The 55918-nt window shown below is 59.9% G+C and carries 55 protein-coding genes and 1 tRNA gene (2 of these 56 only partly in view); 35 read left to right on the top strand and 21 right to left on the bottom strand.

Annotation, left to right across the window (positions count from 1 at the left end; genetic code table 11):
* The 8 genes from bamC to IFT80_RS19615 all read left to right on the top strand — a co-directional run.
* Positions 1 to 260 carry the 3' portion of an outer membrane protein assembly factor BamC gene (gene bamC, locus IFT80_RS19650; RefSeq protein WP_185794234.1) on the top strand. It extends 859 nt beyond the left edge of the window, so only the last 260 of its 1119 coding nucleotides appear in the window; its start codon lies beyond the left edge, outside the window; its stop codon occupies positions 258 to 260.
* Positions 261 to 263: 3 nt separating this feature from the next.
* Positions 264 to 1022, top strand: a complete 759-nt coding sequence (locus IFT80_RS19645; protein WP_122714075.1) for an MBL fold metallo-hydrolase — start codon at positions 264 to 266, stop codon at positions 1020 to 1022.
* Positions 1023 to 1070: 48 nt separating this feature from the next.
* On the top strand, positions 1071 to 1784 hold the full coding sequence (gene purC, locus IFT80_RS19640) for a phosphoribosylaminoimidazolesuccinocarboxamide synthase (RefSeq protein WP_056843894.1): 714 nt from the start codon (positions 1071 to 1073) through the stop codon (positions 1782 to 1784).
* Positions 1785 to 1877: 93 nt separating this feature from the next.
* Positions 1878 to 1967, top strand: a tRNA-Ser gene (locus IFT80_RS19635).
* Positions 1968 to 2193: 226 nt separating this feature from the next.
* Positions 2194 to 3150: a DNA cytosine methyltransferase gene (locus tag IFT80_RS19630; protein WP_192138131.1), complete on the top strand. Its 957-nt coding sequence runs from the start codon at positions 2194 to 2196 to the stop codon at positions 3148 to 3150.
* A complete protein-coding gene (locus IFT80_RS19625) occupies positions 3150 to 4013 on the top strand; it encodes an NgoMIV family type II restriction endonuclease (RefSeq protein WP_192138130.1) in 864 nt (287 codons plus the stop codon). Before IFT80_RS19630 ends, IFT80_RS19625 begins: the two co-directional genes overlap by 1 nt.
* A 277-nt stretch (positions 4014 to 4290) precedes the next feature.
* Positions 4291 to 4830, top strand: a complete 540-nt coding sequence (locus IFT80_RS19620) for a hypothetical protein (protein WP_192138129.1) — start codon at positions 4291 to 4293, stop codon at positions 4828 to 4830.
* An 86-nt stretch (positions 4831 to 4916) separates the two neighbouring features.
* A complete protein-coding gene (locus IFT80_RS19615; RefSeq protein WP_192138128.1) occupies positions 4917 to 5282 on the top strand; it encodes a Rap1a/Tai family immunity protein in 366 nt (121 codons plus the stop codon).
* 374 nt (positions 5283 to 5656) lie between these two features.
* Here IFT80_RS19615 and IFT80_RS19610 read toward each other — a convergent pair whose 3' ends face one another.
* Positions 5657 to 6280, bottom strand: a complete 624-nt coding sequence (locus tag IFT80_RS19610) for a recombinase family protein (RefSeq protein ID WP_192138127.1) — start codon at positions 6278 to 6280, stop codon at positions 5657 to 5659.
* 246 nt (positions 6281 to 6526) lie between these two features.
* Here IFT80_RS19610 and IFT80_RS19605 point away from each other — a divergent pair, with 246 nt between their 5' ends.
* Positions 6527 to 7600, top strand: a complete 1074-nt coding sequence (locus IFT80_RS19605; protein ID WP_192138126.1) for a ParA family protein — start codon at positions 6527 to 6529, stop codon at positions 7598 to 7600.
* Positions 7601 to 7734: 134 nt separating this feature from the next.
* Here the strand turns inward: IFT80_RS19605 and IFT80_RS19600 are convergent, their stop codons facing one another.
* A complete protein-coding gene (locus IFT80_RS19600) occupies positions 7735 to 7971 on the bottom strand; it encodes a helix-turn-helix domain-containing protein (protein ID WP_192138125.1) in 237 nt (78 codons plus the stop codon).
* A 110-nt stretch (positions 7972 to 8081) separates the two neighbouring features.
* Here IFT80_RS19600 and IFT80_RS19595 point away from each other — a divergent pair, with 110 nt between their 5' ends.
* Complete coding sequence (locus IFT80_RS19595) at positions 8082 to 8396, top strand: hypothetical protein (protein ID WP_192138124.1); 315 nt, start codon at positions 8082 to 8084, stop codon at positions 8394 to 8396.
* Positions 8393 to 8695, top strand: a complete 303-nt coding sequence (locus IFT80_RS19590; RefSeq protein WP_192138123.1) for a hypothetical protein — start codon at positions 8393 to 8395, stop codon at positions 8693 to 8695. Before IFT80_RS19595 ends, IFT80_RS19590 begins: the two co-directional genes overlap by 4 nt.
* 415 nt (positions 8696 to 9110) lie before the next feature.
* On the opposite strand, the gene IFT80_RS19585 is transcribed toward IFT80_RS19590, so the two are convergent.
* Both IFT80_RS19585 and IFT80_RS19580 read right to left on the bottom strand, forming a co-directional pair.
* Entirely contained in the window at positions 9111 to 9752 is a 642-nt protein-coding gene (locus IFT80_RS19585; RefSeq protein WP_192138122.1) for a hypothetical protein, read from the bottom strand.
* A 632-nt stretch (positions 9753 to 10384) separates the two neighbouring features.
* Positions 10385 to 11869, bottom strand: coding sequence for a tyrosine-type recombinase/integrase (locus tag IFT80_RS19580; RefSeq protein WP_192138121.1), 1485 nt, complete (start codon positions 11867 to 11869; stop codon positions 10385 to 10387).
* A gap of 1309 nt (positions 11870 to 13178) precedes the next feature.
* On the opposite strand from IFT80_RS19580, the gene IFT80_RS19575 reads away from it, so the two are divergent.
* The 3 genes from IFT80_RS19575 to IFT80_RS19565 all read left to right on the top strand — a co-directional run bounded on the left by IFT80_RS19575 (position 13179) and on the right by IFT80_RS19565 (position 16900).
* A complete protein-coding gene (locus IFT80_RS19575; protein WP_192138120.1) occupies positions 13179 to 14345 on the top strand; it encodes an SMP-30/gluconolactonase/LRE family protein in 1167 nt (388 codons plus the stop codon).
* A 214-nt stretch (positions 14346 to 14559) separates the two neighbouring features.
* A complete protein-coding gene (locus IFT80_RS19570) occupies positions 14560 to 16131 on the top strand; it encodes a gamma-glutamyltransferase family protein (RefSeq protein WP_192138119.1) in 1572 nt (523 codons plus the stop codon).
* A gap of 76 nt (positions 16132 to 16207) precedes the next feature.
* Positions 16208 to 16900, top strand: coding sequence for a GntR family transcriptional regulator (locus IFT80_RS19565; RefSeq protein WP_122476658.1), 693 nt, complete (start codon positions 16208 to 16210; stop codon positions 16898 to 16900).
* 22 nt (positions 16901 to 16922) lie between these two features.
* Here IFT80_RS19565 and IFT80_RS19560 read toward each other — a convergent pair whose 3' ends face one another.
* Genes IFT80_RS19560 through IFT80_RS19545 form a run of 4 tightly spaced genes read right to left on the bottom strand, consistent with a single transcriptional unit; the run spans position 16923 to position 22698 of the window.
* Positions 16923 to 18146: an amidohydrolase family protein gene (locus IFT80_RS19560; protein ID WP_192138118.1), complete on the bottom strand. Its 1224-nt coding sequence runs from the start codon at positions 18144 to 18146 to the stop codon at positions 16923 to 16925.
* Complete coding sequence (locus IFT80_RS19555) at positions 18143 to 20635, bottom strand: branched-chain amino acid ABC transporter ATP-binding protein/permease (RefSeq protein ID WP_192138117.1); 2493 nt, start codon at positions 20633 to 20635, stop codon at positions 18143 to 18145. The genes IFT80_RS19560 and IFT80_RS19555 overlap by 4 nt, the downstream gene beginning before the upstream one ends.
* The gene (locus tag IFT80_RS19550; protein WP_192138116.1) at positions 20632 to 21501 is read right to left on the bottom strand and encodes a branched-chain amino acid ABC transporter permease; all 870 of its coding nucleotides are present in this window, start codon (positions 21499 to 21501) and stop codon (positions 20632 to 20634) included. Before IFT80_RS19550 ends, IFT80_RS19555 begins: the two co-directional genes overlap by 4 nt.
* 3 nt (positions 21502 to 21504) lie before the next feature.
* Positions 21505 to 22698, bottom strand: a complete 1194-nt coding sequence (locus IFT80_RS19545; RefSeq protein WP_192057829.1) for an ABC transporter substrate-binding protein — start codon at positions 22696 to 22698, stop codon at positions 21505 to 21507.
* 185 nt (positions 22699 to 22883) lie between these two features.
* Here IFT80_RS19545 and IFT80_RS19540 point away from each other — a divergent pair, with 185 nt between their 5' ends.
* The 3 genes from IFT80_RS19540 to IFT80_RS19530 all read left to right on the top strand — a co-directional run bounded on the left by IFT80_RS19540 (position 22884) and on the right by IFT80_RS19530 (position 24984).
* Positions 22884 to 23282, top strand: a complete 399-nt coding sequence (locus IFT80_RS19540) for a nuclear transport factor 2 family protein (RefSeq protein WP_192052753.1) — start codon at positions 22884 to 22886, stop codon at positions 23280 to 23282.
* Between the two features lie 219 nt (positions 23283 to 23501).
* Entirely contained in the window at positions 23502 to 24320 is an 819-nt protein-coding gene (locus tag IFT80_RS19535) for a hypothetical protein (protein ID WP_185794244.1), read from the top strand.
* A gap of 55 nt (positions 24321 to 24375) precedes the next feature.
* Positions 24376 to 24984, top strand: coding sequence for a hypothetical protein (locus tag IFT80_RS19530; RefSeq protein WP_244647915.1), 609 nt, complete (start codon positions 24376 to 24378; stop codon positions 24982 to 24984).
* A gap of 58 nt (positions 24985 to 25042) precedes the next feature.
* Here IFT80_RS19530 and IFT80_RS19525 read toward each other — a convergent pair whose 3' ends face one another.
* On the bottom strand, positions 25043 to 25267 hold the full coding sequence (locus IFT80_RS19525) for a hypothetical protein (RefSeq protein WP_122476645.1): 225 nt from the start codon (positions 25265 to 25267) through the stop codon (positions 25043 to 25045).
* A 205-nt stretch (positions 25268 to 25472) separates the two neighbouring features.
* Here IFT80_RS19525 and rnd point away from each other — a divergent pair, with 205 nt between their 5' ends.
* The 3 genes from rnd (at position 25473) to IFT80_RS19510 (ending at position 27911) form a co-directional block, all read left to right on the top strand.
* The gene (rnd, locus tag IFT80_RS19520; protein ID WP_192138115.1) at positions 25473 to 26606 is read left to right on the top strand and encodes a ribonuclease D; all 1134 of its coding nucleotides are present in this window, start codon (positions 25473 to 25475) and stop codon (positions 26604 to 26606) included.
* Positions 26603 to 26896, top strand: coding sequence for a YcgL domain-containing protein (locus IFT80_RS19515; RefSeq protein WP_122476641.1), 294 nt, complete (start codon positions 26603 to 26605; stop codon positions 26894 to 26896). Before rnd ends, IFT80_RS19515 begins: the two co-directional genes overlap by 4 nt.
* 79 nt (positions 26897 to 26975) lie before the next feature.
* A complete protein-coding gene (locus IFT80_RS19510; RefSeq protein WP_192138114.1) occupies positions 26976 to 27911 on the top strand; it encodes a D-2-hydroxyacid dehydrogenase in 936 nt (311 codons plus the stop codon).
* Between the two features lie 54 nt (positions 27912 to 27965).
* Here the strand turns inward: IFT80_RS19510 and IFT80_RS19505 are convergent, their stop codons facing one another.
* Positions 27966 to 28559 carry a nitroreductase family protein gene (locus IFT80_RS19505; protein WP_122476637.1) on the bottom strand — a complete coding sequence of 198 codons (594 nt, stop codon included), beginning with the start codon at positions 28557 to 28559 and terminating at the stop codon, positions 27966 to 27968.
* A gap of 187 nt (positions 28560 to 28746) precedes the next feature.
* On the opposite strand from IFT80_RS19505, the gene IFT80_RS19500 reads away from it, so the two are divergent.
* On the top strand, positions 28747 to 29196 hold the full coding sequence (locus IFT80_RS19500) for a YcgN family cysteine cluster protein (protein ID WP_122476635.1): 450 nt from the start codon (positions 28747 to 28749) through the stop codon (positions 29194 to 29196).
* Between the two features lie 83 nt (positions 29197 to 29279).
* On the opposite strand, the gene IFT80_RS19495 is transcribed toward IFT80_RS19500, so the two are convergent.
* From IFT80_RS19495 to IFT80_RS19485, 3 genes are all read right to left on the bottom strand, one after another.
* The gene (locus tag IFT80_RS19495) at positions 29280 to 29645 is read right to left on the bottom strand and encodes a YgaP family membrane protein (protein ID WP_122476633.1); all 366 of its coding nucleotides are present in this window, start codon (positions 29643 to 29645) and stop codon (positions 29280 to 29282) included.
* Between the two features lie 65 nt (positions 29646 to 29710).
* Positions 29711 to 30181: a TrmH family RNA methyltransferase gene (locus IFT80_RS19490; protein WP_122476632.1), complete on the bottom strand. Its 471-nt coding sequence runs from the start codon at positions 30179 to 30181 to the stop codon at positions 29711 to 29713.
* Between the two features lie 8 nt (positions 30182 to 30189).
* Positions 30190 to 30555 (bottom strand): YajD family HNH nuclease, encoded by a 366-nt coding sequence (locus tag IFT80_RS19485; protein WP_043185061.1) that lies wholly within the window; start codon positions 30553 to 30555, stop codon positions 30190 to 30192.
* Between the two features lie 300 nt (positions 30556 to 30855).
* On the opposite strand from IFT80_RS19485, the gene tcdA reads away from it, so the two are divergent.
* Positions 30856 to 31668, top strand: a complete 813-nt coding sequence (gene tcdA, locus IFT80_RS19480; RefSeq protein ID WP_122714058.1) for a tRNA cyclic N6-threonylcarbamoyladenosine(37) synthase TcdA — start codon at positions 30856 to 30858, stop codon at positions 31666 to 31668.
* A 51-nt stretch (positions 31669 to 31719) separates the two neighbouring features.
* On the opposite strand, the gene IFT80_RS19475 is transcribed toward tcdA, so the two are convergent.
* The 7 genes from IFT80_RS19475 to IFT80_RS19445 all read right to left on the bottom strand — a co-directional run bounded on the left by IFT80_RS19475 (position 31720) and on the right by IFT80_RS19445 (position 38863).
* The gene (locus IFT80_RS19475) at positions 31720 to 32121 is read right to left on the bottom strand and encodes a SufE family protein (RefSeq protein ID WP_192057834.1); all 402 of its coding nucleotides are present in this window, start codon (positions 32119 to 32121) and stop codon (positions 31720 to 31722) included.
* Complete coding sequence (locus IFT80_RS19470) at positions 32118 to 33323, bottom strand: aminotransferase class V-fold PLP-dependent enzyme (RefSeq protein ID WP_192138113.1); 1206 nt, start codon at positions 33321 to 33323, stop codon at positions 32118 to 32120. The genes IFT80_RS19475 and IFT80_RS19470 overlap by 4 nt, the downstream gene beginning before the upstream one ends.
* Before the next feature lie 55 nt (positions 33324 to 33378).
* Positions 33379 to 34413: a 2,3,4,5-tetrahydropyridine-2,6-dicarboxylate N-succinyltransferase gene (gene dapD / locus IFT80_RS19465; protein ID WP_122476625.1), complete on the bottom strand. Its 1035-nt coding sequence runs from the start codon at positions 34411 to 34413 to the stop codon at positions 33379 to 33381.
* A gap of 35 nt (positions 34414 to 34448) precedes the next feature.
* Positions 34449 to 34796, bottom strand: coding sequence for an ArsC family reductase (locus tag IFT80_RS19460; protein WP_185794249.1), 348 nt, complete (start codon positions 34794 to 34796; stop codon positions 34449 to 34451).
* Positions 34797 to 34979: 183 nt separating this feature from the next.
* Positions 34980 to 36215 carry an aromatic ring-hydroxylating oxygenase subunit alpha gene (locus IFT80_RS19455; protein WP_122476622.1) on the bottom strand — a complete coding sequence of 412 codons (1236 nt, stop codon included), beginning with the start codon at positions 36213 to 36215 and terminating at the stop codon, positions 34980 to 34982.
* 188 nt (positions 36216 to 36403) lie between these two features.
* Complete coding sequence (locus tag IFT80_RS19450; RefSeq protein ID WP_192138112.1) at positions 36404 to 37765, bottom strand: MmgE/PrpD family protein; 1362 nt, start codon at positions 37763 to 37765, stop codon at positions 36404 to 36406.
* Between the two features lie 138 nt (positions 37766 to 37903).
* A complete protein-coding gene (locus IFT80_RS19445; protein ID WP_122476619.1) occupies positions 37904 to 38863 on the bottom strand; it encodes a LysR family transcriptional regulator in 960 nt (319 codons plus the stop codon).
* A 362-nt stretch (positions 38864 to 39225) separates the two neighbouring features.
* Between IFT80_RS19445 and IFT80_RS19440 the strand changes: the two genes are divergently transcribed.
* The 6 genes from IFT80_RS19440 (at position 39226) to IFT80_RS19415 (ending at position 46312) form a co-directional block, all read left to right on the top strand.
* Positions 39226 to 40260, top strand: a complete 1035-nt coding sequence (locus tag IFT80_RS19440; protein ID WP_122476617.1) for a quaternary amine ABC transporter ATP-binding protein — start codon at positions 39226 to 39228, stop codon at positions 40258 to 40260.
* Between the two features lie 38 nt (positions 40261 to 40298).
* Positions 40299 to 41252, top strand: coding sequence for a glycine betaine/L-proline ABC transporter permease ProW (proW, locus tag IFT80_RS19435; protein ID WP_122476616.1), 954 nt, complete (start codon positions 40299 to 40301; stop codon positions 41250 to 41252).
* A gap of 41 nt (positions 41253 to 41293) precedes the next feature.
* Positions 41294 to 42319 (top strand): glycine betaine/L-proline ABC transporter substrate-binding protein ProX, encoded by a 1026-nt coding sequence (proX, locus tag IFT80_RS19430; protein WP_192138111.1) that lies wholly within the window; start codon positions 41294 to 41296, stop codon positions 42317 to 42319.
* A 227-nt stretch (positions 42320 to 42546) separates the two neighbouring features.
* Complete coding sequence (locus IFT80_RS19425) at positions 42547 to 43866, top strand: FAD-dependent oxidoreductase (RefSeq protein ID WP_192138149.1); 1320 nt, start codon at positions 42547 to 42549, stop codon at positions 43864 to 43866.
* Between the two features lie 51 nt (positions 43867 to 43917).
* A complete protein-coding gene (locus IFT80_RS19420) occupies positions 43918 to 44820 on the top strand; it encodes a dihydrodipicolinate synthase family protein (protein WP_192138110.1) in 903 nt (300 codons plus the stop codon).
* 1 nt (position 44821) lies between these two features.
* Positions 44822 to 46312, top strand: a complete 1491-nt coding sequence (locus IFT80_RS19415) for an aldehyde dehydrogenase (protein WP_122476611.1) — start codon at positions 44822 to 44824, stop codon at positions 46310 to 46312.
* Positions 46313 to 46387: 75 nt separating this feature from the next.
* On the opposite strand, the gene IFT80_RS19410 is transcribed toward IFT80_RS19415, so the two are convergent.
* A complete protein-coding gene (locus IFT80_RS19410) occupies positions 46388 to 47398 on the bottom strand; it encodes a GlxA family transcriptional regulator (protein ID WP_192052776.1) in 1011 nt (336 codons plus the stop codon).
* Between the two features lie 225 nt (positions 47399 to 47623).
* Here IFT80_RS19410 and IFT80_RS19405 point away from each other — a divergent pair, with 225 nt between their 5' ends.
* The 7 genes from IFT80_RS19405 to IFT80_RS19375 form a co-directional block, all read left to right on the top strand.
* Positions 47624 to 49270, top strand: a complete 1647-nt coding sequence (locus IFT80_RS19405; RefSeq protein WP_192102502.1) for a Na+/H+ antiporter — start codon at positions 47624 to 47626, stop codon at positions 49268 to 49270.
* Between the two features lie 131 nt (positions 49271 to 49401).
* A complete protein-coding gene (locus IFT80_RS19400) occupies positions 49402 to 50271 on the top strand; it encodes a LysR substrate-binding domain-containing protein (RefSeq protein WP_192102501.1) in 870 nt (289 codons plus the stop codon).
* A 152-nt stretch (positions 50272 to 50423) separates the two neighbouring features.
* Positions 50424 to 51500 (top strand): putative 2-aminoethylphosphonate ABC transporter ATP-binding protein, encoded by a 1077-nt coding sequence (locus tag IFT80_RS19395; RefSeq protein WP_192102500.1) that lies wholly within the window; start codon positions 50424 to 50426, stop codon positions 51498 to 51500.
* A 1-nt stretch (position 51501) separates the two neighbouring features.
* A complete protein-coding gene (locus tag IFT80_RS19390; protein ID WP_192102499.1) occupies positions 51502 to 53226 on the top strand; it encodes a putative 2-aminoethylphosphonate ABC transporter permease subunit in 1725 nt (574 codons plus the stop codon).
* Positions 53227 to 53242: 16 nt separating this feature from the next.
* Entirely contained in the window at positions 53243 to 54070 is an 828-nt protein-coding gene (gene phnX / locus IFT80_RS19385) for a phosphonoacetaldehyde hydrolase (RefSeq protein WP_192102498.1), read from the top strand.
* A gap of 55 nt (positions 54071 to 54125) precedes the next feature.
* Entirely contained in the window at positions 54126 to 55136 is a 1011-nt protein-coding gene (locus IFT80_RS19380; protein ID WP_122801054.1) for a putative 2-aminoethylphosphonate ABC transporter substrate-binding protein, read from the top strand.
* A 13-nt stretch (positions 55137 to 55149) separates the two neighbouring features.
* Positions 55150 to 55918, top strand: the 5' portion of a protein-coding gene (locus IFT80_RS19375; RefSeq protein ID WP_192102497.1) for a TIGR03364 family FAD-dependent oxidoreductase. Its footprint extends 371 nt past the window's final position; 769 of the gene's 1140 nt are visible here — the first part of the coding sequence; its start codon is at positions 55150 to 55152; its stop codon lies beyond the right edge, outside the window.

Raw genomic sequence — 55918 nt, 5'->3', positions numbered from 1 at the left:
TCAACCGCAGCCTGGGCCTGTACTACATCAACGTTGCCGAGTCCGCCCAGCGCGCCGACGACAAGCCCGGCTTCTTCAGCCGCGTGTTCGGCAATGCGCCGAGCAAGGAAGAAATCGAAGCCCGCGCCGAGCGTTATCAGGTGCGCCTGAGCAAGGTGGGCGACAGCGTCCAGGTCACTGTCGAGAAGAACATCAACACCGTGGCCCCGGCAGATGTTGCCCGCCGTGTGTTGGGTGTGATTCAAGACAACCTGGGTTAAGCGATGCGTTTTGCCGTTCTCGGCAGCGGTAGCCAAGGGAATGGCACGCTGATCAGCAGCGAAGACACCCATGTGCTGGTCGATTGCGGTTTCTCCCTGCGCGAAACCGAACGTCGGCTGGCCCGCCTGGGCCTGAGCGCCGCGCAATTGAGCGCCGTGCTGGTGACCCACGAACATGCCGACCACGTGCATGGCGTGGAGCTGCTGGCGCGCCGCCATGGCGTGCCTGTCTACATGAGCCTCGGCACCGAGCGCGGCCTGCGCAAGCCGGTGCCGGTACGCACCCATGTGCGCTGCGGCGACGTGCTGGAAATCGGTGCGTTGCGTATCGAAGTGGTTGCCGTGGCCCATGACGCCCTGGAGCCTACCCAGTACGTGTTCAGCGACGGCAAGCGACGCTTCGGCCTGTTGACCGACCTGGGCTCCCATTGCGCCAGGGTGCGTGACCACTACCAGGGCCTGGATGCCTTAATGATCGAAAGCAACCACTGCCGCGACATGCTTGCCCGTGGGCACTACCCTTATTTTCTCAAGCAGCGCGTTGGCGGTGACTGGGGCCATTTGAACAATCACCAGGCAGCCGGCCTGGTGGCGCAGTTGGGCTGGCAGAACCTGCAACACCTGGTGCTGGCCCACCTGAGCAGCAAGAACAACCTGCCGCAGCTGGCCCGGCAATGCTTCGTCGACACCCTGGGGTGCGACGCGGACTGGCTGCAACTGGCCGACCAAGACTCAGGGCTCGACTGGCGCCACATCGCCTAGCGTCCCAAAGGGGCGCCTAGCCCATACTTTTAGCAAGCGGAGCCCATCATGGAAAAACGTGAAGAACTCTACCGCGGCAAAGCCAAGTCGGTGTACAAGACCGACGACGCCGACCGCTTGATCCTGCTGTTTCGCAACGACACCTCGGCGTTCGACGGCAAGCGTATCGAACAGCTCGACCGCAAGGGCATGGTGAACAACAAGTTCAACGCCTTCATCATGCAGAAACTGGAAGCCGCCGGCATCCCGACCCAATTCGACAAGCTGCTGGCCGACAACGAAGTGCTGGTCAAGAAGCTCGACATGATTCCGGTCGAATGCGTGGTGCGCAACTACGCCGCCGGCAGCCTAGTCAAGCGCCTGGGCGTCGAAGAGGGCATGAAGCTGAACCCGTACACCTTCGAGCTGTTCCTCAAGGACGACGCCAAGGGTGACCCGTTCATCAACGAATCCCACGTCGTGGCATTCGGCTGGGGCACCGCCGAGCAACTGGCGAAAATGAAAGAGCTGTCGCTCAAGGTCAACGACGTGCTGACCAAGCTGTTCGACGACGCCGGCCTGCTGCTGGTCGACTTCAAGCTCGAGTTCGGCGTGTTCAGCGACGGCTCTATCGTTCTGGGCGACGAATTCAGCCCCGACGGCTGCCGCCTGTGGGACAAGGACACCCGCAAGAAAATGGACAAGGACCGCTTCCGTCAGGGCCTGGGCGACGTCATCGAAGCCTACGAAGAAGTGGCCAACCGCCTGGGCGTGCCGCTGTAACACCGCTGCAGACGCGCAAGCGCCTGAATTCGCAAATTATTTTGCATCAGGGGCTTCGCGTTTGGCGCAGACGCTGGTATGATTCGCGCCGTTGGAGAGATGCCAGAGTGGCCGAATGGGACGGATTCGAAATCCGTTGTACCTTCACCGGTACCTAGGGTTCGAATCCCTATCTCTCCGCCATTATTTGAAAAGCCCCGCAGATCAAGGTCTGTGGGGCTTTTTCATTTCTGGATTGTACTACTCATTTGTACTACTCTGGATCGTGATTTGGGCTTGGCCGACTCAATAACTTCCACCAACATTATGAGTTGGTAAGCTGTCCAAAATACTGTATTTTTGTACACGTCGTGATGTCTTTGGAGTCACGTAGAGAGCCAGCAAGGCAATTGATTCAGGAGGGGGGAAGATGGACCAATTCACGTCATTGGAAATGTGTGCTGGAGCTGGTGGACAAGCTCTTGGCCTTGAAATGGCGGGCTTTGGACACGAGGTTCTAGTGGAGATTGAGCCGCCTGCGTGTGCCACTCTTCGCTTGAATCGTCCGGAGTGGAATGTTCGCGAGGAAGACCTGCGGCAGTTCAATGGGCTTCCCTACTATGGTGTGGATTTGGTCGCCGGTGGTGTCCCTTGCCCCCCGTTTTCAAAGGCTGGCAAGCAACTCGGCGCTGATGATGAGCGCGATCTTTTCCCGGAAGCTGTTCGCTTGGTGGATGAATGTCGGCCTAAAGCAGTGATGTTAGAGAACGTCCGTGGTCTCCTTGATCCTGTTTTCGCAGACTACCGGGCCAGTGTGGAAGACGAACTCAAAAAACTGGGATACGTTTCAGGGTGGAGACTTCTTAACGCCTCCGACTTCGGCGTGACCCAGCTCCGTCCCCGAGTGGTCTTTGTTGGTATCAGGAAGGACCTCGCTCACAACTTTTCGTGGCCTGAGCCAAAGCTAATCACTCCTCCAACGGTTGGGGAGCTGCTTCATGATTTGATGAAGGAAAATGGATGGCATGGTGCTGATGCGTGGAGACAGCAGGCCAACACTATCGCTCCCACGCTTGTGGGTGGGTCGAAAAAGCACGGCGGCCCCGACTTGGGTCCGACTAGGGCAAAAAAGGCGTGGGCATCGATTGGCGTCTGTGGGATGGGGATCGCAAACGAACCTCCTACCGAGTTTTTCGAGGGAATGCCTAAGCTCACGACTCGTATGGCTGCCCGCATTCAAGGTTTCCCTGATGAGTGGCAGTTTCACGGGAAAAAGACTGCGGCGTATCGTCAGATTGGAAATGCGTTTCCGCCGCCCGTTGCATGTGCAGTAGCAAGCCAAATTCTTACCGCACTATCTGCAAAACGTTTAATTCAGGTAGCTTGATGGATATCCCTGCACAGTTTGTACAAGCCCGGAAAGAATTCCACGCTTCACTGCTCAAGACAACGTTGACCATTACTGATAAAGGTGTGCCTAGTAATGCTGACAGCAGTAACAAAGGCAGTATCGCGATCGCGAAGGGTATCGCCGACCTATTGAAAGCAGAAACCATCGCCGAGCGGCAGGCAGGTCAAACGTCCGGGAATGAGTTTGAGGGTGCCTGTGCACAGTTTGTCAGAAACACTTTTTTGAAGCTTAAGCACCTACGTCCCGGTGATTGGGATGTGCGTCAGGTGTCTGGCCGTAATCGTTTAGAGATCGCGAAGTACGAACAATATGCACATCTCGTGGCCTTGGATCGTGCGGCTAGAGCTGACTCAGAGCTAGCGGCTGCTTTGGGCAGTGACTACACGATTACTCCCGATATCGTTATTGCCAGAGGCTTGGAGTCTGACGAACAAATCAATCTCTATGAATTTCTTGTTGATAGTTCTGTAAGCACAATGGCTAGCCTGCGAGCTTCCACAGGTGGTCAGCCGCTGCTTCATGGGAGTATCTCTTGCAAGTGGACTATGAGAAGCGATAGAGCGCAGAACGCTCGTACAGAAGCGTTAAACCTTATGCGAAACCGCAAGGGGCACCTTCCGAAAATTATGGTAGTGACTGCAGAGCCGACACCAAGTCGTTTAGCATCTATCGCTCTCGGTACCGGAGATATTGACTGCGTCTACCATTTCGCCCTGTACGAACTTCAGCAGACTTTGCTGGAGCAGGGTAGGGACGACGCTGCTGAACTCCTCGCTATCATGGTTCATGGCCGTCGGCTAAAAGATATCAGCGATTTGCCGCTCGACTTGGCGACCTGAAAAAAGTAGTAAGGCTCTTTCACACCGGGCACCGGCAGTCAGCAACTTGGGGGCCAATTGCGGCAGGAGCAAAGCGCTCAGGTGCCGAACATTTCGCATCTGAAGGTGACTGAGTGATGTAGCTTTCGCAGCACTTTCTGATCTTGTGCAACAAAAAACTACTAGGGCTATCCATGTCTTTGCTGGGATGTGTGCTTACCTTCTGAGAGTGGCGGTGTGCCGTAATCGCGTCTAGGCTCAATCCGTTATCTGGCACTGGAGGCACTGGACGGACACCATGAGAAGAAGAGAAGGGGATTGGGAAAAAGCGATCACCGGAAGCGTGGAAAGCGTGCGGAGAGAGATTCTCGAAATCAGGAGGTTTCAACAGGCGTGCGAGGATGACAAGGCTGTTGCAGCGTGGGTTCAGATGAATGAGAAGGAGATGGCCCACTCTACGAGCTATGCAAACCTGATCTTGGTGGCAGGTTATGCTGGATACTTCGCATTCTGGTCGACGCTCTTGGCGAGGTTGCCCCACTGGCTCTACGCTGTCAGCGGTCTGCTTGCACTCAGCTCCTTGCTACTTTTCATTTCGTGGGAGGTAACCAAGATGATCTGGGGCACGGTGTATTTGAATCGTATCCAGACCATGCTTGAGAAGAGCTCGGGTAGAGGCTCGCTGGTCCCCGCCATGGAGACTGCACGGAGGCTGCACGAGGCAAGGATGAATCGGCTCTGGATATGGTTGCTGGTGCCTACCGTGGCTTTCGGCATAGGGGCGGGGCTTCTGCTTGTTGGCTATTTCGGTTTAGAGGTATGGAAAACGCTTTTCTAGCCAACCCTGCCCGAGTTGCTTACTTAGGGAGAATCTTCTGTCTCTCGTGTTTATTGTGGCATCGGGCCACCATTCAAGGAAGACTTATGAAAGTCGAAATGGCGGCTGTGGCGCTGAGTCTGGCAATCTGCACGTTTACTGTCGCGCACGCAGATACAGGAAATGAAATGCTGAATAACTGCCGGGCTTTTTTGAAAGACCCGCCGCCATCAAGCCAAATGTTCCATGCGGGCGTGTGTGCAGGCTTCGTTATAGGCATTGTCGATGGTCTAATGTTCGCACAGGTCGCAGACCCTTCTACGACAGCCGTATGCATGCCAGAAAGAGGCTACACGGTTGGGCAGGGCATCAGGGTGCTAACGAAGTATCTGAATGACCATCCAGAGAAGTTGAACGTAGATGTCAGTCTTCTTGCATTTGAGGCGTTCCGAAGGGCATTTCCCTGCAAGTGACACCATCGTGTTGGGCGAGGGTCCTGCCCCTCCGCTGGGAGGGGTTAGCCTTCTACCGACGGGTTCCAAATTCCCCGCTGAAAATAACGACCTCGTTCACTGGTGCTTCGCTTTCTCTGGCTGAAAATCATGGTGAGCAAGTCAGGTGCTTAACCAACAATCGCAGCCTCGACAGAGAAGGTCCAAAGGGAACCAAAAATAACTGAGAGGCGCTGGGCTCCCTCGCCACTACAATCAGTCTATCCATCATGAGCAGCGGGTGCCGTGCAGTGATGGGATTTAAACCTTTTCCCCGGAAACGATGTATGTCACGTGATGACTCAGGAGCAGCGCGGACAAAGCCTACTCATGGGGGCTTTGGCGGGAGGTAACGATTAGACCTTCACTTCACGCTTGATTCTGTAAACTGTGGCAACACCGCAACCTGCAAGCGTTGCTATCTCGTCAGCGGTCATGGTTGGGTGCTTAGTCATGAGGTTGCGGACTTTAGACCAAAGCTCAACGTTCTTCGACTTGCCTGCTGGCTTCCAGTTTGGCTCGTCGATTTTCTTCTTACTGATGCCTTCCTTGATTCGCTCTACGCGCTTCTCTTGATCTAGCCGAGCCATGGTAGCCATGAGATCAAGCAGCATGTTGTTGATGACCTCCATGATCTGCCCAGTGATGCCTTTATCCTCAACCATCATGTGACTGGTAGGCAGATCAGCGATGACTAAGCGTAAACCCTTTGCCTTGATGGTGGTTTTGAGTACATCCCAGTCAGCTTGAGAGAGGCGAGATAGCCTGTCTACGGATTCGCATAGAAGCACCTCCCCTGTATTGGAGGTATCCAGCAGGCGCATTAATTCTGGGCGGTTGAGTGTCGTACCGCTGATATTCTCGCTATAGGTGTCAGCAATGAGTAAACCTCGGTCGTCCGCGAATGCTTCCATAGCAGATTTTGCACGATGGGCGTCTTGATCCTTGGTTGATGCGCGGAGGTATAGGTGGGCGATCATGGAATCTATCCTTTGGACTATTAGTTCAATGGATCAATGATATTCTATCATTGGCCTATTTTAAAGGGTTTATTGATAGTAGAATCTGAATGGTAGTCCACGACCTTCGTACTACCCGAAAAGTAGACTGCTTTGATAGCAGGTCGACGGGTAAGAATAGTTTGCAGTGACAAATGTAGAGTGGTGAAATGCAATCGCTGCGCTCCGAATTTTCACTTCTCTTCTCCCACGGATGGACGATAAATCATGACCACCAAAATCTACGCTTTCTACAACAACAAGGGCGGGGTGGGCAAAACCACTCTATGCCAAAACGCGGCCTGCTTGTACGCTGAGAAAAACCCTCAAAAACTGGTGCTGGTCATTGACCTTTGCCCTCAAGCAAACATTTCTCAGTTTCTATTAGGTGGCGGGCATGTGGGATATAAGGCTAACCAGCGTTTGCAATCCACAGCGACTCGACGAAATATCGTAGGGTTCATGGATTGGATGCTTGCAGGAAACTCGGGATTCACTAGCCTACCTGCTAGCTACCTGACTCAGGTCCATCCGCTAAATTCGCAGGTAACTAAAAACCTGTACCTTATTGCTGGTGATTCTTTTCTAGAGTCGCTGACATTGGCTTTGAACTTCGCCACTATGAATCCGGCGAATATCTATGCATGGAAAGAATACGTCACCGCAATCCGCAGGCTATGCGAAATCGAACTCCAGAATTCTGAATACGAAGAGATGACCGTATTTATTGACTGTAACCCGAGTTTCTCAGTCTACACTCAGATGGCCTTGGTGTCGTCCGATGCGCTGATTGTTCCCATGATGGCCGACTTTAGCTCGCTGGAAGGTATCAAAGGTATTCTTATGCTGTTGTACGGGAAGTATCCTTCATCTGCGACAAGAAACTATGCAGCGAAAGTCATGACTTTCAGTCGCCAAATTCAAATGCATGGACTCGACCTCCCCAAGATTTTCGAGCTTCCTTTCAACAATTTCACAACTAATCTAGGAGTGGCTGCGGCGTTTGATGCAGTTAGAGGGGAGCTAATTAAATATTGCTGGAGTCAATACGCAGCCGACCCGGATATCTACTATCGGTGCACAATTCCACCCGCAAATGCGAAAGAGTTCGAAGAGTTATTCATCTCCAACGTTAAAGACTTTCACACAGCTGGTAAGGTTTCAGCAAGTCTTGGTATTCCATTGCACCGGTTACCACTCCAAAACAGCTACATAATGCCGAGCGGCGAGGACGTGGGAATTCCGAAGAAAAACTATAAAGAGTCACTTGAGCATTTAAAGGGATTTGTAGCGAAGCTCTGAAAGCTTTGAGTATATCGCCTACATCCCATTCGGATTGCAACATCTGACCATCTCGGTACGGTGTTGCACTGTCCTACAGAAGCTCAGCGAAACTACATGGGCTGTACAAATTGGCCTAGGCGAAGGTTGAGCTTTCACAATCGCTCGAATTCCTTTTCCACTAGGAAGATCAGCTTGGATGGGCTGCAGTTCAAAGCGATAGCCAGTTTGAATAAGACAGCAATCGTAGGCTGGTTCAGGCCCCTTTCGATCAAGCTCACGTAGTTTCGCTGCACATTGGCTTCCAGCGCCAACTCCTCTTGAGTCAAGCCTGCTTCTCGTCTTTTCTGTCGTAGCACACGCCCAAAGGCTACTCCGATCTCCAATGTCATTGCTCCGCGATAGTGAGAGCACACTGTCGGGGTTGAGCATGAAGCGGTCTTCACAATATACTGTGAATGCAGTGCCCCATTCAATTAACCTGCATCAAAGGAGTCGCTCGATGAAGACCAATGCTTACCTGCTATGTCTGCTGTCCCTGACTGCATCTGCCGCCATAGCTGACACCTACCCAAAGAAAACGCTGGTAGGAGGCTCCATGGCTTGCTACAAACTTGGCGACTGGCGGGACCTCGTCGCTGCTTCACTCGACCAAGATGAAGATGGTGCTGCTCACTTGGTTGCATCTGGTAAGTGCCGAACGTTCTCAACCGCTACAAGAGTAGGTTTCATCGAGACAGACGCTAGCGGTGCGTCTGCACTCATTCAGTTACCCAGTGGCAAGACTGCAATGACGGCAATGGGGTGGCTGAAATGAAGCATTTGGTCATCAAGGTTGTTAGCTTTTTTGCTTGGATAGGGATTTTGTTCAGTGTCATCGGTGGAGCTATCATAGGCTCAGGTGCAGGCCATCAGCTCATCGGTGCGATACTTGGCTTCCTGATTGGCTGCTTCGGTTCGGGCGTTTGGTTCCTACTGGTGTCTATGCACGACAAGCTAACGGTCATTGCAGATGCTGCCAGTGATCGCGGTTCTTCTGCACCCAAAGCACCAATCGCCGCTCCAGAAGGAAAGACGCCGGGGTGGCTGGATGTAATTTCAGGAGGTAAGCCATAAGTCTTCTGCCTGCCCGCTCACGCTGGATCAATCGCATCTTAATCGGTCAGTTCTCAGCAGTTCCCGTACTGTTTGTGAGGCTGCTGTTGACCTATCAGTCAAATGATGCGCTAAAGAAAATGATGCACCCTGTACGGCAGTACAAAGGGATACCTCAGACCAATAGAAAAGATGGAAACCAAACTAGATGAGCTTACCGCTCCGGTCTGTATGGTGCAGAGAATCAACGGAGTTGAAGGGGTACTCCGTGTCGCACCGACACAGGATCATCCTTTTGATTTTCTGGGGAATTGATAGTCATCAATTTTATTCCCCATTAACACATTAGATCATTAAGCTATGACCTTTGGTCGAGGTGTCTCAAGCTTAGACCTGCCGGTCTGAGAGTGACCTTTGAGGATACGACATACAGTGTCTAACTAATATCCTGCGGTAATTCAGGAGGTCGTGCGCCAGCTCCTAATCTATATCCTGCGGTAATTCGCGCAGCATCGCCTTCCTCACCTTCATCCCAGTACGAATTCTCCCACTCGACCAATAGGCTGCTGACGAAGTTACTGTCGAAGCTGTAATCCCATTCAGAACGCCCGCATTCGTCATGGATACGTTGTAGCTGGTCCCACTGAGCCTGCAGGCGTGCTTTCAGGCGTAGGTGCTGGTGAAGGTATCGTTCGATCCCACCAAGGGCAACACGCCCTCCCGCTGCTAAATACTGGGCTGTACGCTCCGAGATGGGCTCAGCAGTATTGCTTAAGAATCGAGGCAGAATCTCAGCCGTAGAAATGATGTCCAGACAAATCACCTCTCGAAGATGGCGTGGGCGTACGTTCAACGTGCCGTTGCTGTCTCCTACCGCGATGTAAAGGCCTGCCATCACCGCGTCATCGACGAAGGGCATGTCGTTGGCAACTGCCACCTTGATCAAATGAGCATTGGGGTTTGGCGTAACTTTGGGCTTGGGGCCACGCTTGGCCTTTGGCTTGGAGTCTGCGGAGTTTTGGTCGGCAACGATGGTGCCGGGAGTGTGGTGTAGAGCGAAGGGAGTTTCGTTGTGCATGAATGGCCTCCTATGGTCAGTTCAGATGTGGTTCACGTCCTTCGGCGTAGTCGCCGGTTGTCTGGGTGAATTGCAGGCAAATTTAAGCCCCCATGCAATGCACCTGTTCAGTGGTCGCGGCGGAGGCTTTCAAATTGTCTGTCTACCTACTGGGTAGGTGGTGAATCATACACGATTTCGACGGCTGGTCAAGCAGGGAGTTGACAGGCGATATTTTTTCAGAACTGGTTTCTGCAGGTGGAAACGCCCTCTGCTTAGTCCAAACCGTACCGCTACCCAGTAAATACTAGGCTTTCGCAATGAACAGAGCTGAGGACAGACGATTCGATGTGGGGTTTTACTGGAGTTTATGGGGGTTTATTCGAAGTTATCGGACGTGCTTCAGCGCCTCAGCCATCGCCTTGATCGGAGTCCTGCTGCCATAAATGCCAAGCGTGAGAGAACTCTCTTCGTGTCCACTCATTCCTTGGATAACCGTGACCCTGCACGTCGTCATTCCGTAGGTCAGCTGTGAAAGTATAGCTAGAGCTGTAGGAAACACTACGTGGGTTGATGAGCTTAATCTTCGTCCGATGAGGACGTCGGAGGAGTGTCGAAATACCATTGCTCAACCGCCTTCGCTTTGGTGTGCTTTAGCTCAATGAAGGCAAGGAAAGCTTGGAAATGGCCTCAAGCTTCTGAATTGAAGATGCACCTTGCGAGTACACGTCAAATGTCACGGTACCCGTCTCGTGACCCACCAGTTCAGCGATTAGCGTGCCTTGGACTCCGGCCCTGATTAATTGCGTGATGACAGTCTTACGGATCGAATGAAAGACGTGTTGGGCACCGTATCCATGCGCCTCTTTGAGTCTGCCAAATGCTTTGGAAAGCGCATCGGAGCGTATGCCGTACTTATTCTTGCTATCAGATGGGATGAGGTAGCCGTCTTTCGAATCGTTCTTCAGGCGCTCGACAGTCGTTGTGAGGGCAGGATGCACGGGCACGACACGGATGCCTGCCATTGTCTTCGAGTCGACAATGTCAAAGCTCTTGATTCCATCCGGCTCAATCAGATGTTCGATCCTCAATTGGCAAAGCTCTTCAATTCGAGCACCTGTGTACGCACCCAGGAGGATCAGGTCCCCCAGTGTCGTGTGGTCAGCAGCTGATGCGGCAGCGTGTAGCTCTGCAATTTCTTTTGGTTGGAAGTCCTTTCGCTGCCGACCTGCACGTTCTTTACCACGCGCTTGCGGCAGTTCATGGTTCTCAAACGGGTTAGCCTTGTCTTTGAAATCTTCACGCCAGTGAGTGTCGTGCTTCATCGCCCACTTCCAGAATACGTTACCCGCCAGCAGGTATTGGGTGAGGGTCTTGCTCGCAAGCTTGAGGCAGTCGAGCCATGCTGAAACCGCATCGAAGTCGAGCGCCTTACCTTCTTTAGCCAAGTAGGCAGAAAGCTTCTCCAGCTTCGACTGCTGCTGGTCTATCGTCTTGGTAGCAACACCCCGCGCTTCACGATACTGACGGAAGGTTGCGACGCGTTGCTTGGTGATAGGTGACTTGACCTTGTGGGCGCTGGGATCAGCGAAGATCGACTGCATCTCCTCGGCCTCTGCCGCCGAGAGATCGTTTTTGTAAGCAATGAGTTCGCTGAAGGTTTCTATTAGTGCTTTGTGGGCAAGATCATGCAGCGCCATCTCCTTGTCCAACCCTTGCTTTGCGTATGCCGCTTCGGCTTCTGCTTGGCGTCGTCGCCCGCTTTCCGAATCATTGAACACAAACTGGCGAAGCTGTTCTAGGTCGTCTGGATCAAGGCTGATCAGCGGGGGAGCTGACTCGCCTAGGGCTGCAGCGGTCTTCAAGCCACGAAAGATTTTAGTGAAGTCGTCTGCATCTTCTGCAATACGGTCCTTCCAACCTTCTCCACGGTTGCTTCGCTTGTCGCGGGCTGCCTTGAACTGCGCTTTCCAACCAGCGAGAACGGAGAGTCGGCGTGTCATCGCTTCGGATCGAAGGCCGGTCTTCAACGATTGGATCAGTACGGTGCCGCCCATGGCACTCTGTATATCTGCGGGAACGGCGAGACGGACATACCACGTTGATTCGCCCTTCTTCTGGATCAAGTTGTCGGCCATGGACACGCCACTGTAGGAATGAGAGGTGTACACGGGATTGTACTACTCATTTGTACTACTTTTAAAGCTTGGACCCCTGTATTCACGGGTTATCTGGGCTACAGGCTTGTATGTGGTGAGTCCCTATCTCTCCGCCATTATTTAAAAAGCCCCGAGTGCTTATAGCCTCGGGGCTTTTTTGTGTCAGGGATTTAAGTAGTGGGTGCCTGTGCGTCTGCAACCGGCCACCCCTTGACGCTTGAGTCCATGGTTTTCAGCGCAATGCTGCCCTCTGCGACTCCTGTTTGGCGCCTACAATATCGACACAGCAGCTTTCAAAAAATCAGACGCGTTTCACATCGGACCGAGTAAAGTTCCAGCGGCCAAACGGAAACCCAACGGCAGGGTCGCATGCTATTCAAAGGAAGGAAAAAATGTGCTCGTTCAGAATGATTGTAATAACTGCATGCTGTTTTTTTATGATGGGCTGCGAAAAACGGCAGATAGAACCATGCCCCCAGGCAGGGAGAGACTTTCTGGAGAGATCGGTGCGGGCCTACTTTGATAGGTTCAAGCCGAATCAAGGGGGCAATTTCGTCCAGATATTTCATGACGAAGAATATAACCCCTCGACCAAAGGCTGGATAGTTTCGGTAGACAGCCCTGGCAAAGAGTATTTCGCGCTTGTGTCGTGCGCGGGCAGTGTGGAGCTGTCGGTTAGGGAGCTAGGTGGTGTGGCTCCGAAAAAATCCCTATAGGGATTTTTCTCGGGGTTTCCAGCAGGGAATAATTTTTCCCGTCTGACGCAAACTTTATGGGATGAATTAAAACAACTTTTAGTAAGTCTCGAACGCTATAGCTTCGTGCTGGAGTACGAGAGATATGCGTAGCCGGTTGGGTTGCAGTAATATTGAAACTATCACCGCGAACCGTTAGCGGCAGATGACTGGAAAAACAAGATTAATCGGTTCGCGATTAATTAGTGAGATATGTTACTCAAGTTAACTTGGTAAAAGCACGGGCCGCACGCAAATGATCTGAGAGTCGCGCATCAAGCTCTGTTTCGGTGCCTACATAGCCCTGATAATCTCCGACACCCACCACTTCTATCTAAACGCCTAGGCCGTCACGACCTTTCAGTCCATTCCCAGCCACACGTCGCCACCCATCCGGTGGAACTTACCCACTTAAATTCCCTTCAATACCCATGAACCTGTCGCGGCGTCTGTTCCTATCGGTACCTGAGCAGGTTTTTTTTCGGTTGATCCTGAAACCGGTTTCAGGATCAACCCTATACCAGTCCATCTCATCCCGAAGGAGCCTGGAACGGATGAACAGAAACCTATTGAAGCGAACCTCAATCCCCGTCCTGGCGGCCGCAACATTGGCGCTGGCAGTGAACGCAGCCCATGCCGAGACCATCGATCGCAGCCTAGTTCCCATTGGTTCGATCCAGGAGGTGGCTACGTTCAGCGGCCCAGGTCCGTCAGGTATCGTGGTGACCCCGGAAGGGCGCACGTTCGTTGGCTTTCCGCGTCATGCCGAGGATCACGCGGGCATGACGCTGGGTGAGTTGGTCAACGGCAAGCTGGTTCCCTATCCCTCCGCCGATGTCAGCCTGCCGTCTGAACTATCCGACGCCAAGCGGCTTGTTTCCCTGCACGGCATGACCCTGGACAAGCGTGGGCGCCTCTGGTTGATCGACGATGGCAAACGCGCAGGCAAGCATGGCATTCCGGCGGGTGCAGCGAAGGTGGTGGGTATCGACTTGAGCAGCAACAGCATCGTGACCTCCATCGAGCTCAAGGATGCCTTGCGTCAAGACAGCCACATGAATGACCTGCGCATCGATCTCACCCACGGCAGCCAAGGCATCGCTTATGTCGCCGATTCATCCTTCGGCGACGACCCGGCTTTGGTGGTGGTGGATCTGGCCACCGGCAAGCAGCGTCGTGTGCTCGCCGGTCACCCCTCCATCGTGGCGCAAAAAGATTTCGTCACCCAGCTCGACGGTGTGCCCATGCGCTACGACGGCAAGAACAGCGCATTTCCTCATGGTGGCGTCGATGGTCTGGCGCTGACGCCCGACAGCTCGCGTTTGTTTTACTCGCCGCTCACCAGTCGACACCTGTGGAGCCTGCCGACCGCGGCCCTTGCTGACTTCAACCTCAATGACCGACAACTGGCTGAGCAGATCAAGGATGAAGGGGAGAAGGTGATGGTCGACGGGATGGACATGGACGCTCAGGGCCGTCTGTACATGACCGATGCCGAGCATCATCAAGTGCTGCGTCGCTGGCCGGATGGCCGCCTCGATGTGGTGCTGCGCGACCCGCGACTGGTGTGGCCGGACGGGGTATTCGTGACCGCCGATTCGGTGTACGTGACGCTGGGGCAGTGGAGCCGGATGGGTAAGGGATTCGACACCCGGCAGCCGCCGTATTTGTTGGTCAAGGCACCTATCGAAGCCGCGCCGAAGTTCGACGCGGCACACTGACCGGATGGGGGGCACAGATGGTGCCCCCGATGACTTCAATCGCAGAAACCCTGGTAGAAAATCTGAAGATCCCTCTTCGCCTGCCAGCTCCTTGATCCATCCCGCTGCTATCCGTACCCCCAGCCTCATCCGCCACCAGTAAAAACCACGGCACACATATTGCTCTGCTAACAATCACTTTATAGATAGCTAGCAAAGTCGGGGCCCCCATATCATGATCGCTACCTCTTCTCGTGCGGTGATCTGCACGCCTCACGCCCAGGCCAGTGCCGCTGGGATGCAGATCCTCGAAGCCGGTGGCACTGCCATTGATGCCATGTTGGCAGCCAGCGCCATGCTCGCCGTGGTCTTCCCGCACATGACCGGCCTGGGCGGGGATGCCCTGTGGATGATCCACGACACTCAGGTGCGCACCATCGTGGGGATCGGGCAGGCCGGACAGCGGTTGCCCGACGGCGGAGTCATCGGCTTGAGAGGGCCGTCGTCGGTCGCCACCACGGCGGGTGCGCTGGCGAGTTGGCAGACGGCGGCAACCATCAGCCGGCATGAGTGGGGTTCCCATTTGGGTTGGTCCGACCTGTTGCAGGACGCCGCCAGCGTGGCGGAGGCGGGCACGCCGGTTTCACAGTCGCAGCTGTTTTGGCAGACATTGCGGCAGCCACTCATCGAGCAATTGCCGGACCTGCACGGTGTCTGCAAAACCGATGGGCGTTGGCTACGCGCGGGCGATACGCTGCGCCAGCCGGCGCTGGCCAATACCTTGCGGCATCTGGCCAGGCACGGTGTCGAGGACTTCTATCAGGGCGAGTTGGCCCACGCCTTCGAGGCGGCGTTCGATCGGCTAGGTTGTGGCTTGACCCAGGCCGATCTTTCGGCCACGCGAGCGCCGCTGGTTGCCCCGATCTCAGTACCTTATCGCCAGGGCCGACTCTATAACGTCGCGCCGCCGTGCCAGGGTCTGTACACGTTGCAAGCCATGGCCGCGCTGCAGCATAAGCCGCTCGCGCGGGTCGGCAACGGCGGCGCGCTTTACTACCACTACCTGGTCGAAGCCATCAAGCAGGGCCTGCTGCGCCGCAACGCGCAGTTGTGCGACCCCCTGAACACGCCTTGGGATTTTGCCGCCAGTCTCGATGAACGGCACATCCAAGGGTATGCCGATGCCATCGACGACCAGCGTGCAGCGCCGTGGAACGAGCCGGGACGTCCGGCCGATACGGTGTGGATGGCGGCGACCGATGCCCAGGGCCGCACGGCCTGCCTCATCCAGAGTTTGTTTCACGACTTCGGCTCTGGCTGTATTCTGGGTGACACCGGGGTGCTATGGCAGAACCGTGCTGCGGGTTTCAACGCCAACCCCGAACACGTCAACGGCTGGGCTCCTGGCAAGCGTCCCGCGCACACGCTCAACCCGTCCTGTTACCTGGCGGACGATGGCCAGCGCTGGTTCTTCGGCACGCAGGGGGGCGACGGCCAACCGCAGACACAGATGGTTCTGGCGACTCAGCTGATCGACTATCGGCAGCCCATCGATCAGGCGCTGGCCACACCGCGCTTTCTGTTGGGCCGCAGTTTTTTCGACAGCACCGACAACCTCAAGCTCGAGGGCGATATGCCTGCCGCGACCATCGAAGGCCTGGCGGCGCTCGGCCATGAGGTGGAAATCATAGCTGCGCAGAGCCCGATGACGGGCCATGCCGGTATCATTGCCATTGATGCCGAGGGTCGGCGCAGCGCCATGCATGATCCGCGAGGTGAGGGTACGGCCCTTGGCCAGGTAGACTGAGGGTCGAACCGGGCATTTGCCGGATATGGGGCATCTCGTGTATAGGCATGAGGCCTTCCAGACAACAGAGGAAACGATGGGGTTGAGTACCGTCACTGCCAAACAGCTCGAGGTGCAGCGTATCGTCGATGCGTTGTTCAAGGCCATTGCCCAACATCGCCTGCCGCCCGGCACCCGGTTGGTCGAAGCCCACATCGTCGAAACCTTGCAGGCCAACCGCAATCATGTGCAGGTCGCGCTACAGCGCCTGGCGATGCAGAAAGTAGTGACCATCGAAGCCAATCGGGGCGCCATGGTTGCCCAGCCGACGGCGAAGGAAGCGCGGGATATCTTCAGCGCCCGTCGTGCCATCGAGCGGGCCATTGTCGAGGCCATTACCCCGGCCGTGATGCGCAAGCAGCGGCAACGCATTGCCAGCCATATGAGTAACGAGCGCAAAGCCACCAGCGATACCGATCGCCGCGCCATCGTTCGCGAGCTGAGCGAATTTCACCTGCTGCTCGGCGAGATCAGCGGCAATACCGTGCTCAGCGATATCCTCGGCAACCTGATGGTGCGCAGCTCATTGATCGTGGCGCTGTACCAGCGTAACGACGTGCCGTCGTGCGCGTCGGATGAGCACCAGGAAATCATTACCGCGCTGGAGCAGGGCGACAATGCACGGGCCGTGGCGGTCATGCTCGAGCACCTGGACGAACTGGAAGGGCAGCTGGCGCTGGAAGAGCGAGCGCTGGAGGAGTTCAACCTCAAGCAAGCGCTGCGTGGCTGATGCGCAGGCGTTGCCTGTTCGATCACGGCCTCAGCAACTTCCCAACCGGTCTGCTGAAGGTTTGCCTGCCACCCTTGAAACCCATCACCGGGGCGCTGATCTCGGCGATCACCGCAGCGGGTGAGGGCGCGTCGAAGACGATGAAGTCGGCGCGGCAGCCCGGTAACAGGCCGTAATTTTTCAGCCTGAGCAGGCGTGCCGACTCGCTGGAGACCCAGGCCAGGCATTGCAGCAGCTGCCCGACAGTACCCATCTGACAGACGTTGGCGAACAGATTGGCCTGACGCACCAGCGACGCATCGCCATAGGGCGTAAACGGATTGCCGACATTGTTGGTAGACACCGAACACGTCACGCCACAGGCGTGCAGATACGCCAGCGGCGCCAGCCCGCGGGGCTTGTTGTGGAACACCTCGCGACCCATCAGGAACAGGTCGGTGCTGGGCAGGCAGGTCACCTGTACGCCTGCTTCGGCCAGCTCGAGGGCGATTACCGTCAGTGATTCCCTGGGCAGGGCGGACAGCTTGGTCACATGGCCGATGGTCACGCGTCCGCCCCAGCCATGCAGCCGCGTACAGCGCGCGACTTCCATGACGGTCAGGCCTTCGGGGTTCAGATCGAAATCCAGGTGCAGGTCAAGGTCGCAGTCGTAACGCGTAGCCAATTCGAACAAGCGCTGGATCTGTCCCAGCGGGTCGCTGTCCATGTACGGACACCCGCCCAGGACCGTTGCGCCACTTTCCAGTGCCTCGCACAACAGTGCTTCGGTGCCCGGGTTGTTCAGCAGCCCTTCCTGCGGGAACACACACAGCTCCAGGCTGATCGCCCAGGCATAGTCAGCCTGCAAGCGGCGAATGGCATGGAAGCCGGTCAAGCCGATCTGCGGGTCCAACTCGACATGGGTGCGCATGTGTGTCGTGCCTTGCACGATGGCTTTGTCCAGCACCAGAGCACCGCGCCGATACACATCGTCTTCGGTAAACCCCGCTTTCGCCGCTCGGGTCTGTGCCACCGCTTCGGCCAGCGTGCCTTCCTGCAGGTGGCAGCGCTCCATGATGCAGGCCTTGTCCAGATGAATGTGGGTCTCGATCAGGCCGGGCATGATGAGCTGCCCATGCAGATCAAGGGTGTCCCACTGGCGTGTGTCGTCACTCCAGGCGTCGACGAAATAGCCGTTCTCTACCTGCAGCTGGGTCAGGTGGTGACCGTCGCCAAGCCGCGCATTGATGATCTGCATAGCGTTCATGCGCTGACTCCTTCGCCCAGGTAGGCCGCGGCCAGGTCTTTGTCGTCGCGCAATTGCGCGGCGCTGCCAGACTTCACAATGGTTCCGGTTTCCAGCACATACGCGCGGTCAGCCACTTGCAGCGCGAGGTTGGCCATCTGGTCTACCAGCAGAATGGTCACACCCTCGTCGCGCAGCGCAGCCAGCGCGTCGTAAAGCTCGCCGATCATGGCAGGTGACAGGCCCAGAGACGGTTCATCGAGCAGAAGGATTTTCGGCTTTGCCATCAGGCCGCGTCCCACCGCGACCATCTGTTGCTCGCCACCGGACAGCAGACCGGCCGGGTTGTCGATGCGATCGCGCAGACGAGGGAAGCGCTTGAGGATGGCCTCGATTTCAGCGTCGGTATCGAAGGCTTCGCGACGTGAGTAACCACCCAGCAACAAATTGTCGCGCACGCTCAGGTAAGGAAAGACCTGACGACCTTCGGGTACCAACGCCAGGCCCTGCGCGGCGATCAGGCTGGCACTGGTTTGTTCGATATTTTCGTTGTCGAGCAGGATGCTGCCGCTGCTGGCGCGATGCAGGCCGGCCAGGCATTGCAGGATGCTGGATTTACCCGCGCCGTTCGCGCCGAGGACGGCCACCAGTTCGCCGGGATTCACCAGCAGATTGACCTTGTTGACCACGGCGGACGCGCCGTAATCAATGACCAGATCCTTGACGTACAAACGCGCGTCGCGGCTACCCGCCCAGGGTTGCGCGCGCGGGGTGGCTTGGTAGTCGGTGCCGCCCAGATACGCGGCGATCACTTGCGGGTTCTGGCGGATTTCCGAGGGTGGCCCCGACGCAATCGGCTTGCCCGCGTCGAGCACCAGTAAATGCTCGGACACCGACATCACCAGTGCCATGTCGTGCTCGACCAGAATCACCGTGAGGCCAAAATCCGCCAGCTTGCGCAGCAGTACCGCCAGGTCGTCGGTGTCGCGACGGCTGAGGCCTGCCGCTGGCTCGTCCAGCAACAGCACGGTCGGTGCAGTCGCCAGCGCCCGGGCTATTTCCACCAGGCGGCGGTCTACGTGGGGCAAATCCTCGGCGGCAATGTTCACTTCGCCGCGATAGCCCACCAGCGCCAGCAACTCCAGCGCCAGGCTGCGTTGCGTTTCCAGGGCACGGCTGAACGGCAGGCCCAGGCGTCCCTTCTGCATCGCCACGAGCAGGTTGTCGAGCACGGACAGTTCGCCGAACAACAAGGTGGTCTGGTACGTACGGGCGATACCGGCTCGGGCAGTCTTCCAGGCAGGCAGCCCAGCCAGCGGTTGTTGCAACTCGATCTGGCCGCTGTCCGGTACGTAGAACCCGCTGATCATGTTCAGAACCGTGGTTTTGCCTGCGCCGTTGGGGCCGATGATGCTGGTGATACTGCCGGCGGGTGCCTGCAGACTGACGTGTTGCGCCGCCTGTACGCCGCCGAAGCGGATGCCGATATCGGTAACCCGTAGCCCTGAGGACGGGCCACGGCTGCGCAGATGAGCGGCGATGCATGCGTGATCGATGCACGTCGGCGGCACCAGGCGAGCGGGTTTGATCACGCGCCGGGCGAGCGCACCGAGCAAGCCGTTGGGCGCGATCCACAGTACGATTAGCAGCAGTATGGAGAAGATCAGCAACCGGTATTCAGCGAAATCCGACAGCAGTTCCGGCACCAGCACGATCAACACGGCACCGATCAGCGGCCCGAACAGCATACCGCTGCCGCCCACGATCACGGCCAGAACGAACAGGATGGATTGGGAGAAGGGGAAGGACTCCGGGTTGATGAACATCAGCAAGGGCGCGAGCAACCCACCTGCCAGCCCGGTCAAGGCCGCCGACAATGCGAATGCCAGGGTTTTACATATCACCGGGTTGAAGCCCAGCGAGCGCGCGGCGATTTCCGAGGTTTTCACCGCCAGCATGGCCTTGCCCCAGCCGCTCTGGCTCAGGCGCCGATAGAACAACAGCGCGCCGATCATCAGCGCGGCGGCGAGCAGCGCGAGCAGGATCGCCGGATCGAGGCCGGCGAACTCCGGCAACGGGATACCCATCAGGCCATTTGAGCCCCCTGTTACATCCCGCCATTCGATCAAGCCGTGGTGCACCACGAACGAGAAGGCGATGGTGATCATCGCCAGATACGGGCCGCTGACCCGAAGCGCGGGGATCGCCAATAGCGCGCCGATCAGACCCGCCACAACACCGGCCATCGGCAGGGCCAGCCACAACGACCATCCCGCCATGCTCAGCAGGGCCGATACATAAGCGCCAATCGCGTAGAACGCGATATGTCCGAAGGAAATTTGCCCGCTCAGGCCAATCAGGATGTTCAAGCCCACACCGACCACTGCCGCCAGCGCACAGAGGGTGAAAACCAACAGCGAGTAGCTGTCGAGGGTGAACGCCAGAACGCCACAGAGCACAGCGAGCAAGACGATGAACGCCGGAGCGACCAGGGTTTTGAGGTTGTTCATACTTTCACCAATGCCCGGCTGCCAAACAGACCGTTGGGACGAATCGCCAGCGCCAGAATGACCAGCGCGAAGGTAAATATCTGGGTGAATGCAGAGCCGAAGTACAAGGTGATCAATGCTTCGGCCAGGCCGAACAGCAATCCGGCGGCAAATACACCGCCCGCGCTGCCGATGCCGCCGAGAATCGCTACTGCAAAGGCTTTCAGGCCGAACAACATGCCCATTTCCGCGTTGACGCTGAACAGCGGCGCAATCAGCAGGCCAGCCACCCCCGCGAAGACGGTCGACAACGCGAAGGCGATGGCCACCACCCGATTGACGTTGATACCCATCAACATCGCGGCGCGCGGATTCTGTACGCAGGCTTCGAGTACCTTGCCCAGCCGGGTGTAGCGCCGCACCAGATGCAGCGCCAAGGCGACGGCTGCGCCCGCCAGCGGAATCAGCAATTGCAGGGCACTGATGTGGCTGCCGAACAGCTCGACACTCAGGTTCACCAAGGCGCTTTCGAACTGCCGAGGCTCCTTGCCGAAGGTGAACAGCGCAAGGTTGTCCACCAGGATTCCGCCCGCCACCGTTGCCATCAGCCAGGCCTGCGAGCCACGGCTGTGGAAAGGTCGCACCAGGTAGCGCTCGATCACCAGGCCATACAGCGCACAGAGGATCAGTGTCAGCGGCACGCCCAGCCACAGTGGCCAGCCCCAGTTGATGCAAAACGTGTAGCCGAGCACCGCACCGACCATCATGGCGCTGCCCTGGGCAAAGTTGACGGTGCGCGATACGACGTAGGTCAGGTGAAAACCTAACGCCAGCAACGCATACATGCTGCCCAGGCCGAGCCCGGTGATAATGGCGGCGGTGAACATCGCTTACTCCTGCGGCTTGAGCGGTACGATCTGGTCGTTGACGAAGTGGCTGAAGATATAGTCGTCAGGCCCCAAGGCGTCATGCTTGGATGGGCTGAACGGCTGCTTGTAGTGCTTGATCAAGCCGTCATAGTCGGTGATGGCGTAGAAACCATCGCGCACGGCCGGGCCGTCCGTTTTGCCGGCCTTTTCGATGGCTTGAGCGGCGAGATGCAGCGCGTCGTACGCATTGGCAATGCCGACTGCCGGGGTCACGTCGGCCACGGTCTTGATCTGCGGGTAGGCTGTTTTCAATGCGGCCAGCAATGCATCGCCCTTGGCGCCGTTGTGTTCGGTGAACACGTAGGTCTGGATGAAATGCACCTTGGACGCATTCGGGCCTGCCAGTTCGCCGAAGCGACCACCGGCCGGCCCCCAGTGGGAAACCACCGGGACGTCCCAGCCCATGCGGTCCAGAGACTTCACGACCTGCGCCGATGGACCCACATTGCCAACCATCAGCAAAGTGTCCGCACCGGCGTTTTTCAGGCGCGTCAGTTGTGGCACTACATCCAGATCGCTGTCCTGGATGCGCTCGACACCGGCATTGGCCAGGCTGCGTTTTTCCAGGGCACGTTTGAAACCTGCCTCGTTGGATTCGCCCCATGGGTTATTGATAAGGATCATGCCCGGCTTTTTCATGCCGTTGGCGACGCCGTATTGCACCAGCGCCTCGTCCACCAGCTCGTCAACGGCAGAGACGCGGAACACATAGTTATCTGCCGCGCCGTTCTCGGTGATCTTCGTACCTGCCGCCCAGATGCCCATGAACGGTACTTTCAGCTGATTGGCCAGCGGTACGATTGCCAGAGAAACCGGCGTGTCCAAGCCGCCGAACAGCACGGTGACTTTTTCGCGCTGGACCAGTTCGCGGGCGGCGAGCATACCTTTGGACGGGTTGCTTTCGTCGTCACGGCGCACCAACTCCAACTGACGGCCAAGTACTCCGCCGCGGGCGTTGACCTCATTGATGGCCATGCTCAGGCCGCGGGTCAGGGCTTCGCCCGACTTGGCCGACTGACCCGAGAGGGCGGCTACCAGACCGACTTTGATCGGCGGTTCGGCCGCGTGCGCGCCCAGAACCATTGCCAGGTTGAGAGTGGCTGCCGCAGCCACGGGGAACAGCAGACGTTGCAGGTTTGGAAGCCAGGTGGCCATGGTTTACTCTCCTGATTGCTAGCATTTGCATATTTATTGCTAGCAAGTAGGGTGCCAGTCGTTACATCCTTGAAAACGGCTTAACTAGCCATCCGAGCGCCTGTTTACGCGCCAAAATAAAGCGTTCCGCACCAGGCAGAGGCATCCTTGGTTGCCGGGTTTCCCTTGATTCAGGAGTTATGGCAATGATCGATATGAACGAAGACGTACAGATTGTTAGCAGTTTCCTCGAGGCTTCGATGGCGCCGGATCCGGTCCGCGCTGCGACGTTCATGAGTGAGGATGTGCAGATCACCTTTACCGGCGGGCGGGTGATGCCCGATCCCCAGGCAATCACTGCATTCAACGGTTCACGTTACGCTTGGGTCAAAAAGGCCTTGGGTAACTTCGACTGGATGGATCGTGGCGATCACACCGTGGTGTATTCGAACGGCACGCTGTTCGGCGAGTGGGCTGATGGCCGCAGTTTCTCGGGTAATCGTTATCTGGATCGGTTCGAGGTACGCAATGGCAAGATAGTCCGCATGGACGTCTGGAATGACAGTGCCGAATGGCTGCTGGCGCCAGAGATTGCCAAGGCCTGAAAAGCGGTCTGGCGAAATTTTTTTCCATGGGTCCAGCAGCCCCTACCTGCGTCCAGGGTGAGCCGGTTACCGGCTCGCTCCCTGGTCTCTTGCATACATAGGCTGCGCTGAAGAAACCCTGTAGGACAAATCTGAAAATCCCCCCTTTGCCTATCGTCCCACCCCACCCCCTGCCAACCTTCGGCTTTCCCTTACCAAACGCTTGAGCCGGAGAGCTGCATGGACGTCGCCTTGTGCACCATCAACAACACCGTTTACGACATCGCCGGATTCGAGGCGCTGAGCCCCAATTGCGTGGCTGTCATGCGGCGCAATCTGTTGTGCCCGCGTTGCCTGGGGCCGGGGTTCTATCGCAAGGCGGCGCGCAGTGGCCAGGCGTCGTGTTTCGGTGCGCGGCCGCATGCCGACTTCTGCGACATGGGCGGCCCGCAAAGTGAGTCGTATCGGGGTGATACGCTGGAGCAGGATGATGTGGTCAATCGTGGCGAGCGCATAGAGGTGGACTTTGCTTTCGGTGCGCCGCTGCGTCACTACGGGGTAGAGGAGGGTGCCGAGCCGGTCTACGGGGTGGGCCGGCACAGTGGCGGGCATGCCGCCCAGGGGGCGCAGACGCGTCAGCGTCGGTTGAGCACGCTGTTGAAGAACTTGATCCTGAGTGAGGACTTCCGTCGCTCCGAGCAGTTGATTTCGGTGGAAAGCGGGCTGTTCAAGGTGCGCGATTTCTTCGTGCCGTTCGCCCGCGCCGAGTTCGATGAGCTGGAGCGCATGCGCGGTTACTGGGGCTTGGTGTCCGATGCGGCGCAGTCGGGCGATCAGCCGCCGAGCCTGTGGCTCAACACCGGCGGGCGGCAGGACTTGAGCGTGGTGGTCGACGGTTCGCTGGTCGATGATTTCACCCAGCGTTTCCCCATCCATGAGCTGGAAGACCTGGCCGGTGCCTACGTGCTGGTGTTTGGTTGCATGCGTGTGTCGAAGAATGCCAAGAAGTACATCGCGGTGAATGATATCTCGCGTATAACGCTCAACAAGACGCTTTGACGTCGCGCCGGGCTTCACGCCTGGCGCCGCCTGTTCGATTTTGAAGGAGTGATGCATGTTGTTGGAATACGGTGCTATCACCGTGATGTTTCCAATTGCGCTGGTGATTGCCGGTTGGTTGTGGTTGGCCGGTTCACGCGCGGCTTGTACGGTGTGGTTGCTGACGGTGCTGTGCGCCTATGGCCTGGTGGGTGCCAGCAAGATCCTGTTCAAGGGCTGGGGCATCGGCCTGCCGTCGTTGAACATTGCCGTGTTCAGCGGTCATGCGATGAATGCCTGCCTGATGGTGCCGGTGCTGGCGAGCGTTCTGGCGCGGCAGGTTCACCCATACCTGCGATGGCCAGCAGCCCTGGCAGGTATCGGCTTTGGAGTATGGTTTGCGGCGACACTGGTGGGCAATGTGATCCACCCGATGGCGGAGGCCATCATGGGCGCGCTGATCGGGGGGAGTGCCGCCTTTGGATTCTTGCTGGTGCTGGAGCGTTGGAGCCTGCAGCGCCTGGGGCCGGCTACGTTGCTGCCTGGCCTGATGCTGATCACGCTCGCCGGGGCTGCGCCAAAATTCACTGCCGAGCACTGGCTCGATCAAGTGGCCACATCGCTGTCCGGGGCCACAAAGCCCTTTCGCCATGCAGACCTGAAGCGCGAATCGTCGACGTTGTGAAGCGTGCAGGATCGGTGCGGCGGGAGGCGGCGCGCATGCGCCGCTGCGATGGGTAGGGTCAGCCCAGATGCTGAACGATCTTGTCCTTGATCAGCAGGCGTTTTTCCTTGAGCTTCTTGACCTCGTCGTCCGGCGCGGCGCGGTCTTCGGCCTTGACCACGTCGGCATCGCTGACATGGTATTGGGTCAGTAGCTGGCTAAGCCGATCGTCGCTCTTGGCGCGGGTTTCGACTTCTTCCTTGCTCTGTTTCAGATCAGCGAACAGGTTGTGTTTTACCGGCATCTCGACACCTCTGGGTGGGGTGGACAGAATGGTGGGCCATGGAAAATGACCCGATGCCTAGGTTCGACCCCCCGTTGGGGGCAGATCGTTCAATGCATGTGCCCGCAACGGGCGCTCGCCGGATTAACGACCGCAGGCACGCATGGATGTCCCCGTGGAAGCAGGGCCGATATATACTGCGCGCCATTATTCGTGGGAGAGCCTTGTGGCCATCGATATTCACTGGATTCGCGACGATGCCAGCCTGGCTGAGCATTGCGCCCACTGGCAGAGCTTGCCGTACGTTGCCCTCGACACCGAATTCATGCGGGTCGACACCTTCTACCCCATCGCAGGGCTGTTGCAGATCGGCGATGGCGCCAGCGCCTTCCTCATCGATCCGTTGTCGATTACCCAGTGGCAGCCACTGACCCAACTGCTGGAAAATCCGGCGGTGATCAAGGTGCTGCACGCCTGCAGCGAAGACCTGGAAGTGCTGCTGCGCCTGACCGGCAGCCTGCCGGCGCCGCTGTTCGACACGCAGCTGGCCGCCGCCTACCTTAACCTGGGGTTCTCCATGGGCTACTCGCGCCTGGTCCAGGAAGTGCTGGGCATCGAGTTGCCCAAGGGCGAGACGCGTTCGGATTGGCTGCAGCGACCGTTGTCCGACACCCAGGTCAGCTACGCTGCCGAGGATGCCGTGCACCTGGCCGAAGTGTTCGAGAAGCTGCGCCCGCAGCTGTCCGAGGACAAGTACGCCTGGGTCCTCGAAGACGGCGCCGAATTGGTGGCACAGCTGCGCCGCGAAGTGAACCCCGACGAGTTGTACCGTGACGCCAAGCTGGCCTGGAAACTGTCACGCGCGCAACTGGCGGTACTGCGCGAACTGTGCGCGTGGCGCGAACGGGAAGCCCGTGCGCGCGACCTGCCGCGCAACCGCATCGTGCGCGAGCAGTCGCTGTGGCCGCTGGCCAAGCTGCAACCGGATAACCTGCAGACGCTGGCCAAGATCGAAGACATGCATCCGCGCACCGTCCGCCAGGATGGCGAGCAGATCCTGGCGTTGATCAAGGCTGCGGCCAGCGTTGCGCCCGAGCAGTGGCCCGCGGTGCTGCCCGAGCCGTTGCCGATCGAAGCGTCGGCCGTGCTCAAGCAGTTGCGTGCGATTGGTCAGCGTGAAGCCGAGCGTCTGAACATGGCGCCCGAGCTGATGCTGCGCAAGAAGACCCTCGAGGCGTTGCTCAAGACAGGCTACCCCGACGGCCCCTATCAATTGCCCGATTCGCTGCGTGGATGGCGACGCGAGCGCATGGGGCAGGCCCTGCTCGATAGCCTGGCCACCGCTGGAGACCAGCCATGAAACGTATCTGTTCGATCTACCGTAGCCCGTGCAAGAACGGAATGTACCTCTATGTGCTCAAGAGCGATGCGCTCGAGCGCGTTCCCGAAGGCCTGTTGAGCGTGTTCGGCAAACCGGTGCACGCCTTCGATCTAGTGCTCAGCCCGGAACGTGCCCTGGCGCGCGAAGACATCAACCTGGTGCTCGAGCACTTGGAAACACAGGGTTACCACCTGCAGATGCCGCCTGCCGAAGACGAGTACATCGAGCATCTTCCCGAAGAGCTGCTGCGCCGCAACGACCCTATCTGACTTTCCTTATCTGACCAACCCTGCCTGCTGCCGCCCTGCCGATACGGGGTCGCGCAGCTGTCTTGACCAAGGCCTCGCAATGACCCGCGTTCTGATCGCCGAACACGATTATGCCGTTTACGCCAAGTTGCTCGGCGCAGCTGCTCCCCATTTGAATGTACACACCAGCGGCGACCCTGCCGAGCTGGCGCGGCTGGCGGCGGACTGCCCGGTCTGGCTGGGCCAGCCGGACCTGTTCGTCAACCTGCTGCGCACCGGCGCGACCCCGCAATGGGCGCAGTCGACGTGGGCGGGCATCACCCCGCTATTGGGCGAAGGCCTGCCGCGTGCCTATCGCCTGACCCGCGCCGTGGGCATCTTCGGCCAGGTCATGGCCGAGTACATGCTGACCTATATGCTGGGCCATGAGCGCGAAGTGCTGGCGCGGCTGGTCAGCCAGGTCGAGCGCAAGTGGGATCCACGTACCGGTTGCAGCCTGGCCGGGCGTCGCGTGCTGATCGTCGGCATCGGCGAGATCGGCCAGGCCGTGGCGAGGTTCCTGCAACCCTTCGGGGTCACGCTGCTGGGCGTGGCCAGCACGGCGAGAGAATTGTCACCGTTCATCGAGGTGGCGCCGCTCGCTGAGCTCGGGCGTCTGGTGGAAGAGGCCGACTACGTGATCAACTTGCTGCCCGACACCGTGCAGACCCACGATCTGTTCGACGCCGCGCTCTTCAAGCGCTTCAAGCCGCAGGCGCTGTTCATCAATGCCGGGCGCGGCGTGGCGGTGGTGGATGCCGATCTGGTGGAAGCGCTCAAGGAAGGGCACCTGGCTGGAGCGGTGATCGACGTCTGTCGTCAGGAGCCGCTGCCGGTCAAGCACCCGTTCTGGACGGCCTGGGGCTTGCTGCTCACCGGCCACAGCGCAGCGCCAACCTCGCCACCGGCCATGGTCGAGCTGTTCGTCGAGAACCTGCAGGCGTGGCAGGACGGCAAGGCGCTGCGCGGCGAAGTGGATTTCGCTCGCGGGTATTGAGTGGGTCAGGGGCAGCGGCGCAGAGTCTGCCGCCCCATCGGTCTACGGGTTGGCTTACAGCGTGAAATCGCCTTCGGCCACCAGCTGGCTCAACGGCAGGCGTGGGCTGGGCAGTTCGCGACCTTGCAGGTACTCGGCCAGGGTGGCCTTGTCACCCAGCTTGCCGATGGCCACGGCCGCATGCACGGCATATTCAGCCGGGATCTTCAGCTCTTCACGGGTTTTATCCTGATCGAAGCCGGCCATGCCATGGGTGTGCCAGCCGCTGATGCTGGCTTGCAGCGCAAGGTGCGCCCAGGCCGAGCCGGTGTCGAAGGTGTGCCACAACGCCGGCGATTCTTCGGTGGCGCCGGGGGCGGTGAAGGTGGTCTTCGAGGCGATGATCACGATGGCCGACGAGTGCTGCGCCCAGGAACGGTTGAATTCATTGAGCAGGCCCAGGTAGCGCTCCCAGTTCGGCGTACCGCGGCGCGCGTAGAGAAAGCGCCAGGGTTGCGAGTTGTAGGCCGAGGCGGCCCAGCGGGCGGCTTCGAAGAAGCTCAGCAGGGTGTCCTGTTCGATCTCGACCGGCTCGAACGCGCGCGGCGACCAGCGATTGATGAATTGCTCGTGGATGGCATAGTCGGCGATGCGGGGATTGGCGCTCATGGCATTCCTGATTGAAGGGTGATGGAGGGCAGGGGGTAAAAACTACTGCGAATCGATCGCGCCTGACAAGTGAAGCTTACCGGCAGTCGCCAGAGCTTGGCCCGCGCTGCAGGGCGCACTAGACTGGCGGCCCTTTCAGGTACTGCCCGCGCCTGAGCCGTCAATTTCGTACAGGACATTCGGTCACATGGCTGCCATCGTCGAACCCTTCTGGATGCGCAAGACGCTCGAGCAACTCGACCCGCTCGAGTGGGAGTCCCTGTGCGACGGCTGTGGCCTGTGCTGTCTGCAGAAGCTCGAGGACGAAGACGACGAGAGCGTCTACTACACCCGTGTGGCGTGCAAGATGCTCGACCTCAAGACCTGTCAGTGCAGCGACTATCCGCGGCGCAAGTCTTTCGTGCCGGACTGCATCCAGCTGACGCCGGGCCAGGCCGACCAATTCAAATGGCTACCACCGACCTGCGGTTATCGCCTGGTCAGCCAGGGGCAGGACCTGCCGCTTTGGCATCATCTGGTCTGCGGTGACCGCGAACAGGTGCACAAACAGCGTATTTCGCAGTCCGGCAAAATGGTCAGCGAGAAGGATGTCGACGAAGACGATTGGGAAGACTATCTGATCTTTCGCGCGGGTTGATTCGTCGCGCCGGTCGCTCGGCCGATAAAGCTGCGCCCCGCTGCAGCATGACTGCAGAGGGGCGCGTTTGAGGCTCGAGGCACTCAGATCTTTGGCGTTACCGCCGGGTCTTCGCCAGTCACGGTAGCGGTGTCGGTCGCCGAATCGGCATTCTTCTTCAGGTTCAGCAGATCTTCGCCAGCGCGTTCGATCTTGTTGCGGATCTCTTCCAGATCGCTGCGGCCTTTCTCGGCCAGCGACTTGGCTGCACAGTGACCGCTCCAGCCGCGGGCCAGGGCTGCGCCACCAATGGCCACCTGGATCAGACCGAAGATCCCGCCGCGGCGCAGACCCTTGCCGATCGAGACGACGCCTACCAGCAACGAGCCGGCGCGTTCCCAACCCTTGACGTTATGGTAGTCGGGCTGGGTAACGGATTTGATGACGTCCACGGTTTTGCTGTCGCTCATGGTGAATCTCCTGATAGGGCAGTGATAACAAGCTGACTGCCAAATCTTCACGCTGTTCCATCGGCTTATTTGAATTTGGGCCCGGAGCGCGTGTTGTTGCCTTTGGCCAAGCGGTCGTAAAGCACGACGTTGACCGTGGCGGCCAGGTTCATGCAGCCTGTGGTGGGAATGTAGATGGTGTCTTCGCACCAGTCTCGCACGCCTTGGTCGAGGCTGCCGTCCTCGGGGCCGAAGATGTAGATGGCGCGATCCGGATGGGTGTATTCGGGCAGCGGACGTGCGCCATCGACCAGCTCGACGGCCACGGGGGTGCAGCCCAGCGGGATGATTTTCTGCAAATCGTCGATGCCGATGAGTGGTATGTCGTAGTGAACCCGCTTGGTGTCGGTGACGAAATCACGTGCACGCTCGTAGCGCTTGCCCGTATAGAACACCGAGTTGACCCCGTAGCAACCGGCGGCGCGCATGACCGAGCCGACGTTTTCCGGGGATTTGGGGTTGAACAACCCGATGCAGCTGTACCGTTTGTTGGCCACGTGCTCGCTCAGTCTTTTTTCATCAATCCGGCCAGGGCCGCGAAGGGGTTGTGGGTCGCCTTGGCGATGGTCGGGCTGCTGGTGGAGCCTTCGGCGTAGTACTGCTGGTCGGTGTAGCGCGAGTGCTCGTTGTCGTGGCAGTACAGGCACAGCAGTTCCCAGTTGGAACCGTCCTGGGGGTTGTTGTCGTGGTTGTGGTCGCGGTGGTGCACGGTCAGCTCGCTCAGGCGCTTGCCGGCGAACTCGCGGGCGCAGCGGCCGCACACGTGCGGGTACATGCGCAGGGCCTTGTCGCGGTAGCCGCTTTCGCGCTCACGCTGGGCATCGGCGAGAATGCGATCGAGCTTGGCGGTATGGGGTGTGGACGAACTCATGGGGTTCACCTCGGATAATGACAGTCAGGCGCTATATTAACGTTTTCCCTCACGTAGGAGCGGTCCGTGGCCGCGAAAAGGGCGCTGCGGTGCCTCAGGCAGACTGCGGCGCGCCTTTCGCGGCCGATGACCGCTCCTACGGTGGGAATGGTTCCGCGTTCGTCCGTAGGAGCGGCCCGTGGCCGCGAAAAGGGCGGCGCGGTGTATCAGGCGAACCGCGGTGCGCCCTCCGCGGCCGATGACCGCTCCTGCATTGGGCGGTGGTGTATACTGCGCGCCGGTTTTTTGAGGTGCCGTGTGATGAGTACAGAAGATCCCCGTTTCGCCGGCATTGCCCGCCTTTATGGCCTGGAGGGCATGCAGCGCCTGCGTGATGCGCACGTGGCCATCGTCGGTGTGGGTGGCGTCGGCTCGTGGGCGGCGGAAGCGATTGCCCGCACCGGGGTGGGGGAGATTTCGCTGTTCGACCTGGACGACGTCTGCGTCAGCAATGCCAACCGGCAGTTGCATGCGCTGGACAGCACCGTGGGCAAGCCCAAGGTCGAGGTGATGGCCGAGCGGCTGCGCGGTATCAATCCCGACTGCACGGTGCACGCGGTGGCGGACTTCGTCACTCGCGACACCATGGCCGAATACATCACGCCGAACATCGATTGCGTGATCGACTGCATCGACAGCGTGAATGCCAAGGCCGCGCTGATCGCCTGGTGCAAGCGGCGCAAGATCCAGATCATTACCACCGGGGGCGCCGGCGGGCAGATCGACCCGACCTTGATCCAGGTCTGCGACCTGAACCGTACGTTCAACGATCCACTGGCCTCCAAGGTGCGTTCGACACTGCGTCGCGACTATGGGTTTTCACGCACGGTCACGCGCCACTACAGCGTGCCCTGCGTGTTCTCCACCGAACAGCTGCGGTACCCCAAGCCCGATGGCAGCATTTGCCTGCAGAAGAGTTTCGTCGGTGACGGGGTGAAGCTGGACTGCGCCGGGGGGTTCGGGGCGGTGATGATGGTGACGGCGACCTTTGGCATGGTGGCGGCGACCAAGGCGGTCGACAAGATCGTGGCCGGGGTGCGGCGTCCGGCGGATCGGGTCAAGGCGGAAGTCTGAGGGCAGGGTAGTCATAACACCGCGAAAGACTGCCCACCGGACCTACAAGGTTCACACCAGCTCGGCCATCCGCTTCAACACCGCATTCAGCCCATTGCTGCGCGAAGGCGACAGCTGGCGGCCCAAGCCCAGTTGTTCGAACCAGTCGGCCAGGTTCAGCTCGCGCAGCGCCTGCGAATCCAGGCCCTCGACCCGCACCAGCAGCAGCGCCAGCAAGCCACGGATCATTCGTGCATCACTGGCGGCCTTGAAGTGCCAGCGCTCATCCTTCCGCTCAGCCACCAACCACACCACGCTTTCACACCCGTGCACACGATTGGCGTCCACTTTCTGTCCTTCGCCCAGCGGCTCCAGGCGTTCGCCCCACTGCATCAACAGCCGCGCCCGTTGTTCCCAACCGGCGGCCTGCTTGAAAGCCTGAAGTGCGTCTTCAGCCTGTGGGTTCAAGGTCATGTGAGTATCTCCAACGCCTTGTCCAGTGCCTCGAACAACCGTTGCAGGTCGCCAGAGTCGTTGTACAGGCCCAGGGACACACGAATGGCGCCGGACAGGCCAAGGTGCTTCATCAAGGGCATGGCGCAGTGATGCCCGGCGCGCACGGCGATACCTTGATCGGTCAGCAAGTGCGCCAGATCGGCGTTGTGTACGCCGTCCACGACGAAACTGGCCAGCGCAATCTGCGGCGTGCCGAGCAAGCGCACACCGCTGCGCGCGTGCAGCCCCGCCAGCAATTGCGCATGCAGGCACGCTTCGTGTGCGGCCACGGCCTGGGCGTCCAGGCCGCTGAGGTAATCCAGGGTCGCGCCCAGTCCGATCACACCGGCGATGGCTGGAGTGCCCGCTTCATGGCCCAAGGGCGCCGGGTGAAAGCTCGCACTCTGGTAATCGGCCTGGTGCACCATTTCGCCGCCGAATTGCCAGTGCGCTAGTTTCTGCAACGCCTCGCGCCGGCCATACAGCACACCGACACCGTCCGGGCCATACAGCTTGTGGCTGGAAAATACATAGAAATCGCACTGCAGACGCTCGACATCATGGCGTCCGTGGACGACGCCCTGTGCGCCATCCACCACTGTGATCGCCCCTTGTGCACGCGCCAGCGCCAGCAGTTCCGGCAGCGGTTGCCACGCGCCGAAGACGTTGGACAGTTGGGTCACTGCCAGCAGCCGGGTACGTGGCCCGATGATCTGCGCAGCCGCCTGCAGGTCGACCACGCCACTGGCATCCAGCGGCAGCACCCGCAGTGGCAGGCCACGACGTTTGGCCAGCTGTTGCCACGGCAGCAGGTTGGCATGGTGTTCGGCGGCGCTGATCACCAGTTCGTCGCCGGGCTGCAGTTGCTCGGCCAGGCCATAGGCGAGCAGATTCAGCGCACTGGTCGCGCCGTGGGTGAAGATGATCTGCTCGGAACTGCCTGCATTCAGCCATCGCGCGACCTTCTCGCGGCTGGCTTCGAACGCACGGGTCGCCAAGGATCCCGGCAGATGCTGGGCGCGATGTACGTTGGCCGCGCCGTGGCCATAGTAGTGGCCGATGGCGTCGATAAGAGCTTGCGGTTTCTGGGTGGTTGCAGCGCTGTCCAGGTAGGTCTGCTGCTGCTGGTACAAGGCGGCGATGGCTGGAAAGTCAGAGCGCCAGGGGGAGGCGTGGAACATGGTCGAAGACCCCAGGCAAAAGGCCCGGCAGGGATGCCGGGCCCGATATCGCCACTTAGTTGTGAGCGTGCAGCGCTTCGTTGAGTTCGATGGCCGACTTGTGGCTCTTGCACTCCACGGCACCGGTGACCGAATTGCGACGGAACAGCAGGTCGGGCTGGCCGGCCAGGTCCCGTGCCTTCAAGGTCTTGACCAGTTGGTTCTGTTCATCGAGCAGCGCCACCTTGGTGCCTGCCGTGATGTACAGACCGGCTTCGACGGTGTTGCGGTCGCCCAATGGAATGCCGATACCGGCATTGGCGCCGATCAGGCAGCCTTCGCCTACCTTGATGACGATGTTGCCGCCACCGGACAGGGTGCCCATGGTCGAGCAGCCGCCGCCCAGGTCCGAGCCCTTGCCGACGAACACGCCCGCCGAGACACGGCCTTCGATCATGCCTGGGCCTTGGGTGCCGGCGTTGAAGTTGACGAAGCCCTCGTGCATGACGGTGGTGCCTTCGCCGATGTAGGCGCCCAGGCGCACGCGCGCGCTGTCGGCGATACGCACGCCGGCCGGTACCACGTAGTCGGTCATCTTGGGGAACTTGTCCACCGAGAACACTTCCAGCAGTTCGCCCTTCAGGCGTGCTTCCAGCTGACGCTCACCCAGTTCGGCCAGGTCGACCGCGCCCTGGCTGGTCCAGGCGACATTGGGCAGCAGCGGGAAGATGCCGGCCAGGTTCAGGCCGTGTGGCTGCGCCAGGCGATGGGACAGCAGGTGCAGCTTCAGGTACGCCTCGGGCGTGGAGGTCAGCGCGGCGTCTTCGGCCAGCAGCGTCGCGACCAGCGGCTTGTGGCTTTCGGCCAGGCGGGTCAACAGGGCGGCTTGCGCCGGGTCGACGTGCTTGAGCGCCTCGGCCAGCTGCGAGGCCTGGGTGTTGCTGAAGGCAACGGCCTGGTTGCCACCGGTGTAACCCAGCAGCGGAGCAATGGCATCGACCAGTGCAGTGGACGGGTTGGTCAACGGCTGTGCATAGAACACTTCCAGCCAGGTGCCTTGACGGTTTTGCGTGCCGACACCGAAGGCCAGGCTGAACAGGGAATTGGACATGGAATTACCTCGTGCAGAATAAGTGCGGGCCCGCGTCAGGCAAGGGCCGCTGCGTAGATATCAGGCTTGAAGCCGATCACAGTCTTGTCGCCAAGCTGCAACACCGGGCGCTTGATCATCGACGGCTGGGCGAGCATCAGCTCGATGGCCCTGGCCTGGTCGATATCGGCCTTCTGTTCGTCGCCGAGCTTGCGGAAGGTGGTACCGGCCCTGTTGAGCACCATTTGCCAGCCGTGCTCGTCGCACCAGCGGGACAGGTGCTCGCGGTCGATACCGGCGCTCTTGTAGTCATGAAAGGCGTACTCCACCTGGTGCTCGTCGAGCCAGGTACGGGCCTTTTTCATGGTGTCGCAGGCTTTGATGCCGTAGAGAATATGAGCCATTGATCTAGGAGGGGCTGCGAATGCGCCCCACTGCCTCCCGAAAACGAATCGGGGAATTATGCGGCATCGACTGTGACAGCGCCATGCTTGCGTGGCGAGGAGGGAATGCGGTGCGCGTGATTCGGCCACGCGGTCGCTGTGCAGACAGGGCGCGGGGGTGCAAATGCCCCCCCGGCTTCGAACCTAGCCAACCGACTTCAAAGGGATCGGCCCCTGAAGGCGATCGAGCATGGTATTGCAGTACCAGTCATCGAACTGGCAAACGCCGGTTTCGGCCGTTTCGGAAAACGGGCCCGGTTCGAACGACGGGGAAGTGACCCCACGCTGAGTGCCCTCTACCAGTGTCCTGTCCTGGTCGTTGGTGGCAATCCAGACTTTGGTGAGGCGATCCAGATCGTAGTCCACACCTTCCATGGCAGTGTTGTGCACCAGCCACTTGGTGGTCACCAGGGTTTCAGTGGCGCTGATGGGCAACACGCGGAAGCTCAACGCGTGGTCGCCCAGAAAGTGGTTCCAGGTCGACGGATAGTTGAAGTACAGCAAGGCGCCGATGTCGGGCTCGCCGGACTTGTCCAGGCGACCGTTGACGGCAGGTTTGCCGTCCATGGTGTAGCTGACAGCGCCCGCCGACAGCGGTATCCGGGTCATACGGAAACGGCCATGGATATCCATGACCAGGCGACTGGGCAGGCCGGCCTTTTCACACTTGTTCCAGTATGCCGCCAGTTCCGGATCGTCTTCGCCGCTGGTGCCACCCACTGAAAGATTATCCACGAACGAGTTCAAGAGTTCAGGGTGCGAGCCGTCGCAGTGGTAGCATTCGCGATTGTTCTCGAACACCAGTTTCCAGTTGCCTTTCTCGATGATGTTCGACTCGAAGGCAACTTTGCATTCTTCAAGGTTGTGCGGTGCCACGAACGGATCCACAGCCTTTCGGAACGATTCGAAGTCAGGTTTGACTACACCTACGCACACGTAGATGTAAGTGTTCACCACTTCGCAGTGCACCGGTTTGAGGTTGTATTGGCTCTTGTCGAAGTCCTGGCCCATGTTGCCGGCGAACAACAGCTTGCCATCGAGCTCGAACGTCCATTTGTGGTACGGGCAGACCAGCTTGGCGACCTTGCCCTGCGCGGCTTCGCAGACCTTGGCCCCACGGTGGCGGCAGGCGTTGTGGAACGCTCTGACTTCGCCGTCCTTGCTGCGCACGATGACCACGGGGTAATCGCCTACTTGAAGCGTCATGTACTGACCGGGTTTGGCGACTTCGAAAGTATGGCCTGCAAAGATCCAGTCCTTGTGCCAGATCTGCTCGAGGTCCTGGCGATAGACTTCATCACTGCTATATAGCGCGCCCGGTAGCGAGTGGTTGGGCTTGCGTTGGGAAACCAGATCAAAAACGGTTTTCTTGAAATCCATATTTCCTCCAGGATGCAGACCTTGGGGGCCAGGTTGGATGCAGCTCGGCATTGCCGACTGGCTATTGATCGCAGCCTATACCCGCCAATCGAGGCGGATCAAACGACATTTAAGGCGTGCAATCAATGCGGGCAGGTTATGAATGGATCGCGTCCTCGTGCCCTTCTTCGAGCCGTCTGCAACGCACTTCAGGCGGGTTGGCCCAGGTGTTCGGGCGGCGGCTGAAAGACTCCCGAGAGTGCCTCCACCGCCGATGATGATGAAGCCAGGTTTTTGACCGCTGCCTTGATTGCTTCGCGGGTTGGCTCATCCAGCGACACCGAAGCGAACATGTCGTACTTGCTCTCGAGTTCCGCGATGGTCATCGCAGTTTCCGGGTCACCTTTGGCAGCCGTGGTCTGGCTACGCAGTACGTTACCGTTGTCCAGGGTAACGATGACCCGTGACAGGATCTCTTCGGGGAAGCGCGCCGAAAGATCCGGCGCTTCCACGATCTCGATCCTGGCGCTCATGGCGAGAATGTCCGGGGCGCAGATCGATGCGCCCGTGACTTCTTCGGGCCCGACCTTGCCCCGGACGATAAGCGCGGCCAGAGGGAATGCGAGGGCGTATTGCGCCTCGTCGGCGTTGGCAGGGGTGTGCCCCTGCAGGCAGACCGATTCGAAGAACGTCTCGACGCGGATCTTCTCGATCCGATTGACGTCGATGCCGCCCGATACCTGCTGCAGTGCCACCATTGCCGTAAGCGCAGGCTGCGCCCAACGGCAGACGGGCCATGGCTTGAAGTATTGGCTGTCGATTTCCCAGCGATGGCCCAGATCCTGCCAGAACGCCGCGACGGATTCGTCCTCTATGGTTTCCGCCGGTGCCCCGGTCATGCCTTCACGTGCCATCAGCAATGCGTTCAGCCCCGCGAATGCGCCGGCACCGTGACCGTCGCGCAGCATGGTCGGTGACTGCACCACGCGCATCATCGGGCAGCGTGCACTGAAGTACTCGGCGATGCCCAGCGCGTGACGAAATGTCGGTTCGTCGAAACCCAGCATCCTCGCCCCGGCACACACCACACCAATGGCCGAGAAGCCGCCAGAGGCATGGTAGGTCGGCGAGGTGGCCATCAATGCGACGCCTGCGCGCAGGGCGGTTTCGTAGCCGATACACAGCGCCGTCAACAGTACACGACCGCTCACTGGCTTGCCTTGGTGGGCCAGCGCATCTGCCAGGGCGAGCAGGGCGGGCACCACAGTGGCGCCTGCGTGGCCCTTGGAGGTGAAGTGACCCTCGTGGGCGTCGAGGCTGTCGGCAGTGAATCCACCCGCCCAGCCGGCACCGAGCACATTGACCCGCTGGCCGTCGAAGATCATGCGACTGGTGAACTCGCCCCCAGGGTAATGCGCTCGGGCGTATCGCCGGACAGCTTTGCTGGTGTCGTTGCCCGTCGCTCCCGCCATGACCCCGAGAATATCGAGCAGGCTGTTCATGAGGATCTGTCGGGTCTTGGCAGGTGCCTGTTGAAAATCGAAATCTCGGCAGAACAGGAATAGCGACATCCAGCGGCTCCTTCGAATGATCCTGCAGGTCAGTACTGACCGACGTGATTCAACGATGAGCGCATCGCCGCCAAGGCGCGAGCAACTTTTTCGCAGGGCTATGCATAACGTCCAGTAATGCTGAACGGCGCTTGAATGTCACCGTCTGGGAAATTTGCCGAGCATCCATTCACGAAATCTGCGCAACGCATCTTCGTTGTCCGAGTTTTCCTTGCACGCCAGGTAGTGGCAGCTATTGCGCAACTGCACTTGATCCGCAATCGGCCTGACCAGCAGGCCTTTGCCGATGAGTCCACTGACCAGATGGTTCCAGCCCAATGCGATGCCCTGATGGGTCAGCACCATACTGATGATCAAGTTGTAGTCATTGGCATTGAAGATGGCCGGGCTGGCGGCGGGGCGATCGTCCAGGTCAATGGCCTGGAAGGCGAACCATACCCCCCAGTCGACATGCTCCGCGACCTGGGAACGGCCATAGGGACTCAGGTTGAGCAACGCCGAGTCGCGAATGCCGTCCAGGGAGGCGATCTCGGGATGCTGCTGCAGATACGCCGGCGTGCACACCGGATAGATCAGGTCGTGGCACAGGTGATAGTTCTTGTAGCCGTCGCGTATGCGCGCAATCTTGGTGATGAACGCGTCCGGCTGGACGCCGGGCTCCATGGTCAGGAAATTCTGCGTGGTAATCAGGTTGAGCTCGATGCCTTCGCTCTGGGCAAAGAATTCCGGCAGGTTGCTCGACAGCCATAGCGCGGAAAACGCCGGTGAGCAACAGATGGTCAGCACTCGCTTTTCGGATTGCGCGCTACGAATACGCTCGGCGGCCTGGGCGATGTTGACGAACGACAGATGGGCCGCGTCGAAAAACAACGTCCCTGCCGGGGTCAGTTCCACCGCGCGACCTACACGGGTGAACAGTGCCGCGCCCAGGTGAACTTCGAGTTCCTTGATCTGGCGACTGATCGCCGCCTGGGATACACACAGCGCCTCCGCAGCCCGTGTGAAGCTTTCGTACTTGGCGGCGGCCACGAAGGCCTTGACTGCACGCAGCGAAGGCATCTTGAGCAGAATCGTATCCGGGTCAACGTGCTTCGACATGCTCAACCTCCTGTCAGTACCGCTGTGCTCGGTCGGCGGCGAGGGTATAGCACCCTGGCTTCGCCGTGTCGGTTCGGTGTCGTTTTCGATGCGCCTCGGTCGCTTGCTGGCATGCCCGAGGCCTGCTGCACAACCCATGCAGAACCTATAACCCAACGTTATCGAATAAGGGCTGTAAATGTTGTTGGATCTGAATACACATTGGGCATAGATTGAAAAAACACCCTAATTCCTGGGGGTAAGAATAAAAAACAAGGAAATCGTTGCGATGAACAATTACCCGTACCACTGCCCCTTACAACATGTTTCGCGTTGCCATGATTTGCCTACTGCAATGAGTGCCGCCGCGAAGGAGGCAAGGTATGAATAACGCCGACGATATAATATCCGTACACAATGTATATAAGGTCTTCGGGGCACAACCCAAAGTGGCCATGAATATGTTGCGCGAGGGCGCTTCCAAGGCCGAAGTGTTCGAAAAGACGGGCCAGGTCATCGGTGTGTTCGATGCGAACTTTTCCGTGAAGCGTGGCGAGATCTTCGTGATCATGGGGCTTTCCGGTTCGGGCAAATCCACCATGGTGCGCCTCTTCAACCGGCTGATAGAGCCCACTTCCGGCTCGATATTCCTCAATGGCAAGGAAATCACCGGCCTAGCCGACAAAGATCTGCTGCAAGTGCGCCGCAAGGACATGGGCATGGTCTTCCAGTCGTTTGCCCTCATGCCCCACATGAGCGTGATCGATAACGTCAGCTTCGGCCTCGAGATCAGCGGCGTCAGTGAAAAGGAACGCTACAGCCGTTCAGTGGTGGCCTTGCGGCAGGTGGGGCTGGCCGGGCAAGAACACAGCTACCCGCATCAATTGTCCGGCGGCATGCAGCAGCGCGTCGGGCTGGCACGGGCGCTGGCCAACGACCCGGCCATCCTGCTGATGGACGAAGCGTTCTCGGCACTCGACCCGATGATTCGCAGCGAAATGCAGGGCGAACTGCTCAAGCTACAGGCCGAGCAGAACCGCACCATCATCTTCATTTCCCACGACATTGAAGAAGCCGTTCGGATCGGGCATCGCATTGCGATCATGGAGGGCGGCCGGGTGGTACAGATCGGAACCCCGCGCGAACTGCTCTGCAATCCAGCCAACACGTACGTCAAGGACTTCTTCGAAGGGTTCGATACCAGCCGCATCCTGCGCGCGGGCGATATCGCCCAGTTGGACGCCCGCATTGTCTACGAGCCCGGTCGACACACGCCTATCGATGCGGATGCGCTGCTGCGCGAAATCGTTCCGCTCGTTGCCGCCTCGCACACGCCCATGCCTGTCGTGGACCGTGGGGGTTTGTACAAGGGGACCATCTCGCAAGGTCACCTGCTGAACTGCTTGAGCAGCCGATAAATCCACGATCAGCTTTCGGGTCGTCTCTGAGGTGGGCTATGTCCGACTTTAATCTTCTGGATCCTTTCAAAACCATAAACGTACCGCTCGGGACATGGGTCGAGGGCGTTCTCAAGTATCTCGTTCATAACTTCCGTGATGTATTCCGTTCGATTCGCTGGCCGGTGGATCAGGTACTCGATGGCATCCAGGCAGGCTTGCTTTCGGCGCCGCCTACCGTGTTCATCATCATTGCCGCGCTGATCAGCTGGCAGATCGGCGGCAAGCGAATCGCCTTGTTCACCCTGGCCACCCTCACCGCACTGGGGCTGATCGGTGTGTGGGAGGACGCCATGGTCACCCTCGCGCTGGTGCTCACATCGCTGGTCTTCTGTGCCGTCATCGGCATTCCACTGGGGATATTGAGCGCGCGCAGCGATCGGCTCGAGATGATCATTCGTCCGGTACTGGACGCCATGCAAACGCTGCCGGCGTTCGTCTACCTGGTGCCGGTGGTCATGCTGTTCGGCATCGGCAACGTGCCCGGAGTGATCGTCACCATCATCTTCTCGGTGGCGCCGTTGGTACGCCTGACCAATCTGGGCATCCGCCAGGTGCCCGAAGACAAGGTCGAGGCCGCCAGGGCGTTCGGTTGCACGGCGACGCAAATGCTCTTGAAGGTCCAACTGCCGCTGGCCGCGCCGACCATGATGGCCGGCCTCAATCAAACGCTCATGCTGTCGCTTTCGATGGTGGTGGTGGCGTCCATGATTTCCGTAGGTGGCCTGGGCCTGATGGTGCTCAGCGGTATCGGCAGGCTGGACATGGGCCTGGCCAGTGTCGGTGGCGCCGGGCTGGTGCTGCTTGCCGTGTTCCTCGATCGACTCACCCAGGCCATGGGCGAGCGCAGCAAGGATCTAGCAACGGGCCAGCGCTGGTACGAAACCGGCCCTGTAGGTCTGCTGATGAAGTTGAAAAAGAAGAAGCCAGTCGAAACTGCGATCACTCATTGACGTGTCTGCTCACCCTATCTAACCCTTGAACGTGGTGACTCATGAACCCTGCAACCCTCCAGAAATCCGCGCTTGCCAGCCTCGCCGCGGCAGTCCTTGGCACCGTTCTGAGCTTCGGGGCGTTCGCCGCCGATGCCAACAAGCCTGGGGACGGCAAGTCGATCACCCCCATCTTTCCATCCATCGCCGAAGAGCGTTTCAGGGGGGAGGTGGCCATAGCCGGCCTGAAAGACCTGGGCTACAACGTCAAGCCACCCAAGGAGGTCGATTACCCGGCGATGTTTCTGGCACTGTCGTACGGTGACGCGGACTTCACCGTGCATGAGTGGGGCGCCTTGCATGAAGGCTTCTACAACAAGGCTGGCGGCGATGAGTCGATGATCAAGGTCGGCGAAGTGATGAAGGGAGTACTGCAGGGGTACATGATCGACAAGAAAACTGCAGACGCCTACAACATCAAGGACCTGTCGGATCTGAAGAAGCCGGAAATCGCCAAGCTGTTCGACAGCAATGGCGATGGCAAGGCCGACCTGACCGGATGCAACCCGGGGTGGGGGTGCGAAGTCATGGTCGAGTACCACATGAAAGCCTATGGTCTGGAGCCTACGGTGGTTGACAACCGCGGCTCGTACTTCGCCCTCATGGCCGACACCATTGCGCGCTTCGAACAAGGCAAGCCCATCCTGTTCTTCACCTGGGTGCCGCAGTGGATCGCCGGCGTACTGGTGGAGGACCGCGACGTGGTCTGGCTGCCGGTGCCCTTCACCTCGCTGCCCGATGGCAAGGAATCCAAGGACACTTTCTATAACGGGAAAAACCTGGGCTTCCCGGTAGACACCGTCTACGCGGTGATGAACAAGGAATTCTCGGAAGAGAATCCGGTGGCCACCAAGTTCCTGTCCGAAGTGCGTATTACCACGGCCGATGAAAGTGCGCAGAACTTGCGCATGCAGAAAGGTGAAAAGTCCTTGGCCGATATCAAGCGGCATGCCGCCGAATGGATCAAGGCGCACCAGGCCGAATACGACGGCTGGCTGGCGGACGCTCGCGCCGCGGCGAAGAAATAGACGCATGACACAGGGGCCGGCTGCCGCGCCGGGCCCTGTGCCTGCCCGCACCCGGCGGCGCCTGACGATGATTGCCGTCAGGGCCGCTACACCCTGTCACCGCACTGCCTTGCCGATACGTACGTATCAACGGACCGCGTCCGGCTGCGCGCGTACTTCTCATTGGCGCTGTTACCTGTCCGTGAACTCATGCTGGCGGCAGGCAAACTCAACTATCGATGGTCACGATCATGAAAGTTACTTCGCTGCCTGCGGACGACAAGACCTGTGGTTGGTTTCATCTGAGCTACCCACGCACGCCGATGCCCACTCATTCGGGACACAGGACTGCGCGTTGGGTCGTGGTAGGCGCAGGATTCACCGGTCTGGCGGCTGCACGGCAGCTGGCGCTGCGCTTTCCCGACGAAGAGATCGTGTTGGTGGAGGCCCAGGAAGTCGGGCTCGGCCCCTCGGGCAGGAATGCCGGTTTCGCCATCGACCTGCCCCACGATATTGCCGCTGAAGATTACATCGGCGATATCGAACTGGCCAAGATCAGCCTCAGGTTGAACCTGGCTGGGCAATTGTCGTTGAAGGAGTTGGTCAGCCAGCACGCGATCGATTGCCAGCTCAAGGCCTGCGGCAAGTATCAGGCGGCAGTCGAGGAGCGCGGCATCGCCGTACTTGAAGCGTATCGCCGGGGACTGGACAAGCTCGACCAGCCCTACCAGATGATCGGCGCCGATGAACTGCCCGATCACCTCGGGACGCGTTTCTACCGAAAGGCCCTGTACACCCCAGGCGCGGTGCTGATCCAACCGTCTGCCTTGGTCAAAGGCCTGGCTGACAGCCTGCCTGCGAACGTCACGCTCTACGAGCGCACGCCGATCACCGATGTCGAGTATGGCGCCAAGACGGTCCTCAGGCATGCCCATGGCAGCATCACCGCCGACAAGCTGGTATTGGCCAACAACTCGTTCGGCATGCGTTTCGGTTTTCTCCAGGGGCGAATGTTGCCGATCTACACCTACGGCAGCATTACCCGTCAGCTGACCGAGGAAGAACAAGCGGCGCTGGGTGGCAAGCCGTTCTGGGGCGCCATTCCGGCGGATCCCTTCGGCACCACGGTCAGGCGTACCCCGGACAACCGGCTGCTCATTCGCAACAGCTTCAGCTTCAATCCCGATGGACGCAGCAATCAGAAATTCAACGACCGCTTCGTGCGTCGTCACAAGGCGTCATTCGATGTGCGCTTTCCCATGTTGCCGCACGTGAACTTCGAATACACCTGGGGCGGCGCCCTGGCGATGTCGCGCAACCACAACGGCTTCTTCGGTGAGCTGGCCCGCAACGTCTACGGTGCCCTGGGTTGCAATGGCCTGGGCGTCACGCGGGGCACCATCACCGGGAAGCTTCTCGCCGACTGGCTGGCCGGCGAACACGACCCCCTGATCGACTACCTGCTCAGTGCGCCGTGGCCCAATACCAACCCGCCGCAACCGTTTCTGTCAGCGGGGGTGAACATGAATTTGAAGTGGGGACAGTACCGCGCCGGACGCGAGAGCTGACATGTTTCGAAGTGTTCGAGATTCAGACATTCAACTACTGGAGGCTACACCATGAACTTTGACGGCATCTTCACGCCCGCCATCACGCCACTGAAGGCGGACGGCAGTATCGACCCTGTCGCGTTTGCCGAAGTGCTCGAATACCTGATCGATTCGAAAGTGCATGGCGTGATCATCGGCGGCTCTACCGGCGAGTACTACGCGCATTCGCCGCAAGAGCGCATCGAGTTGGCCAAAAAGGCCAGGGAAGTCATCGGCTCGCGCTTGCCCCTGGTGATCGGCACCGGTGCGATCCGCACCGAAGACTCGGTGCAGTTCGCCGAACAGGCTCGGCAGATCAAGGCCGATGCCATCCTGGTGGGGTCGCCGCCCTATGCACTGCCGACCCAGCATGAAATCGCCGCCCATGTGCTGGCCGTCGACCAGGCCGCCGGGCTACCCATCATGCTCTACAACTATCCCGCACGGATGGGTGTGGCAATGGGCAACGAGTTCTTCGAGGCCGTGGCGCACTGCACGAATATCGTTGCGATCAAGGAGAGCTCCGGGGAAATGGCGCGGTTGCACCGGCTGGCTACCGCTCACCCTGCCATCCAGATTTCCTGCGGCTGGGACGACCAGGCGCTCGAGTTCTTCGCCTGGGGCGCGCGCAGCTGGGTCTGCGCCGGTTCCAACTTCATTCCCCGCGAACACGTTGCGCTCTATGAAGCCTGTGTGATCGACAAGGACTTCGACAAGGGACGGCGCATCATGGCCGCGATGTTGCCACTGATGGATTTTCTGGAAGCCGGCAAGTTCGTCCAGTCCATCAAGTACGGCAGCGAGCTCAGTGGCCTTCACGCAGGCGGTGTGCGCGCCCCCCTCAAGGGCTTGGAAGAAGCCGAAAAGGCCGAGCTTGCCGCTGTCGTGAGCACCCTCAAGCAGAACGTTGCCCACATCACTGGGGAGGCATGAAATGACCGAGTTGCTGAGCAAAGAAGGCTATCTGGAACTGGCCGGTCGGCTTGAGTACCGTACCCAGGCGTTCGTGGATGGCACATTCCACCCCGCACGGTCGGGCAGGACATTCGCCACCCGCAACCCGGCAACCGGTGCGCATCTTGCCGATGTGGCCGCCTGCGATAGCCAGGATGTCGACCTGGCAGTCGCCAGCGCCAAGGCCGCCTTCGAAGATGGCCGCTGGAGCACGCTGTCTCCCGCCGCGCGTAAGGCCGTACTGCTCGGCTTCGCCCAGTTGCTGGAAGACAACGCCCACGAATTGGCCGTTCTGGAAAGCCTGGACAGCGGCAAGCCTGTCCGTGAATGCCAAGGCATCGACATTCCCGAAACCATCAACACCATTCGCTGGCACGCCGAGCTGGCCGACAAGATCTACGACGCTACCGCGCCCGTCGGTTCCGGCGCCGTGACCATGGTCGTGCGCGAGCCCATAGGTGTCGTCGGCCTGGTCCTGCCGTGGAATTTCCCGCTGCTCATGCTGGCATGGAAAATCGGTCCTGCACTGGCTGCAGGCTGCTCGGTGGTGGTCAAGCCGGCCGAGGAAACCACGCTGAGCACGTTGCGGGTGGCTGAGCTTGCGTATCGGGCCGGCATTCCTGCTGGCGTCTTCAACGTCGTTCCGGGCAGTGGCCAGGAGGCAGGCGAACCGATTGGCCGCCATCCGGACGTGGCCATGATCAGCTTCACCGGTTCGACGGATACGGGTCGTCGTTTCCTCAAGTACTCCAGCGAATCCAACCTGAAGCGGGTCGTGCTGGAATGCGGTGGCAAGAATCCAGCGGTGGTGATGGACGATGTGGAAGACGTGGATCAGGTCGCCCAGCACGTGGTCAACGGCGCCTTCTGGAACATGGGCGAAAACTGCTCGGCGTCTTCGCGGCTGATCGTGCACAAGGACATCAAGGAAGCACTCATCAAACGCGTGGTCGTGCACCTGCGCGACTGGCAGATGGGCGACCCACTCGACCCAGAGAACCGTTTGGGGTCGATGATCAGCAAGGCTCACTTCGACAAGGTACGCTCCTACATCGACCAGGCCTCTGACGAAAAACTCGAGTTTCTGGTCGGCGGAGGTGAAGGCGCGCCCATGTTCGTCGAGCCGACGATCATCGATGGCGTCGGGCGCGACAGTCGTCTCTTTCAGGAAGAAATCTTCGGCCCGGTGTTGACCGTGACCACCTTCGACACCGTTGAGCAGGCGATCGAGTTGGCCAACGACACCGCCTACGGCCTGGCCGCGTCGGCCTACACCGGTAATCTGCGCAATGCGCTGAAACTCTCCCGAGGCATCCGCGCCGGCATCGTCACCGTGAACTGCTTCGGCGAGGGTGATGCCTCGACGCCATTCGGCGGGTACAAGGAATCCGGTTTCGGCGGGCGTGATAAATCGATCTGGGCCCATGATCAGTACACCGAGATCAAGACCATCTGGATCGACGCGTCGTAACCCTGCCAGTGAGCGCCCTCTTGACCCTATCCCAGGGTCGGGGGTAGCCCGCACCGGGGTAGGCTACAGACGGCGTCACACTTCATAGCGCTGTTCCCTGGAAGGCGGATAGCCGAAGAAGCTTCGATAGCACTTGCTGAAGTGAGGGCCGGAAACGAAACCGCACGCGATCGCCACTTCGGTGATCGGCATGCTCGAGTTCTGAATGAGCCGGCGTGCTTCGGTGATGCGCAGGCGCAAGTAGTAGCGCTGCGGTGTGGTGGACAGTTGCTCGCGAAACAGGCGCTGCACCTGTCGCCTGGACAAGTGGACACAAGCGGCCAGCTGTTCCGGATCCAACGATTCTTCCAGGTTGGTCTGCATCAGCTGGATGATTTCGCGCAGCGGCCGGCTCAGATGCTGCTGCCGACCCAGATCGACCTTGCGTGAGCGGGGCTGGTCGTAGTTGAGCAGGTCGGCGATCGCCTCGGCCAATGCCTGCCCGCACTGTTTCTTGAGCCAGTTCACCATGACGTGATAGGCGCCAGTGGGGGTGGCGGCCGTGAGCCTGTCACGGTCGATGACGGCCACCTCCGTAGTCACGCTGGCGTAGGGCGAGCGTTCGGACAGCGCAGTGCGTTGCTCCGGGTGAATGGCGCAGCGATACCCATCCAGCAGGCCGGCTTTTCCCAGGTACCAGGCGCCGTTCCAGAGCCCGCCGAGCGCCACCGGTGTCCTCGCCAGTTTCTTCAACAACACCGTCAGCCAAGGAGGAGCGATTCGGGTGGTGCGCAGACCGCCACACACGATCAACACATCCAGTTCCGCCATTCGCACGTCGGTAAGGGGGGTGTCCGGTCGGATCGGTATGCCCAGGTCACTGACCACCTCGGTGCCGTTGCCCGAGAAGGTGCGCGTCTTCACCGCGCCTGGCCTGATCATGTTGGCGGTCGACAGAACCGCCAGTGCCTGGGTAAAGCAGGGCAGGGAGAAACCGTCGAGCAGCAGAAAGCCAATGACGCAGACCTTGTGATTCGCCCATTGCAGCACTGGCGCGGGCGGATCGGGAAACGTTGCCGTCGATGAGTGTGCGGTGTCTGGCAACATGGCTGCTTGATCCTGACGGGTGTGTCCAGTCTACGGACAAGCCCATGGCGCAAGAATCTACATTTTCGCCGGGCTTAGGATGATCCAGGGTTATCAGCGCCGGGCCACTCGACTGACGTTGCCGACCCGCTCTACCGACGAGTCGTGTTGTGTCATGTCATGCGCCAACCGTGCGTAAGCCGGTACCATGGCCACTGTCTGTCGATTCAAAGGAAATCCTGCCCCATGCAAACCGCCTACACCGTGCTGATCCTGCTCATGCTGGTCGGCGTTTCGCGGTTGGTCGCCCGCGTCATTCCCTTGCCATTGCCACTTTTGCAGATTGCAGCCGGGGCGATTCTCGCCTGGCCGACCCTGGGCCTGCACGTGGCGCTGGAGCCCGAGCTGTTCCTGTTTCTGTTCCTGCCGCCGCTGCTGTTCTCCGATGGTTGGCGCATCCCCAAGCGTGACCTGTGGCATTACCGCGGCCCCGTGCTGATGCTGGCCGTGGGGCTGGTGCTGTTCACAGTGCTGGGCGCGGGGTATTTCATTCATTGGCTGCTGCCCGATATCCCCCTGCCGGTGGCCTTCGCCCTGGCCGCCGTGCTGTCACCCACCGATGCGGTGGCAGTATCGGCGATCGCCCAGGACCGTTTGCCGACGCCCCTGATGCGTATCCTGCAAGGCGAGGCATTGATGAACGATGCATCGGGCCTGGTGACCTTCAAGTTCGCCCTGGCCGCGGCGATCACCGGGGTGTTCTCCCTGGCCGATGCCAGCGTGACGTTCGTTCTGGTCGCGGTCGGCGGCCTGGCATTGGGCGTGCTGCTCAGCTGGGTGGTAGGGCGCCTGCGCGTGTGGATGATCGCCCGTGGCTGGGACGATCCAGCGACGCACGTGGTGTTCATGCTGCTGCTGCCGTTCGCCGCCTATGTGCTGGCCGAGCGCCTGGGAGCTTCGGGTATCCTCAGCGCAGTGGCCGCCGGCATGATGCAGAGCTGGCTCGACTTGCTGCCCCGCCAGACGCGCACGCGCATCCTCAACCGCAGCGTCTGGGCCCTGCTGGAGTTCGCCTTCAACGGTTTGATCTTCCTCCTGCTGGGTCTGCAGTTGCCGGACATCGTCAAGGCGGTGATCAGCCACGAACCCACCCTGTGGCCAGCCTTGTCGTGGCGCTGCCTGGAAGTGCTGGCGATCTTCGGCATCCTGCTGTTGCTGCGCTTCGTCTGGGTCCAGAGCACCTGGCGGGCAATATCGTGGGTACGCCGCCTGCGCGGCAAGACCACCATCACCCGCCTGCCCGACGCACGCTCCTGCGCCTTGCTGACCCTGGGCGGCGTGCGTGGTGCGGTGACCTTGGCCGGTGTCATGTCGGTGCCCTTGCTGATGGCGCCCGGCCAGGCCTTTCCCCAGCGTGACCTGCTGATCTTCATCGCCGCCGGTGTCATCCTGCTCTCGCTGGTAGTGGCCTGCATCGCTTTGCCGCTGTTGTTGCGCGGAGTCGCCGCCAGCGATGACCAGAGTGCTCGCCAGGAGGTGCGCGATGCCTGGCGCTACACCGCCGAATCGGCCATCCGTTCGCTGGAAGAGGAAGACCAGGCGCAGAAGGCCACCGAACAGGACGCCAGCCAGGCCGCACTTGCAACCGAACTCAAGGCGCGCATCATGTCCGAGTACCGGCAGCAGTTGGCGGTGTTCGAAGACTCCGCCGAAGCCCAGGCGCTGGCCCGGCAGATGGACCAACTGGAACGCCACCTGCGCATCAAGGCCCTGCGTGCGCAACGCCTGGCGTTGTATGAAATGCGTCGACAACGCAAGATCGGCGACGACGTCGTGCGCGAAGTGCTGGCCGAACTGGACATGAACGAGGCGAATCTGGGCCTTGGGCGCTGAGCGTTGGCCGCAGAGTCGAGCCGCCGCTGCGGTGTAACCTCGAAGCCCGGGCCTGGCCATCGACAGAACCCGGCCCCATGTCACCCAGCGGACAATCCAATCTCGCTGTATTGCAAGGAACCCGCCCGACCATGCTCAGTGCAGAACTCAAGGCTTTCTACACCGTCGCGCTTTTGGGCAGCGTCACCCAGGCCGCCAAGAAGCTTGGCTTGAGCCAGCCGACGGTCACCACGCAGATTCGGCAACTGGAAAGCCGCTACGCCGTGGAATTGTTCTATCGGGGAGGGCGTCGTTTGACTGTCAGCGACGAGGGTGCCCGGCTGTTGCCCAAGGTCAAGGCGCTGTTGCAGCATGAGGCAGATATCGAGTTTCATTTGCGAAACTGCGGCCAGGCCCTTGGCGCATTGAGGATCGGAGCGACGGCGCCTTACTATATCCTCGATCTCATCAAGTCATTTCGCGAGCGGCTGCCACACATCGATGTGTCGGTGCAGATCGGCAACTCCCAGGATGTACTCGAGGCGCTCGAAGACTACCGGGTCGACCTGGCGGCCTCCTCGCAATGGCTCGACGACCCTCGCTTGATGCACCTGGTGCTGGGCACCGATCCTTTGGTACTGGCCGTTCACAAGCAGCACCCGCTGGCTGTGCAAAAATGTGTACCGCCCAGCGCGCTGGCGGGCCAATGCCTGTTGATGCGCGAACATGGCTCGACCACCAGAACCTTGACCGAGCAGTTTTTGAACAGCCATCAGGTTCGCCCAGGCATCGAGCTGGAAATCGGCAGCCGGGAATCCATCCGCGAAGCCGTTCTGCGCAATATCGGCGTGAGCCTGATCGCGCGCCAGGAAGTGCCCGTCAATCCGGACCTGCGGATCATTGCGATAGAAGGCGCGCCGCAGATCGCCGAGTATCTGTATTGCCTCAAGGACCGCAGGCAGGCCCGTTTGCCGGCGGCTTTTCTCGACGTCGCTCGCGACAGCATCGCGCGTCAGCTGTAGCCGTCCTGGAGACTGGGCAAATTCACCAATAGGACTATCGCCAGCTTTTGGCTATCTGCCACATCGTCGTCGCAATAACGCCCTAGCATTGCCTCATCGACACGCATGCCGCACTCCACAGGCGGCGCGTGCTCCACTTGATGAGGTGCCCCATGCTGCGTTCCAGCCCTACTGATGAAGCCTCTCCAGGCGTGACGATACGGATCGCCGGTCTGCGCAAGAACTTTGGCGCGTTCAAGGCGCTGGACGACGTATCCCTGGAGATCTCGCCGGGCGAACTGGTGTGCCTGCTCGGCCCGTCGGGGTGCGGCAAGACCACGTTGTTGCGCTGCATCGCAGGGCTGGAACAGCAAAATCGCGGGGCTATCTACATGGGGTCCAGGGATGTCTCCAACCTGCCGCCCCAGGCCAGGGACTATGGCATCGTGTTCCAGTCGTACGCGTTGTTCCCCAATCTCACCGTCGAGCAAAACATCGGCTACGGCCTCGCCGGCAGCGCGCGCGATATCGTTCGTCAGCGGGTCGCTGCCATGCTCGAGCTGGTAGGGCTGACCGGCAGCGAGAAAAAGTATCCGGGCCAGCTCTCCGGTGGTCAGCAACAGCGCGTCGCCTTGGCCCGTGCGCTGGCTCCCGCGCCGTCCTTGCTGTTGCTGGACGAACCGATGTCTGCGCTCGACGCCCAGGTGCGCGAACACCTGTGCACCGAGCTGCGCACGCTGCAGCAGCGGCTTGGCATTACCACCTTGATGGTTACGCATAACCAGGAAGAAGCCATGCTGATGGCTGATCGGATTGCGGTGATGAACCAGGGGCGCATCGAGCAATACGCCAGCCCGCAATCGATCTATGAAAGTCCCGAGACGCCGTTTGTGGCCAACTTCGTGGGGCAGGGCAACTGGTTGGCTTTCGAAGGCAATGGCAATGGTCATGCGCAAGTGGGCCCACTTCAGTTGCGACTGGCCGATGCCGTCGCCCCCCGCTGCGTCGGGCGCCTGTTCTGCCGTCCCGAGTCGATCTGCGTGAACCCTCGGCACTCGGAGGAAAACCTGTTCGCGGCGCAGATGCAGAACGTGACCTTCCTCGGCAACCGGTGCCGAATGAGCTTCGAATTCGACGAACTGCCGGGCCAATCGCTGACCGCCGAAATCAGCGCGCGTCAGCTGCCCCCTTCGGGCACACGGCATATCCAGGTGGCATTGCCGCCACACAGCTTGCAGGTGTTTGCCTGAGATGCTTACCGCCAAGTTGTCAGTGAGCGGCAAAGGTCATGCACGCCGGGCTCAGCGCGCCGACCGGGACGACCAGGTATTCGTCGTCGGTGGCAAAGTGCTGTTCTTGCTGCTCCTGGTGATGGCGCTGCTGTTGCCGTTGCTGGCGATCTTCTGGCGCGGTTTCAGCGGCGATGCAGGGCAGGGCGGTGGGCTGATCGCAGCGCGGGAGCTGCTGGGCAGCGACAACTTTCACTGGTTGCTGGGTAACAGCCTGCGCGTTTCGGTCAGCGTTGCGCTCATCGTGGTCCCCCTGGCCTACCTGTTTGCCTACGCGCTGCAACGCACCCTGATTCCTGCCAAGGGCCTGTGGCGCGGAATATCCCTGCTGCCACTGCTGGCGCCATCGATGCTGCCCGCCATCGCGCTGATCTACCTTTTCGGTAACCAGGGGCTGCTGCGCGGCCTGTTCACCGACAACATCTACGGGTTCTGGGGCATCGTCATCGGCGAGGTGATCTACACGTTTCCCCACGCCCTGATGATTCTGCTCTCAGCGCTCTCGATGAGCGATGCGCGCCTGTTCGACGCGGCCTCGAGCATGGGCGCCAGCACCTGGCGGTCATTCCACAGCATCACTTGGCCCGCGACGCGACAAGCCGTGTTCGCCGCGTTCTGCCTGGTGTTCACCCTGACCATCACTGACTTCGGCGTGCCCGTGATCGTCGGCGGTGACTATCAGGTCCTGGCCATCGAAGCCTACAAGGCAGTGGTGGGTCAGCAACAGTTCGGCCGTGGGGCGCTGATCGGCATGGTGCTCCTGGTGCCCGCACTGATCAGCTTTTCGATGGATGCCTGGTTGCGCCGCCGCCAACGTTCGTCCATGAGTGGCCGGGCGCAGGTACTCACGCCTCAGCCCTCGCGAGGGCGGGACGGCTGCTACCTGTTGATCGTGGTGCTCATCTGCGGCTGCCTGCTGGCGGTGCTGGGCATGGCGGTGTTTTCTTCCCTGGTGAAATTCTGGCCCTACAACCTTTCGTTGTCGTTCAAGCACTACCTGTTCAGTGAAACCGCAGGCGGGGGATGGCTGGCCTATCGCAACAGCCTGGTGCTGGCGAGCTGCAGCGCGGTGGTGGGGAGCGCGCTGATCTTCACCGGTGCCTATCTGATGGAGAAAACCCACGGGCAACCCGCCCTCAACCTGGCCCTGCGCATACTCACCTTCATACCCATGGCCGTGCCGGGCCTGGTGCTAGGCCTGGGCTACGTCTTCTTTTTCAACCTGCCTGACAACCCATTGCACAGCCTCTATGGAAGCATGGCGCTGCTGGTGATCTGCACCATCGCTCATTACCTGACCACCGCGCACATGACGGCAACCACCGCTCTGCGCCAATTGGACAGCGAATTCGAGGCGGCCGCGCGATCCCTCAAGGCTCCCCTGTATCGGCACTGCCTACGCGTCACATTGCCGATTTGTCTGCCCGCGCTGCTGGACATCATTCGCTACTTGTTCGTCTCGGCAATGACCACCGTTTCCGCTGCCATCTTTTTGTACTCGCCAGACAGCATCCTCGCGGCGGTGGCCGTACTGAACATGGACGACGCGGGCAATGTCGGCGGCGCCGCCGCCATGTCGACACTGATCCTGTTCACCTCGGCAGCCGTTTCCCTTTTGCTCGCCTGGGTTTCACGCGGCTTGCTGCGACGTTCACAAGCCTGGCGCCAGAGCACGCCTACCTGCTGATTTTTCGGAGAACACCATGCACTATCAAGCCCCTGCCCAACTGCAAGCGGCCATTCTCGACTGGGCCGGCACCGTCGTCGATTTCGGCTCTTTCGCGCCCACCCGAATCTTCGTCGAAGCCTTTGCCACGTTCGATATCGAACTGAGCCTGGATGAAGCTCGTGGCCCCATGGGCATGGGCAAGTGGGACCACATTCGCAGCCTGTGCGACCAGCCGCAGATCGCTGCGCGCTTCGAGCAGCGTTTTGCCAGGCCACCGAGCGACGCGGACGTGACGGCCATCTACGAGCGCTTCATGCCGCTGCAGATTGCCAATGTCGGCAAGCACAGCGCGCTCATCCCCGGTGCGCTGCCGGCCATCAAGCACATGCGTCAAGCCGGGCTCAAGATCGGCACCACCTCCGGATACCCTCGGCAGGTCATGGACCACGTCGTGGCACTGGCCGCAGTGGCGGGCTATCAGCCCGATCATGTGGTGGCTGCCGACGATTTGCCAACCGGCCGCCCCGGCCCCGCCCAGGCGTTGGCCAACGTCATCGCCCTGAGCATCGGTGACGTCGCTGCCTGCGTGAAGGTCGACGACACCTTGCCGGGCATTCTCGAAGGCCGCAGCGCAGGGATGTGGACGGTCGGGCTGCGCTTTTCCGGCAATTTTCTCGGCCTGGACCACCCGGCCTTCCAGGCGCTCACGCCCTCCGAGCTTGATCGGCACAGGCTGCGCATCGATGCCCTGTTCGCCCCGGTACGGCCCGATTACCTGGCCGACACCATTGCCGATCTGCCAGCGATCATCGATCGGATCAACGCACGCATGGCTCGTGGTGAAACCCCCGGCAGCCATTGATAGAACCTGTTCGGCCAACCGATACCGCCTTGTCCACTTCACTCAGGATCAAACCATGTTCAAGCCCCTTGCCTTCGCTGCAGTGTTCGCAGGCTTCAGCCTTCACGCCAGTGCCGCCACCGAGCTCACCGTGTACACCGCACTGGAAGCCGAGCAGCTGCAGACCTATGAAAAAGCGTTCGAGAAAGCCAACCCGGATATCGACATCAAATGGGTGAGGGATTCGACCGGCATCATCACGGCCAAACTGCTGGCCGAAAAAGCTCGCCCGCAAGCCGACGCAGTGTGGGGTCTGGCCGCCTCGAGCCTGGCAATCCTCGATCAGCAAGGCATGCTCGAAGCCTATGCCCCCAAGGATCTGCCCAAGATTGGCGCCAAATACCGCGACCCGGCCAATCCGCCGGCCTGGGTTGGCATGGATGTCTGGGCCGCCACCATCTGCTTCAACACCATCGAAGCCGAGAAGCAGAACCTGCCGCGCCCCGTGAGCTGGCAAGATCTGACCAACCTGGTCTATCGCGGCAAGATCGTGATGCCAAACCCAGCCTCGTCCGGTACGGGCTTTCTGGACGTCAGCGCCTGGCTGCAAACCTTTGGCGAGGCACAAGGCTGGACCTACATGGACGCGTTGCACCAGAACATCGGGCAGTACGTCCACTCCGGTTCGAAGCCCTGCAAGATGGCCGCAGCGGGTGAGTTCCCTATCGGCATTTCATTCGAATACCCGGCGGTACAGCTCAAACGTCAGGGTGCGCCACTGGACATCATCCTGCCAAAGGAAGGCCTTGGCTGGGAGATCGAGGCCACTGCCGTGATCAAGGGCACCGCCCATCCCGAGGCCGCCAAGCGCCTGGCTGATTTCTCCGCCAGCGCGGCGGGCATGGAACTGTACAAGCAAAACTTCGCGGTGCTGGCCCAGGAAGGCTTGGCCAAGCCTCCCACCGAGCTGCCTGCCGACTACGAGCAGCGCCTGATCAAGAATGACTTCGCCTGGGCCTCGAAAGAGCGCGACAACATTCTGGCCGAATGGCGCAAACGCTATGACGGCAAATCGGCCAAGCCATAGGGAGTGGGTTGAAATGAATCGGTATGAAAGTGATTTGCTGGTGGTGGGTGCGGGTATTCTCGGGCTTTCCCACGCCTATGCGGCGGCCAGGCGTGGCTTGAAAGTGCGGGTGTTCGAGCGTTCGGCGAGTCCGATCGGCGCGTCGGTGCGCAACTTCGGTCAAGCCCTGGTGACCGGTCAGCCACCGGGCATCATGCTCGACCTGGCCAAAGCCAGCCGCGGTATCTGGGCGAACTGGAGCGCTCGAGCGGGCTTCGAGCTCAAGCGTAACGGCTCGCTGTTGTTCGCCCGTACCGAAGCTGAGGAGAACCTGTTGGCCGCCTTCAGTACAGGACGCGCCACGGAGCACGGCTACCGGGTCGAGCTGTTGCGCGGCAAGCCGCTGGACGACTTGTACGGCGGCCGATTCAGCCACCACCGAGCGGCCTTGCACGGCATCGACGACCAGCAACTGTATTCGCGCGAAGCCATACCCAAGCTGGTTGACTATCTGCAGCGCGAGCTGGGCGTGGAGTTTCACTTCTCGACGTTGGTCAATGGCGTCGAGCCCGGAAAGCTGCAGAGCACCGCTGGACCCTTTCGTGGCCAGCAGGTCGTGGTGTGCTCCGGTCACGATTACCTCACGCTGCTCGCCGAACCCATGGCTGCGCTGAAGCCCCAAGTGTGCCGTCTACAGATGCTCCGCGCTCGACCCGTGTCGAACCTGAACCTGCAGCACTCGGTACTGACCGGTTTGAGTTGCGTTCACTACGGGGCTTTCGCCGATCTGCCCGAAGCGGCTG

Source organism: Pseudomonas sp. CFBP 8771, from assembly GCF_014841695.1.
Lineage (GTDB): Bacteria > Pseudomonadota > Gammaproteobacteria > Pseudomonadales > Pseudomonadaceae > Aquipseudomonas > Aquipseudomonas baltica.
This window is presented reverse-complemented; position numbering and strand designations above follow the sequence as displayed.

Excerpts from the sequence above, each read along its gene's own strand:
- IFT80_RS19645 (WP_122714075.1), top strand. The coding sequence starts at position 264 with ATGCGTTTTGCCGTTCTCGGCAGCGGTAGCCAAGGGAATGGCACGCTG.
- purC (WP_056843894.1), top strand. The coding sequence starts at position 1,071 with ATGGAAAAACGTGAAGAACTCTACCGCGGCAAAGCCAAGTCGGTGTAC.
- IFT80_RS19630 (WP_192138131.1), top strand. The coding sequence starts at position 2,194 with ATGGACCAATTCACGTCATTGGAAATGTGTGCTGGAGCTGGTGGACAA.
- IFT80_RS19625 (WP_192138130.1), top strand. The coding sequence starts at position 3,150 with ATGGATATCCCTGCACAGTTTGTACAAGCCCGGAAAGAATTCCACGCT.
- IFT80_RS19620 (WP_192138129.1), top strand. The coding sequence starts at position 4,291 with ATGAGAAGAAGAGAAGGGGATTGGGAAAAAGCGATCACCGGAAGCGTG.
- IFT80_RS19615 (WP_192138128.1), top strand. The coding sequence starts at position 4,917 with ATGAAAGTCGAAATGGCGGCTGTGGCGCTGAGTCTGGCAATCTGCACG.
- IFT80_RS19610 (WP_192138127.1), bottom strand. The coding sequence starts at position 6,280 with ATGATCGCCCACCTATACCTCCGCGCATCAACCAAGGATCAAGACGCC.
- IFT80_RS19605 (WP_192138126.1), top strand. The coding sequence starts at position 6,527 with ATGACCACCAAAATCTACGCTTTCTACAACAACAAGGGCGGGGTGGGC.
- IFT80_RS19600 (WP_192138125.1), bottom strand. The coding sequence starts at position 7,971 with ATGACATTGGAGATCGGAGTAGCCTTTGGGCGTGTGCTACGACAGAAA.
- IFT80_RS19595 (WP_192138124.1), top strand. The coding sequence starts at position 8,082 with ATGAAGACCAATGCTTACCTGCTATGTCTGCTGTCCCTGACTGCATCT.
- IFT80_RS19590 (WP_192138123.1), top strand. The coding sequence starts at position 8,393 with ATGAAGCATTTGGTCATCAAGGTTGTTAGCTTTTTTGCTTGGATAGGG.
- IFT80_RS19585 (WP_192138122.1), bottom strand. The coding sequence starts at position 9,752 with ATGCACAACGAAACTCCCTTCGCTCTACACCACACTCCCGGCACCATC.
- IFT80_RS19580 (WP_192138121.1), bottom strand. The coding sequence starts at position 11,869 with ATGGCCGACAACTTGATCCAGAAGAAGGGCGAATCAACGTGGTATGTC.
- IFT80_RS19575 (WP_192138120.1), top strand. The coding sequence starts at position 13,179 with ATGAACAGAAACCTATTGAAGCGAACCTCAATCCCCGTCCTGGCGGCC.
- IFT80_RS19570 (WP_192138119.1), top strand. The coding sequence starts at position 14,560 with ATGATCGCTACCTCTTCTCGTGCGGTGATCTGCACGCCTCACGCCCAG.
- IFT80_RS19565 (WP_122476658.1), top strand. The coding sequence starts at position 16,208 with ATGGGGTTGAGTACCGTCACTGCCAAACAGCTCGAGGTGCAGCGTATC.
- IFT80_RS19560 (WP_192138118.1), bottom strand. The coding sequence starts at position 18,146 with ATGAACGCTATGCAGATCATCAATGCGCGGCTTGGCGACGGTCACCAC.
- IFT80_RS19555 (WP_192138117.1), bottom strand. The coding sequence starts at position 20,635 with ATGAACAACCTCAAAACCCTGGTCGCTCCGGCGTTCATCGTCTTGCTC.
- IFT80_RS19550 (WP_192138116.1), bottom strand. The coding sequence starts at position 21,501 with ATGTTCACCGCCGCCATTATCACCGGGCTCGGCCTGGGCAGCATGTAT.
- IFT80_RS19545 (WP_192057829.1), bottom strand. The coding sequence starts at position 22,698 with ATGGCCACCTGGCTTCCAAACCTGCAACGTCTGCTGTTCCCCGTGGCT.
- IFT80_RS19540 (WP_192052753.1), top strand. The coding sequence starts at position 22,884 with ATGATCGATATGAACGAAGACGTACAGATTGTTAGCAGTTTCCTCGAG.
- IFT80_RS19535 (WP_185794244.1), top strand. The coding sequence starts at position 23,502 with ATGGACGTCGCCTTGTGCACCATCAACAACACCGTTTACGACATCGCC.
- IFT80_RS19530 (WP_244647915.1), top strand. The coding sequence starts at position 24,376 with ATGTTGTTGGAATACGGTGCTATCACCGTGATGTTTCCAATTGCGCTG.
- IFT80_RS19525 (WP_122476645.1), bottom strand. The coding sequence starts at position 25,267 with ATGCCGGTAAAACACAACCTGTTCGCTGATCTGAAACAGAGCAAGGAA.
- IFT80_RS19515 (WP_122476641.1), top strand. The coding sequence starts at position 26,603 with ATGAAACGTATCTGTTCGATCTACCGTAGCCCGTGCAAGAACGGAATG.
- IFT80_RS19510 (WP_192138114.1), top strand. The coding sequence starts at position 26,976 with ATGACCCGCGTTCTGATCGCCGAACACGATTATGCCGTTTACGCCAAG.
- IFT80_RS19505 (WP_122476637.1), bottom strand. The coding sequence starts at position 28,559 with ATGAGCGCCAATCCCCGCATCGCCGACTATGCCATCCACGAGCAATTC.
- IFT80_RS19500 (WP_122476635.1), top strand. The coding sequence starts at position 28,747 with ATGGCTGCCATCGTCGAACCCTTCTGGATGCGCAAGACGCTCGAGCAA.
- IFT80_RS19495 (WP_122476633.1), bottom strand. The coding sequence starts at position 29,645 with ATGAGCGACAGCAAAACCGTGGACGTCATCAAATCCGTTACCCAGCCC.
- IFT80_RS19485 (WP_043185061.1), bottom strand. The coding sequence starts at position 30,555 with ATGAGTTCGTCCACACCCCATACCGCCAAGCTCGATCGCATTCTCGCC.
- tcdA (WP_122714058.1), top strand. The coding sequence starts at position 30,856 with ATGAGTACAGAAGATCCCCGTTTCGCCGGCATTGCCCGCCTTTATGGC.
- IFT80_RS19475 (WP_192057834.1), bottom strand. The coding sequence starts at position 32,121 with ATGACCTTGAACCCACAGGCTGAAGACGCACTTCAGGCTTTCAAGCAG.
- IFT80_RS19470 (WP_192138113.1), bottom strand. The coding sequence starts at position 33,323 with ATGTTCCACGCCTCCCCCTGGCGCTCTGACTTTCCAGCCATCGCCGCC.
- dapD (WP_122476625.1), bottom strand. The coding sequence starts at position 34,413 with ATGTCCAATTCCCTGTTCAGCCTGGCCTTCGGTGTCGGCACGCAAAAC.
- IFT80_RS19460 (WP_185794249.1), bottom strand. The coding sequence starts at position 34,796 with ATGGCTCATATTCTCTACGGCATCAAAGCCTGCGACACCATGAAAAAG.
- IFT80_RS19455 (WP_122476622.1), bottom strand. The coding sequence starts at position 36,215 with ATGGATTTCAAGAAAACCGTTTTTGATCTGGTTTCCCAACGCAAGCCC.
- IFT80_RS19450 (WP_192138112.1), bottom strand. The coding sequence starts at position 37,765 with ATGTCGCTATTCCTGTTCTGCCGAGATTTCGATTTTCAACAGGCACCT.
- IFT80_RS19445 (WP_122476619.1), bottom strand. The coding sequence starts at position 38,863 with ATGTCGAAGCACGTTGACCCGGATACGATTCTGCTCAAGATGCCTTCG.
- IFT80_RS19440 (WP_122476617.1), top strand. The coding sequence starts at position 39,226 with ATGAATAACGCCGACGATATAATATCCGTACACAATGTATATAAGGTC.
- proW (WP_122476616.1), top strand. The coding sequence starts at position 40,299 with ATGTCCGACTTTAATCTTCTGGATCCTTTCAAAACCATAAACGTACCG.
- proX (WP_192138111.1), top strand. The coding sequence starts at position 41,294 with ATGAACCCTGCAACCCTCCAGAAATCCGCGCTTGCCAGCCTCGCCGCG.
- IFT80_RS19420 (WP_192138110.1), top strand. The coding sequence starts at position 43,918 with ATGAACTTTGACGGCATCTTCACGCCCGCCATCACGCCACTGAAGGCG.
- IFT80_RS19415 (WP_122476611.1), top strand. The coding sequence starts at position 44,822 with ATGACCGAGTTGCTGAGCAAAGAAGGCTATCTGGAACTGGCCGGTCGG.
- IFT80_RS19410 (WP_192052776.1), bottom strand. The coding sequence starts at position 47,398 with ATGTTGCCAGACACCGCACACTCATCGACGGCAACGTTTCCCGATCCG.
- IFT80_RS19405 (WP_192102502.1), top strand. The coding sequence starts at position 47,624 with ATGCAAACCGCCTACACCGTGCTGATCCTGCTCATGCTGGTCGGCGTT.
- IFT80_RS19400 (WP_192102501.1), top strand. The coding sequence starts at position 49,402 with ATGCTCAGTGCAGAACTCAAGGCTTTCTACACCGTCGCGCTTTTGGGC.
- IFT80_RS19395 (WP_192102500.1), top strand. The coding sequence starts at position 50,424 with ATGCTGCGTTCCAGCCCTACTGATGAAGCCTCTCCAGGCGTGACGATA.
- IFT80_RS19390 (WP_192102499.1), top strand. The coding sequence starts at position 51,502 with ATGCTTACCGCCAAGTTGTCAGTGAGCGGCAAAGGTCATGCACGCCGG.
- phnX (WP_192102498.1), top strand. The coding sequence starts at position 53,243 with ATGCACTATCAAGCCCCTGCCCAACTGCAAGCGGCCATTCTCGACTGG.
- IFT80_RS19380 (WP_122801054.1), top strand. The coding sequence starts at position 54,126 with ATGTTCAAGCCCCTTGCCTTCGCTGCAGTGTTCGCAGGCTTCAGCCTT.